Origin of the sequence: Enterobacter cloacae complex sp. P38RS (assembly GCF_014930775.1) — a bacterium.
Classification (GTDB): domain Bacteria; phylum Pseudomonadota; class Gammaproteobacteria; order Enterobacterales; family Enterobacteriaceae; genus Enterobacter; species Enterobacter bugandensis.
This window is the reverse complement of record NZ_JADBRS010000017.1, coordinates 56,914-113,080: the sequence shown is the minus strand read 5'-3', so window position 1 is coordinate 113,080 and position 56,167 is coordinate 56,914. Positions and strand designations below refer to the sequence as shown.

The following is a 56,167-nucleotide window of genomic DNA, read 5'->3' as shown; positions in this document are numbered from 1 at the left end:
AGGAGGCGCAGTTTCTGAGATTTGGGTTGTACCATAGCCATGTTCAGTGCCCTCCTTAGTCAAATTTCATACGCGTGGCTTTCAGGTTCACTATCGCCAGTGCGCCTACCAGCAGGAAGATCAGGGTGGCAATCGCCGCCGCCAGACCGAAGTCCTGTCCGCCGCCGCCTTCAAAGGCGATACGGTAGGTGTAGCTCACGAGCAGGTCGGTATAGCCTGCCGGTGTGGTGGTGCCGAGACGATCCGGGCCACCGTTGGTCAACAACTGAATCAGCACGAAGTTGTTAAAGTTAAAGGCGAAGCTGGCGATCATCAGCGGCGTCAGCGGCTTAATGAGCAGCGGCAGCGTAATTTTAAAGAAGTTCTGGAACGGACCCGCGCCGTCCATCGCCGAGGCTTCATACAGATCGTCCGGAATCGCCTTCAGCAGCCCCATGCACAGGATCATCATGTACGGATAGCCCAGCCAGGTGTTGACGATGATGATCATCGAGCGGGCGGTGGTCGGGTCGCTGAACCAGGCCGGTTTGATGCCGAACAGGGCGCTCAGCATCATGTTGATTTCACCGAAGCTCTGATTAAACAGCCCTTTGAAAATCAGAATCGAGATAAACGACGGTACGGCGTAAGGCAGAATCAGCAGCACGCGGTAAATCGCTTTGCCTTTCAGGGACTCCCACTGCACGAGGCAGGCCAGCACCATGCCTACGGCAACGGTCAGGATCACTGTCAGCACCGAGAAGATTACCGTCCAGACGAAGATGGCGAAGAACGGCTTCTGGATGCCTTCGTCGGTAAACACGCGGGTAAAGTTGTCCCAGCCGATGGTGACGGTATAGCCAGGGCTGAGCTTGTCATCACCCCATTTGCCATCGGCCGTTATAGACTGATAGAAACCAATGTCGTTATTCGGACGGTACTTCACGCCGCTCTGATTGTTGGTCAGCGTGCCGTCATCCGCCAGGGTGTAAAGCGGCTGCGTGCCGGAGAACTGGCGCAGCGAGCTCATGGTTACTTTGCTGTCATCGGGCAGCACGGCGATGAGCTGGGTCAGCGCCTGGCGATTCTGGGTAATGATACGCAGGTTCGCACGTTCACCCTCCGGCAGGGCCGCGGCCTCTTTTAAGACCAGCTTCTGCTCGCCGCCAAATTTGAACGCGTCGGAAAGATAGTTTTTGCCGCTCTCACTGTCAGTGAGCGCTAACTTCCACTCGTCACCTGCAGGATACAGGCCGAAGTTAAAAGTTTTACCCGCCTGATAAGAGCGATCCAGAAGCACCTGAGTGGCGCGCTCCTGCGCGAGCTGGTTGGTGCTGCTGTAGTTGGTGAACGCAATGGCGATGGTGCAGATCAGCGGGAACAGGACAAACAGCCCCATCCCGGCCACGCCCGGGTAGACATAGCGCCAGGCATAGGCTTTACGGTTGGCGAAAATATACAGGCCAGCAGAGCTTAAGATCAGCGTCATGATGGCGAACAGATATTCCCCTTGTACGTACATTAAAACAACAAGGTAACCCACCAGCAGACACAGCAGACCGATCGCTGACCACTTCAGCGCGTCGCTTTGCCACCAGTGCTTCTTTTTAATGACATCCATGGGGTTCTTCCTCTACAACGGTGGAAACTTTTCGTCAGGTGGCGCTGCGCTTACCTGACCTACGGATCGTGCCGTAGTCGTAGGGCGGGTAAGCGCATGCGCCACCCGCCGTTTTTCTTCTTACTTAGTAATACGACCCTGAGCATCTTTCAGCGCGGCATCGACGGTCTGGCGACCGCTTGCAGCGTTGATGACGGCGGTACGGGTGGCGTACCAGAACGCGGCCATCTGTGGGATGTTCGGCATGATTTCGCCTTTCTGAGCGTTATCCATGGTTGCCGCGATGCGTGGATCTTTTGCCAGCTGATCCTGGAAGGATTTCAGCGCCACGGCGCCGAGCGGTTTGTCCTTGTTCACTTCACCCAGACCCTGATCGGTCAGCAGGTAGTTTTCCAGGAACTCTTTGGCCAGCTCTTTGTTCGGGCTGGCGGCGTTGATGCCCGCGCTCAGCACGCCCACGAACGGTTTAGACGGCTTGCCGTTGAAGGTTGGCAGCAGGGTCACGCCGTAGTTGATTTTGCTCTTGTCGATATTGGTCCAGGCCCACGGACCGTTGATGGTCATCGCGGTTTCGCCTTTGTTGAACGCCGCTTCCGCGATGGAGTAGTCGGTATCCGCGTTCATGTGTTTGTTCTTAATCAGGTCAACCAGGAAGGTCAGGCCTTTTTTCGCGCCCGCGTTGTCCACGCCCACGTCTTTCACGTCATATTTGCCGTTTTCAAATTTGAACGCGTAGCCGCCGTCGGCAGCAATCAGCGGCCAGGTGAAGTACGGCTCTTGCAGGTTGAACATCAGGGCGGATTTACCTTTCGCCTTCAGCTCTTTATCCAGTTTCGGGATCTCTTCCCAGGTTTTTGGTGGGTTCGGCACCAGGTCTTTGTTGTAAATCAGTGACAGGGCTTCAACCGCGATTGGGTAGGCGATCAGCTTGCCGTTATAGCGAACTGCGTCCCAGGTGAACGGGAACAGTTTGTCCTGGAAAGCTTTGTCTGGCGTGACTTCAGCCAGCAGGCCAGACTGCGCGTAACCGCCGAAACGGTCGTGTGCCCAGAAGATGATGTCCGGGCCGTCGCCGGTTGCTGCAACCTGCGGGAATTTCTCTTCCAGTTTGTCCGGGTGCTCTACGGTGACTTTGATACCGGTGTCTTTCTCGAATTTTTTGCCCACTTCGGCCAGGCCGTTATAGCCTTTGTCGCCGTTAATCCAGATAACCAGCTTGCCTTCTTCAATTTTGGCGAGCGCTGGGGCGGAAACCATCATTGCTGCAAGGGCGGACAATGCGAAAACGCGTGCGCCAGTCTTGATATTCATATCTGCCATCCTTTTTGGTGATGTGCTCGTGGATACATAAGGTGGTTCAACGTGACTCAGTCTCCTTATTTGACATCCTCTTTCCATCCTCCCAACCCCTACGCCCCACCCCCCGTTTGTGTGATCTCCGTTGCATAAATTTAAGTTATGAGTGCTGGCGCACATAAAAACCCACCGAATTTTGCAGGCGGCTTCACGAATTTCGCCTCAGCCCCCCGGCTGCGGTCGCAGAGCTTGTTCTCTCATCCTCCCGCCTCCTCCCCCATAAAAAAGGCGGGGGGTGGAGGATTCACGAAAGTAATGGATACCCCATAGTGAACTTATCTTGAATGTTTCTGTCGGTGACAGGTTGTAACGAAGGGAGAAGGGCATGGCGAGCGTACAGCTGCGTAATGTAACGAAAGCCTGGGGCGACGTAGTGGTGTCGAAAGACATCAATCTGGACATCACTGAAGGCGAATTTGTGGTGTTTGTCGGCCCATCAGGCTGTGGTAAATCAACTCTGCTGCGTATGATTGCCGGTCTTGAAACCATCACCAGCGGCGACCTGCTGATCGGTGATACCCGAATGAACGACATCCCGCCAGCCGAACGCGGCGTAGGCATGGTGTTCCAGTCTTATGCGCTTTATCCCCATCTTTCCGTTGCCGAGAACATGTCCTTTGGCCTGAAGCTGGCCGGGGCGAAAAAAGAGGTCATTAACCAGCGCGTCACGCAGGTGGCTGAAGTGTTGCAGCTGGCGCACCTGCTGGAGCGTAAACCGAAAGCGCTTTCCGGCGGTCAGCGTCAGCGCGTGGCGATTGGCCGTACGCTGGTGGCCGAGCCGCGCGTGTTCCTGCTCGATGAACCTCTCTCTAACCTGGATGCCGCCCTGCGCGTCCAGATGCGTATTGAAATCTCCCGTCTGCACAAGCGCCTTGGCCGCACGATGATTTACGTCACCCACGATCAGGTCGAAGCGATGACCCTCGCCGACAAAATCGTGGTGCTGGACGCCGGTCGCGTGGCGCAGGTGGGCAAACCGCTGGAGCTGTATCACTACCCGGCAGACCGCTTTGTTGCGGGCTTCATTGGCTCGCCAAAGATGAACTTCCTGCCCGTCAAAGTGACGGCGACAGCCATTGAACAGGTACAGGTGGAGCTGCCAAACCGCCAGCAGGTCTGGCTGCCGGTCGACAGCGCCAACGTACAGGTCGGGGCAAATATGTCCCTCGGTATCCGTCCTGAGCATCTACTGCCAAGCCACATTGCGGATGTGACGCTGGAAGGTGAAGTTCAGGTCGTCGAACAGCTTGGTCACGAAACACAGATTCATATCCAGATCCCCGCCATCCGTCAGAACCTGGTCTACCGCCAGAATGACGTGGTGTTGGTAGAAGAGGGTGCCACATTCGCTATCGGCTTGCCGCCAGAGCGTTGCCATCTGTTCCGTGAGGATGGCACCGCATGTCGTCGGCTGCACAAAGAGCCAGGCGTTTAAGCAATCCCAAAAGAAGACACGAAACCGACAGGTGAAGTGTTCAAAGAAAAGCAATGATCTCAGGAGATAGAATGATGATTACTCTGCGCAAACTTCCTCTGGCAGTTGCCGTCGCAGCGGGCGTAATGTCTGCTCAGGCGCTGGCCGTGGATTTCCATGGTTATGCTCGTTCCGGTATCGGCTGGACGGGTAGTGGCGGCGAACAACAGTGCTTCCAGGCAACCGGTGCCCAAAGTAAATACCGTCTTGGTAACGAATGTGAAACCTATGCGGAACTGAAGCTGGGCCAGGAAGTGTGGAAAGAAGGCGACAAGAGCTTCTACTTCGACACCAACGTAGCGTACTCCGTGGCGCAGCAGAACGACTGGGAAGCCACTGACCCGGCGTTCCGTGAAGCTAACGTGCAGGGTAAAAACCTGATCGAATGGCTGCCAGGTTCCACCATCTGGGCCGGTAAGCGCTTCTATCAGCGTCATGACGTACACATGATCGACTTCTACTACTGGGATATCTCTGGTCCTGGTGCGGGTCTGGAAAACATCGATGTCGGTTTTGGTAAGCTCTCTCTGGCAGCAACCCGTTCTTCCGAAGCAGGCGGTTCATCCTCTTTCGCCAGCAATAGTATTTATGATTACACCACTCGTACAGCGAACGATGTCTTTGACGTGCGCCTGGCACAGATGGAAATCAACCCAGGTGGCACTCTGGAACTGGGTGTTGATTACGGTCGTGCTAACCCGCGTGATGATTATCGCCTGGTTGATGGTGCTTCAAAAGATGGTTGGATGTTCACCGCTGAGCACACCCAGAGCATGCTGAAGGGCTATAACAAGTTTGTGGTTCAGTATGCCACTGACTCAATGACGTCTCAGGGTAAAGGCTTGTCTCAAGGTTCTGGTGTAGGCATCGATTCTAACTCGGGTTATGCCTACGACATTAACAACAACGGTAGCCTGCTGCGTATTCTCGACCACGGTGCAATCTCTCTGGGCGATCGCTGGGACCTGATGTATGTCGGTATGTACCAGGACATCGACTGGGATAACAACAACGGGACCAAGTGGTGGACCGTGGGTGTACGTCCGATGTTCAAATGGACGCCTATCATGAGCACCTTGCTGGAAGTGGGTTACGACAACGTGAAATCACAAAGCGCTGACGAAACCAACAACCAGTACAAAATCACCCTGGCACAACAGTGGCAGGCAGGCGACAGCATTTGGTCTCGCCCGGCAATCCGTGTATTCGCAACCTACGCCAAGTGGGATGAGAAGTGGGGTTATGACTACAACGGTAACCCATCTAACAACGCTAACTACGGTAAAGCGTTCAAAGATGGTTTCAATGGAAGCTCCTTCGGTCGTGGCGACAACGACGAGTGGTCCTTCGGCGCCCAGATGGAAATCTGGTGGTAATCCCGTCTTAACCTGACGTAATGACCAAACTGAGGGGCGCAAGCCCCTCAATCCTTGGGACGGCGCGCTATTGCCTGGCTACCGCTGAACCTGTGCATTTTGAGGTGATAACAATGAAAATGAACAAAACTCTCCTTGCCCTTTGTTTATCCGCAGGGCTGCTGGCAAGCGCGCCTGCCGTAACGCTCGCTAACGTCAACTTCGTTCCGCAAAACACAACATCTGCACCAGCTATTCCGACAGCGGCACTGCAACAGCTTGTCTGGACGCCTGTCGATCAGTCTAAAACCCAGACCACCCAGCTCTCAACGGGCGGCCAGTCGCTTAATGTTCCGGGTATTACCGGCCCGGTTGCTGCGTATAGCGTACCCGCCAATATCGGTGAACTGGCCATTACCCTGACCAGTGAAGTCAACAAGCAGACGAGCGTATTTGCGCCTAACGTGCTGATTCTCGATCAGAACATGACGCCATCAGCCTTTTTCCCAAGCGAATACTTTACCTACCAGGAGCCTGGCGTGATGAGCGCCGATCGTCTGGAAGGCGTCATGCGCCTGACCCCTGCGCTGGGCCAGCAAAAACTCTACGTGCTGGTCTTTACCACCGAGCAGGATCTCCAGAAGACCACCACGCTGCTCGATCCGGCTAAAGCCTACGCAAAAGGCACCGGTAACGCGATTCCTGATATTCCGGACCCTATTGCTCGTCACGTCACCGACGGAACGTTAAAGCTGAAGGTGAAAACGAACAGCGGTTCCAGCGTGCTGGTCGGCCCGCTGTTTGGCTCCTCCGGTAACGGCCCTGTGACCGTGGGCAATACCGCAGCACCTGCTTACACCGCGCCTGCTGCCACGGCAGCCGCACCGGTCGCCGCAGCAGCGCCAGCCCCGGCGAAGAAAGCCGAGCCCGTACTGAACGACACCGAAGAGTACTTCAACAACGCCATTAAGCAGGCGGTGAAGCGCGGCGATGTCGATAAAGCGCTGAAACTGCTTGATGAAGCCGAACGTTTAGGTTCAACCACTGCCCGTTCCACCTTTATCAGCAGTGTAAAAGGCAAGGGGTAACTGTTCCCCACAGTGCTGATTTGTTAGTAGTTTAGTGCGCCTGAGTGGGCGCACTTTTTTTCGTATTCGCCAGGCTGTTGCGCCCATGTTGCGATAGTGATCGTTAAATAACGTTTGGCCCCCCCTCATTGCCCGTTTCTGCGATACAATGCCATTACGTTATGTATCGGAGAGTCTGGCATGTCACACCCCGCGCTAACGCAACTGCGTGCGCTGCGCTATTTCGACCAAATACCTGCGCTTGATCCGCAGCAGCTGGACTGGTTGCTGCTGGAAGATTCCATGACAAAACGTTTTGAGCAACAGGGTAAAACGGTCACGGTAACCCTGATACAGGAAGGGTTTGTCTCCGGCGATGAGATCGCCAGCGAGCTGCCGCTGTTGCCGCAAGAGGAACGCTACTGGCTGCGTGAAATTTTGCTCTGTGCCGATGGCGAACCCTGGCTTGCCGGGCGGACGGTGGTGCCCGAATCTACCCTATCCGGGCCTGAGCTGGCGCTGCAGCGGCTGGGGAAAACGCCGCTGGGACGTTATCTTTTCACCTCATCTGAGCTGACCAGGGATTTCATTGAAATTGGGCGTGATGCCGAACTGTGGGGGCGCCGTTCCCGCCTTCGCCTGAGCGGTAAGCCGTTAATCCTGACGGAGCTATTTTTACCGGCATCACCGTTGTACTAAGAGGAAGAAAAAATGGAGTGGACCCTGACGCAGAATAAGCTGTTGGCGTATCACCGCTTAATGCGTACCGATAAACCCATTGGCGCGTTGCTGCTGCTGTGGCCGACCTTATGGGCGCTGTGGGTGGCCACGCCGGGCATGCCGCCGCTGTGGATCCTGGGCGTATTCGTTGCCGGCGTCTGGCTGATGCGCGCGGCGGGCTGCGTGGTGAATGACTATGCCGATCGTAAATTTGACGGCCACGTAAAGCGCACTGCCAACCGCCCGCTACCCAGCGGTCAGGTGACCGGGAAAGAAGCCCGCGTACTGTTCATCGTTCTGGTGCTGCTCTCTTTCCTGCTGGTATTAACCCTGAACACCATGACGATTCTGCTGTCCGTCGCGGCGCTTGCTCTGGCCTGGGTTTATCCCTTTATGAAGCGCTACACCCATCTGCCTCAGGTGGTGCTGGGGGCGGCGTTTGGCTGGTCGATTCCGATGGCGTTTGCGGCAGTTAGTGAGTCCTTACCGCTTAGCTGCTGGCTGATGTTCCTGGCGAACATCCTCTGGGCCGTGGCGTATGACACGCAATATGCGATGGTTGACCGCGACGATGACCTGAAAATTGGCATTAAATCCACCGCCATTCTCTTTGGACGCCAGGACAAACTCATCATTGGCATTCTGCAGGTTGCGGTACTGGCGCTGATGGTCGCGATTGCGCGCCTGAACGGACTGAACTGGGAATTTTACTGGTCGATACTGGTAGCAGGGCTGCTGTTTGCCTACCAGCAGAAGCTGATTGCAAAACGCGAACGCGAAGCCTGCTTTAAAGCGTTTATGAACAATAACTATGTCGGTCTGGTGCTGTTTTTAGGCCTGGTCATGAGCTATTTTTCCTGATTGACGCGCGGTCATGCCCCGCCGGGTATGGCCGCGTCGTTACCCGGCATTACCGCCCTCACAAATTTAAACCATCGTTTCATAAATTCGCGCTTTTGTGAGGCGCTTCACCTACGCTTCTCCCGGGCTAGTCTATTTTCTAAGCGTAAAAAAATAAAACACTGTTTTAACGCTGACATCGCTACCCTGGAGCTGACTCAATGAATACGACCCTCAAGCCGTTACTGGCCGCGCTGTGCCTGTCTGCTTTTGCCTGCACCGTTTCTGCCCAAACCATCAAAGCCGCCGATGTGCATCCTGAAGGCTACCCGAACGTGGTCGCGGTTCAGCACATGGGTGAAAAACTCAAACAACAAACCGACGGCAAGCTGGAGATTAAGGTCTTCCCCGGCGGCGTGCTGGGGGATGAAAAGCAGATGATTGAGCAGGCGCAGATGGGGGCGATTGACATGATCCGCGTCTCCATGGCGCCGGTTGCCGCCATCCTGCCGGATATCGAAGTCTTCACCCTGCCGTACGTTTTCCGCGATGAGGATCATATGCATAAAGTGATCGACGGGGATATCGGCAAGCAGATCGGCGACAAGCTGACCGCGAACCCGAAATCCCGCCTGGTGTTCCTCGGCTGGATGGATTCCGGCACCCGCAACCTGATCACCAAAGAGCCGATTGTCAAACCTGAAGATCTGAAAGGGAAGAAAATCCGCGTGCAGGGCAGCCCGGTGGCACTCGCCACGCTGAAGGACATGGGGGCGAACTCGGTGGCGATGGGCGTTAGCGAGGTTTACAGCGGCATGCAGACCGGCGTGATCGACGGCGCGGAGAATAACCCGCCCACCTTTATCGCCCACAACTACATGCCGGTTGCTAAAAACTACACCCTCAGCGGCCACTTTATCACCCCGGAAATGCTGCTCTATTCAAAAGTGAAATGGGACAAGCTGAGCGCTGATGAACAGCAAAAAATCCTGACCCTGGCCCGTGAAGCGCAGTTCGAACAGCGCAAGCTGTGGAATGCGTATAACGACCAGGCGCTGGCGAAAATGAAGGCGGGCGGCGTGCAGTTCCACGATATCGATAAGACGGTATTCATCAAGGCCACAGAGCCGGTGCGCGCCCAGTATGGCGACAAGCATCAGGATCTGATGAAAGCCATCGCTGACGTCCAGTAATACGGAGCACGTATGTCCGAACTCTACCTGAAGTGGATGGACCGTCTGTACCTGCTCGCCATGGCGGTGGCGGGTGTCTCGCTGCTGGTGATGACGATTGTCATCCCCATCGGCATCTTTTCACGCTACGTGCTCAACCGCGGCGAATCCTGGCCGGAGCCCGTCGCCATTATCTGCATGGTAACGTTCACCTTCATCGGCGCGGCGGTGAGCTACCGCGCCGGGTCGCACATTGCGGTCAATATGCTCACCGACCGTCTGCCCGCGTCGCTGCAAAAGCTGTGTGTACGTGTGGTTGATCTGCTGATGCTGCTGATTTCCGGTCTGATGTGCTGGTACAGCTACTGGCTGTGCGTCGAGCTGTGGGAGCAGCCGGTGGCGGAGTTCCCGATCCTGACTTCCGGCGAAAGCTACCTGCCGCTGCCGATCGGGTCGGCGATTTTGATTCTGTTCGTGCTTGAACGCCTGCTGTTTGGCGCGCAGGAAAACCGTCCGGTCGTGCTGATCGGCAATCACAGTTAAGGGGTGAACAATGGATGCTTTTGTTTTGTTATTCACCCTCGCCATTTTGCTGGCGCTGGGGATGCCGGTGGCCTTCGCCGTGGGGCTGAGCGCCGTGGCAGGTGCGCTGTGGATTGATTTACCGCTGGAGGCGCTGATGATCCAGATCACCAGTGGGGTGAACAAATTTACCCTGCTGGCGATCCCGTTCTTCATCCTTGCCGGAGCGATCATGGCGGAAGGGGGCATTGCCCGACGGCTGGTTAACTTCGCCTATGTGTTTGTCGGCTTTATCCGCGGCGGGCTGTCGCTGGTGAACATCGTCGCCTCGACGTTCTTCGGCGCGATTTCTGGCTCGTCGGTGGCGGATACAGCGTCCATCGGCAGCGTGATGATCCCGGAGATGGAGAAGAAGGGCTATCCGCGCGAATACGCGGCGGCGGTCACGGCGAGCGGGTCGGTGCAGGCGATTCTGATCCCGCCCAGCCACAACTCGGTGATTTATTCCCTGGCGGCGGGGGGAACGGTCTCCATCGCCACGCTGTTTATCGCCGGCGTGCTGCCGGGGCTGCTGCTGGGGCTGTGCCTGATGATCCTCTGTCTCGGATTCGCCCACAAGCGCGGTTACCCGAAGGGTGAGAAAATCCCGTTTAAGCAGGCGGTGAAGATTTTACTTGATGCCCTGTGGGGGCTGATGACGGTGGTGATTATCCTCGGCGGGATCTTGTCCGGGATATTTACGGCGACGGAATCCGCCGCCGTGGCCTGCCTGTGGGCATTCTTCGTCACCATGTTTATCTACCGCGACTACAAATGGAGCGAACTGCCGAAGCTGATGTGCCGCACGGTGAAAACCGTCACCATCGTGATGATTTTAATCGGCTTTGCCGCGGCGTTTGGCGCGGTGATGACCTACATGCAGCTGCCGATGCGCATCACCGAGTTCTTCACGTCGCTCTCTGATAATAAGTACGTGATCCTGATGTATCTCAACATCATGCTGCTGCTGATCGGCACGCTGATGGACATGGCGCCGATCATTCTGATCCTGACGCCGGTGCTGCTGCCGGTGACCAACTCTTTGGGGATCGACCCGGTGCACTTCGGGATGATCATGATGGTTAACCTGGGGATCGGGCTGATCACCCCGCCGGTCGGGTCGGTGCTGTTTGTGGCGAGCGCGGTGAGCAAGCAGAAGATTGAAACCGTGGTACGGGCGATGCTGCCGTTTTACGGTATGTTGCTGGTGGTGCTGGGGATGGTGACGTACATCCCGGCTATATCATTGTGGCTGCCGAGGATGTTGGGGATGCAGTAACGCCGTTTTTTGCCGGGTGGCGGCTGCGCCTTACCCGGCCTACGGTTCAGAGTTGTTATTGGCCCGGTAAGGCGCAGCCGCCACCGGGCGTTTTTATTTCCGCCGTAATAATCTCAACGCGTTCGCCGTGACCAGCACCGTCGCCCCGGTGTCCGCCAGCACCGCCAGCCACAGTCCGGTCATGCCGAGGAGCGTGGTGACGAGAAATATCCCCTTCAGACCCAGCGCAATGCCGATGTTCTGGCGAATATTGGCGCGCGTCGCCCGCGCAAGAGCGATCATCTGCGCCAGCCCGGTCAGACGGTTATGCGTCAGCGCCGCATCCGCCGTCTCCAGCGCTACGTCGGTGCCGCTGCCCATCGCAATACCGAGGGTGGCGGCCTTCATCGCCGGGGCATCGTTAATTCCGTCACCGACCATCGCCAGCGGCGCGCGGCTGTTCAGTTCGGTTACCGCGCTGACCTTGTCCGCAGGCAGTAATCCGGCCTTAAACGCCAGCCCAAGCTCGCCAGCAATCGCAGCCGCTGCGCGCGGGTTATCGCCGGTGAGGATCACGCCCTGTACGCCCAGCCTGTGCAGCGCCTCGACGGCATCTCTCGCATCGTCACGCAGGGTATCGCGCAGGGCCAGCATGCCCATCGGTACGCCGTCCTGCATCACGGTAACAACCGTCTGCCCGGCCTGCTCTAACGCCTCAACCTGTGGATGAGAGAACGCGCCCGCCGCAACAATCAGCACTTTTTTGCCGTCGACGACGGCCTCAATCCCTGACCCGACCAGCGCCCGTTGGGCGGTTGCCGAAGGGATAGCCAGCCCGCGCCTTTGCGCTTCACGCACTATCGCCTGCGCCAGCGGGTGAGTGGAGCCCTGCTCAACGGCGGCGGCCATGATCAGCAGTTCGTCCTCACTGATGTCCTGCGGATAGACGCCGGTGACCTGCGGCTTACCAACCGTCAGCGTGCCGGTTTTATCGAAGGCGATGTGCTGAACCTGGCTCAGCTGTTCCAGCGCCGCGCCGCCCTTAATCAGCGCCCCGCGACGTGCCGCCGCCGCCAGACCCGAGGTAATCGCCGCGGGCGTAGAGATCACCAGCGCGCACGGGCAGCCAATCAGCAGCAGGGTCAGCCCTTTATAAATCCAGCCCTCCCACGGCGCGCCGAAGAACAGCGGTGGAACGACGGTGACCAGCAGGGCGACCAGCATGATGGCGGGGGTGTAAATCCGGCTGAAGCGGTCAATAAAGCGTTCGACCGGCGCGCGGCGCTCCTCGGCCTCTTCAATCAGCTTCAGGATGCGGTCGATGGCGCTGTCGCCCGGCTCGGACAGGACTTTGAGCTGCACCAGGCGGTCGACGCTGGTGGCACCGGCAGGGACTTTTTCGCCTGCCGCACGCTCCACCGGAATGGATTCCCCGGTCAGGGCGCTTTCGTCAAAGCTCGCGGTGGCGGTAACGAGAGCCCCATCGGCAGGCAGACGCCCGCCCGCGGCGACTTCAATCACGTCGCCCGGGCGCAGCGTGTTGATGGCGACCGTTTCACGTTTGCCTTCATTAACCCGCGTGGCGGTTTCTGGCTTCAGCGCCATCAGCGCGCTCACCCCTTTGCGTGCCCGGCTCGCTGCCCAGCCCTCAAGCCGCTCGCCGATCAGGAACAGCAGCAGGACCATCGCCGCTTCCGCCGTCGCGCCAATGAACAGCGCGCCAATGGCCGCCACGCTCATCAACGTTTCAATGGCAAACCAGCTGCCGCTTCTCATCAGGCGCAGTGCCTGACGGGCAATCGGGAACAGCCCGACCAGGGTAGTGGCAATAAACGCCAGATTACCGAACGGGTGGTTAATCTGCTCCAGACCCCAGCTCAGGGCCATCATGATGACGAGCGTGATAAGGGGCAGGTTTTCTTTTAGCGGAGACGTTTTTTCAGCGGGGACTGCTTCGCTGCGCAGAGCGTAGCCCGCCTTGCTGACGGCGGCTTCAACCTGCTTACTGACGTCTTTTTCGGCGCTGACCAGCAGCTTTTCGGTGGCGAACAGGACCTGAACGTGGTTCACGCCCGGTACTTGCCTCACCGCGTTTTCCACTTTGCGGGCGCAGGCCGCGCAGTCCATGCCGTTGATGACCCAGCTGTAGCGGTTGCCGCCTTCAGGCAGCGCGTCGACCTGCGTTTCGCACGCGCCCTCGCAGCAGCAGTCGTCTTTCGGCGGAACCGGGCTGAGCTTAAGCGCCGAGAATTGTGGGACTTTTTTGGGAATTTCTGGAGTCGACATGGCAGTCTCCGGTAATGATAATTTTCTCATTAACCGCAGCATACACTCTGGAGTCGACTCCAGAGTCAAGCGTTATTTAGATATACAATGAACGCACGATCAGGAAGTGCCCGGCGAAGTAGCAGGCGGACGAAATCGCGTTATCCGCGCGGAAGCGGCGGCGATAGTGGCTGCCCAGCCAGACGATATTACCGATTAACAGCAGCGCCGCGCCGAAGAACGCGGACATCGCCTGAGATGTCGGGCGGAAGAACCACAGTTCACCGGCCAGCCACACCATCACCAGCGTCATGGCGATAAACGTGCATACCGGCAGACGCATCTCTTCCAGACGCGACCAGATCACCGCAATCAGCAGCGCGCCAATCACCAGCAGCACCAGCGGCAGCGGCCAGAAGAAGGAGAGCGTCATCTGGCTGGCAAAGTAGATGGTATACAGCAGATGGGAGAGGAAAAATGCCCCCACGGCATACAGCAGGCGCTGACGCGGCAGCAGGGTTAAGGCATCACCAATCAGGGAGGCACACAGCCCGGCGAGCACCAGATAGCTGATGGCGTTAAACATCGGAGCCTGCCAGGCGAGCAGCAGAAGCAACAGCAGCGTGACGGGTTTAAACAACCAGCGCTGCCAGGCTGGACCGCGATAGGACGCATCGACATAAAGCCATGCGGAAAAACAGACAGCGATAAATGACCAAAGCATATTAACTCCCTGTAACCGTTGAGGCTGAATAATCAGTTTCTGATCCAGTGTAGTGACGCGAGCGGGCGTTTGGCAATGCCGGGGCAGGCGAGGTATCCTGAATTCCGCATAATCTGATGGGATGTTTCAATGAGCAAGATGCCGCTGTTTTTCATTATCGTGGTGGCGATTATCGTCATTGCCGCCTCGTTTCGCTTCGTGCAGCAGCGCCGCGAAAAGGCGGACAACGACGCCGCGCCGCTGATGCAAAAGCGCGTAGTGGTGGCGAACAAACGCGAGAAACCGCTTAACGACCGCCGCTCTCGCCAGCAGCAGGTGACGCCCGCGGGCACCGGCATGCGCTATGAAGCCAGCTTTAAGCCGGAAACCGGCGGTCTGGAGATGACCTTCCGCCTGGAGGCGCAGCAGTACCATCAGCTGACGGTGGGAGAGAAAGGCACGCTGAGCTATAAAGGGTCGCGTTTTGTAGGTTTTAGGGCTGAATAATGCGCGATCGGTCCCCTCTCCCGTGGGAGAGGGTTAGGGTGAGGGCACCACGCCGCACCTTACTTCTTCACCTGCGCCTTAAACTTCTTCATCCACACCAGCAGTTCAAACACGCCGAAAATAAACACCCGCAGCTGCTGCCAGCCGGTCATCGGCGGGCCATCTTTCGGCAGGCCGTTTTTCAGCATCACCATCTGCAGGGCGTGCATGAACGAGGTGAAAATCAGCGCCACGTTAACAAAGATGTTCAACGGGCGCGGGAACGGGTGCACCAGATTCAAAATCAAAAATGCCCAGACGCCCAGCATCAGCAAGCGTCCCAGGTTAATCAGTACCGGCATCGGATCCTCCTTGTGCCTGACGGTGATACAGACGATAAGCCACCTGGCCTGCGACCTTTTCGCGGTGCAGATCCCAGTGAACGGGAACGGGTGGCAGGCCGTTTTCCACTTCGCTTTCTACATAAATCAGCGCGTCATCCGCCAGCCAGCCATTGTGCTCCAGCAGGGATAACGTCTCTTCCAGCAACCCCTTACGGAACGGCGGGTCGACAAAGACCACGTTATGCGGCGTACCCTGCTGCGCGAGGAAGCTCAGCGTATTGGTGTTGACCACTTTCGCGTTCGTCGCCTTCAGCGTCGCCAGATTTTGCTGCAGCGTCTGCGCAACGCCGCGCTCCATCTCCAGCAGCGTGGCGCTGGCGGCGTAGCGCGACAGCGCCTCCAGCCCTAAGGCACCGCTTCCGGCGAAGCAGTCCAGGCAGTGGGCGTCTACCATTGATGGGGCAAGCCAGTTAAACAGCGTCTCGCGAACGCGGTCGGTTGTAGGGCGTAAACCGGGGCTGTCCGGCACCGGTAATTTCCGGCCTCGCCACTGGCCGCCGATAATGCGAATTTGACCGGCCGGGGCGCGGGTGGGTTTCTTCATCTCTGGAAAGCTCTGTTAACCATAGCCCTGCGATTGCGGGCGGTGATGTCAATTAAGTAAAGTGTTAGACTATTTCATCATTTTTTTAGCTTCCCTGTATATAGCGCCGCGAGGAGTGTAGTCGCAGATGGCAAAACAAAAAAAACGTGGCTTCTTTTCCTGGTTGGGTTTCGGTGAAAAAGAGCAAGAAACAGAACAGAAAACCGAAGAGCAACAGGTTGTAGAAGAGCAGTCACAGCCTGAAACGCCAGTCGAAACCGCTGCGGTTGTCGAAGCGGAAGAACCAGCGCACAGCAAAGAAGAGATTGAATCCTTTGCTGAAGAGGTGGTTGAGGTCACTGAGCAGGTTCAGGAGAGCGAGAAGCCAGAGCCGGTTATCGTAGAAACCCTTACCGAAGCGCCGCAGGCCGCTATCGAACACGAAGCGCTGCCGCTGCCCGAAGAGGTTAAAGCTGAAGAGGTTTCTGCCGAAGAGTGGCAGGCCGAAGCGGAAACCGTTGAAATCGTTGAGGCGGTGGAAGAAGAGGCGGCACTTGAGCCAGAGCTGACCGACGAAGAGCTGGAAGCTCAGGCGCTGGCGGCGGAAGCGGCTGAAGAAGCGGTAATCGTCGTGCCGGTGGAAGAGCAGGCCGAAGAAGAGATCGTTCAGGAGCAGGAAAAACCGACCAAAGAAGGTTTCTTCGCGCGCCTGAAGCGCAGCCTGCTCAAAACCAAAGAAAACTTAGGTTCCGGATTTATCAGTCTTTTCCGCGGCAAGAAGATCGACGACGATCTGTTTGAAGAGCTGGAAGAGCAGCTGCTGATTGCGGACGTGGGCGTGGAAACTACCCGTAAGATCATCGCCAACCTGACCGAAGGGGCGAGCCGCAAACAGCTGCGCGACGCCGAGGCGCTGTACGGCCTGCTGAAAGACGAGATGGGTGAAATTCTCGCAAAAGTTGACGAACCGCTTAATATTGAAGGCAAAACGCCATTTGTTATTCTGATGGTTGGCGTTAACGGCGTGGGTAAAACCACCACCATCGGCAAGCTGGCGCGCCAGTTTGAGCAGCAGGGCAAATCGGTGATGCTGGCGGCGGGCGATACCTTCCGTGCGGCAGCGGTTGAGCAGCTCCAGGTGTGGGGCCAGCGCAACAACATTCCGGTGATTGCCCAGCACACCGGCGCAGATTCCGCATCCGTGATTTTCGATGCCATCCAGGCGGCGAAGTCGCGTAACGTGGACGTACTGATTGCCGACACCGCAGGGCGTTTGCAAAACAAATCGCACCTGATGGAAGAGCTGAAGAAAATCGTTCGCGTCATGAAGAAGCTGGACGAAGATGCACCGCATGAAATTATGCTGACTATCGACGCCAGCACCGGGCAGAACGCCATTAGCCAGGCGAAGCTGTTCCATGAAGCGGTAGGGCTGACGGGGATCACGCTGACCAAACTGGACGGCACCGCGAAAGGCGGGGTGATCTTCTCCGTGGCCGACCAGTTCGGCATTCCTATCCGCTACATCGGTGTGGGCGAGCGTATTGAGGATTTGCGTCCGTTTAAGGCGGACGACTTTATTGAGGCATTATTTGCCCGAGAGGACTAACAATGATTCGCTTTGAACACGTCAGCAAGGCCTATCTCGGTGGGAGACAAGCGCTGCAGGGGGTGACGTTCCACCTGCAGCCAGGCGAGATGGCATTCCTGACCGGCCATTCCGGCGCGGGGAAAAGTACCCTGCTCAAGCTTATCTGTGGGATCGAACGGCCAAGCGCCGGGAAAATCTGGTTCAGCGGCCACGAAATTAGCCGTCTGAAAAACCGCGAAGTGCCGTTTCTGCGTCGTCAGATCGGCATGATTTTCCAGGATCACCACCTGCTGATGGATCGCACCGTTTTCGATAACGTGGCGATCCCGCTGATTATTGCCGGCGCCAGCTATGACGATATCCGCCGTCGCGTCTCTGCGGCGCTGGACAAGGTCGGGCTGCTGGACAAAGCGAAGAACTTCCCGATCCAGCTTTCCGGCGGTGAACAGCAGCGCGTGGGCATCGCCCGCGCGGTGGTGAACAAGCCTGCCGTACTGCTGGCGGATGAACCGACCGGTAACCTGGACGATGCCCTGTCCGAAGGGATTTTGCGTCTGTTTGAGGAATTCAACCGCGTAGGGGTAACGGTACTGATGGCGACGCACGACATGGGGCTGATTTCCCGTCGTTCGTACCGCATGCTGACCCTGAGCGACGGGCATTTGCACGGAGGCCACGGTGAACAAGCGTGATGCAATGAACCAGATTCGGCAGTTCGGCAACCGGTTCGACCGTTTCCGTAAGCCGCAGGGCGGCGGTGACGGCAATCGTAATGCGCCTAAGCGCCAGAAAGCGGCGCCGAAACCGGCCTCCCGCAAGACCAACGTGTTTAACGAACAGGTGCGCTACGCCTTCCACGGCGCGCTGCAGGACCTGAAAAGCAAACCGCTGGCGACGTTCCTGACGGTGATGGTGATTGCCATCTCCCTGACGCTGCCAAGCGTCTGCTACATGGTCTATAAGAACGTCAACCAGGCGGCTTCGCAGTATTACCCGTCACCGCAGATCACCGTTTATCTGGATAAAGCGCTCGACGATAACGCGGCGGCGCAGGTGGTCGGGCAAATCCAGGCCGAACAGGGCGTGGAGAAGGTGAATTATCTCTCCCGTGAAGAAGCGTTGGGCGAGTTCCGTAACTGGTCAGGCTTTGGCGGCGCGCTGGATATGCTGGAAGAGAACCCGCTGCCCGCCGTGGCGGTGGTGATCCCGAAGCTGGATTTCCAGGGTACCGATTCTCTGAATACCCTGCGCGACCGCATCACACGCATCAACGGGATTGATGAAGTGCGCATGGACGATAGCTGGTTTGCCCGTCTTGCGGCGCTGACCGGGCTGGTGGGGCGCGTGTCGGCGATGATCGGCGTGCTGATGGTGGCGGCGGTGTTCCTCGTCATCGGTAACAGCGTGCGTCTGAGCATCTTTGCGCGTCGCGATACCATCAACGTGCAGAAACTGATTGGCGCAACGGATGGTTTCATCCTGCGTCCGTTCCTCTACGGTGGCGCACTGCTCGGTTTCTCCGGCGCATTTCTTTCACTGTTATTGTCAGAAATTTTGGTGATGCGGCTTTCGTCTGCCGTCACAGAAGTGGCGCAGGTTTTCGGAACTAAGTTTGATATCAGCGGCTTAGGCTTCGATGAGTGCCTGCTGTTGCTGCTGGTGTGCTCCATGATCGGCTGGATTGCCGCATGGCTGGCAACGGTTCAACATTTACGCCACTTTACTCCCGACTAATAAAAGCGTGATATAATCTTTCCCTGCACCGAGATGTTCGCTCTGCAGGGAAAGCGTCCCTGTTGTCTCTTCCCCTGTTATCATCTCCATGTCACATTTTGTGCGTAATTTATTCACCGTTGCACCTGGAACTTGTGGATAAAATCACTGTCTGATAAAAGAGTGAATGCTAATCTCGTTGCTCAAACGCTTTGGCATGGTTGTTGCCTGACGGGGACAGCCTGGACCAGAAGAAACATTGAGAGGAATGAATGACCAAAGAAATGCAAACTTTAGCTTTAGCCCCTGTTGGTAACCTGGAATCTTACATCCGGGCTGCGAACACCTGGCCGATGTTAACGGCCGAGGAAGAAAAGGAGCTTGCTGAAAAGCTGCATTACCAGGGCGATCTGGAAGCAGCGAAAAAGCTGATCCTGTCTCACCTGCGCTTTGTTGTTCACATTGCTCGTAACTATGCGGGCTATGGCCTGCCGCAGGCGGACTTGATTCAGGAAGGTAACATCGGCCTGATGAAGGCTGTACGTCGCTTTAACCCGGAAGTGGGCGTGCGACTGGTCTCCTTCGCCGTACACTGGATCAAAGCAGAAATTCATGAATACGTGCTGCGCAACTGGCGTATCGTGAAAGTCGCCACGACAAAAGCGCAACGTAAGCTGTTCTTCAACCTGCGTAAAACCAAGCAGCGTCTGGGCTGGTTCAATCAGGATGAAGTGGAAATGGTGGCGCGCGAGCTGGGTGTATCCAGCAAAGACGTCCGTGAGATGGAATCCCGTATGGCCGCGCAGGACATGACCTTTGATATGTCCTCCGACGACGACGCCTCCGACAGCCAGCCGATGGCACCGGTTCTGTATCTGCAGGATAAAACCTCTAACTTTGCCGACGGCATTGAAGAGGACAACTGGGAAGATCAGGCCGCGAACAAGCTGACCCATGCGATGGAAGGCCTCGACGAGCGTAGCCAGGACATTATCCGCGCCCGCTGGCTGGACGAAGACAACAAGTCCACGCTGCAGGAGCTGGCCGACCGCTACGGCGTTTCTGCTGAACGTGTCCGTCAGCTTGAAAAGAACGCCATGAAAAAACTTCGCGCCGCTATCGAAGCGTAATTACTGCGAAGTACACCGAGAGCCCTCGAATGCAAATTCGGGGGTTTTGTTTTTTTAGCGCCCGCTCTGGCGAATTTCTCCCCCCTGGCAAACACTTACTGATGCGCTAAGCAGGCGATTTTCTCAGGGGGTCAGGGTGAAAAATAACGAACTGAATGACCGGCGTTTACAGGCGACGCCGCGCGGCATCGGCGTGATGTGTAACTTCTATGCTGATAAAGCCGAAAACGCCACGGTGTGGGGCGTGGAAGGCAATGAGTACATCGACTTCGCCGCCGGGATCGCGGTGCTGAATACTGGCCATCGCCATCCCAAAGTTATCTCCGCTATCGAAAAACAACTCCACGCTTTTACCCACACGGCCTACCAGATTGTGCCGTATGAGGGCTATGTGGCGCTTGCCGAGCGCATCAACCAGCGCGTGCCGATTAACGGCCCGGCCAAAACCGCCTTCTTCTCGACGGGTGCTGAAGCGGTCGAAAACGCGGTCAAAATTGCCCGCGCGTATACCAGACGCCCCGGCCTTATCACCTTCGGCGGCGCGTTCCACGGTCGCACCTTTATGACCATGGCGCTGACCGGTAAGGTCGCGCCGTACAAGCTGGGTTTCGGCCCGTTCCCCGGTTCGGTATACCACGCTCAATTCCCTGACGATCTGCACGGCATCAGCACGGCGGAAGCATTAAAAAGCCTGGAGCGCATCTTTAAGGCCGATATCGCCCCAGACCAGGTGGCGGCCATTATTCTCGAACCGGTTCAGGGAGAGGGCGGGTTCAACATTGCGCCCGCTGATTTTATGCAGGCGCTGCGCGCCCTGTGCGATACCCACGGAATTTTGCTGATTGCCGACGAGGTGCAAAGCGGCTTCGCCCGCACCGGCAAGCTGTTCTCGATGGAACACCACTGCGTGAAGCCGGACCTGATCACCATGGCAAAAAGCCTCGCGGGCGGGATGCCGCTCTCAGCGGTATCGGGCCGCGCCGAGGTGATGGACGCGCCTGCACCTGGCGGTCTGGGCGGTACCTACGCAGGTAACCCGCTGGCGATTGCCGCGGCGCACGCGGTGCTGGACGTGATTGATGAGGAAGATCTCTGCACGCGCTCGGCGCACCTCGGCCATCATCTGGTAGAAGTGCTCAACAAAGCGAAGGAAAACTGCCCGTTCATCGCCGACATCCGTGCCCAGGGCTCGATGGTCGCGGTAGAGTTTAACGATCCGCAATCCGGGCAACCGTCGCCGGAATTCACCCGGCAGGTGCAGGAGCGCGCGTTGAACGAAGGGCTGCTGCTCCTGAGCTGCGGCGTTTACGGCAACGTGATCCGCTTCCTCTATCCGCTTACCATCCCCGAAGCGCAGTTCCGTAAAGCGCTGGACATTATCTCCGCGTCGCTGACACGTTAAAGCCACCAGCCCGGCGGTAAATCCTGTCGGGCTTATCATATATTCATTTCAAATTAGCTATTCCAAAATCATAAAAATGGGGTATGTTTTAGCAGAGTATGCTGAAAAAGCGCGAACAGCACACCAATAACTGAAATAAAGCGCTGCACAACAACATCACAACAATCGTAATAACCATAATAATGGGGAATCTCAGGATGAACATGAAGGGTAAAGCGTTACTGGCAGGATGTATCGCGTTGGCATTCAGCACCATGGCGCAGGCAGATATTAAAGTGGCCGTGGTGGGCGCAATGTCCGGTCCGGTAGCACAGTACGGCGACCAGGAATTTACGGGCGCAGAACAGGCAGTTGCAGACATTAATGCTAAGGGCGGCATCAAGGGCGAAAAACTGCAGATCGTAAAATACGACGATGCCTGTGACCCGAAGCAAGCGGTCGCGGTGGCGAACAAAGTGGTCAACGACGGCATCAAATACGTTATCGGTCACCTGTGCTCCTCTTCTACTCAGCCCGCGTCTGACATCTACGAAGACGAAGGTATCCTGATGATCACCCCGGCTGCGACCGCACCGGAGCTGACCGCGCGCGGCTACAAGCTGACCCTGCGTACCACCGGTCTGGACTCCGATCAGGGCCCAACGGCGGCTAAGTACATTCTGGAAAAAGTGAAGCCGCAGCGTATCGCGATTGTTCACGACAAACAGCAGTATGGTGAAGGTCTGGCCCGTGCGGTGCAGGACGGTCTTAAAAAAGGCAATGCCAACGTGGTCTTCTTTGACGGGATCACCGCCGGCGAGAAAGACTTCTCCACCCTGGTGGCGCGTCTGAAGAAAGAGAATATCGATTTCGTTTACTACGGTGGCTACCACCCGGAAATGGGCCAGATCCTGCGCCAGGCGCGCGCTGCGGGTCTGAAAACCCAGTTCATGGGCCCGGAAGGCGTGGCGAACGTTTCCCTGTCTAACATCGCGGGTGAATCTGCCGAAGGTCTGCTGGTGACCAAGCCGAAGAACTACGACCAGGTGCCAGCGAACAAACCTATCGTAGATGCCATCAAGGCGAAGAAGCAGGATCCAAGCGGCGCGTTCGTCTGGACCACCTACGCAGCGCTGCAGTCTCTGCAGGCAGGTCTGAATCAGTCAGCCGATCCGGCTGAGATTGCCACCTGGCTGAAAGCGAACACGGTCGAGACCGTCATGGGGCCTCTCTCCTGGGACGCGAAGGGCGACCTGAAAGGCTTCGAGTTCGGCGTGTTTGACTGGCATGCCAATGGCACGGCGACAGACGCCAAATAATTTTCCCGTCGCCTTTCGCGCCGCAGGTGCGTTGGCTGCGTTATTCAACCCCGGTCACTTACTTATGTAAGCTCCCGGGGATTTCATAACTTGCCGCCTTCCTGCAACACGAAATGCTTGGGAAAATGCGGTAGAAATTGTAGGCCGGGTAAGGCGCAGCCGCCACCCGGCTTTCTTTTAGCGCTTCTCCCACCCGCTCTCCTGCGCCGTAAAGCCTAACGCCTGCATAAACGCCGCCATGACGTCTCGGTCTTCCACGCCCACGTCGGCCATCCACCATGATGTCACGCTCGGGTTTTCGCGGATCACTTCTTCAACTAAATACTGTCCCACGCCGCGACGACGGGTGACGTCACGTACGCGCAGCGAGTCCAGCGCCCCTTCTGTACCGCTCAGGGTGACGCGAACCGCGGCCAGCAGGCGCTCGTTAAAACGCGCAGCATAAATACGGTGGGTCTCATCCACGCGTAGCGAAGAAGGGGAATATTCCGGCCAGATCTTGCCCAGGTCGATATGATCCTGGTCGCTAAAGGTCACCAGACGCACGATAGTCAGTTTCATTAGCTACTTGTCCAAATCAAATTGAGTAGAGGCAGTGTACTCAATTTATTCACTTAGCGGCTTCCTCTTTTTATTCTCATACGCCAGGTGATTAGTTTTTTAGCAACGCGTTGGGCAGTTTGAAAACACATGGATCGAAAAATACGCAGAATTTTAACCTGATGGGTAGTGATTTATTCGGCGCTTTGTACCGTTATTTTATGCTGCAAACTGCACTTTTAGTTGTTTATCTCTGCCTGATTTCAGAATATTATCTTTGCTTAATCGCCTGAAAAATAGAGATTTTAGTCTGGTTTTTGACAAAAACCTGCGCTAAACCATTAAAGGCACTGGTAAAAATAGCGTTGTTCATTAAAAGTACAGAATGCTTTTTAACCATAATAAAACAAAATATAAACACGACATCACGAATGGGGATTCAGAGATGAAAAGGAACGCGAAGACGTTAATCGCGGGGATGGTCGCACTGTCGATCTCGCACGCTGCCATGGCGGAAGACATTAAAGTTGCGGTAGTGGGTGCGATGTCCGGACCGGTTGCCCAGTGGGGGGACATGGAGTTCAACGGTGCGCGCCAGGCCATCAAAGACATCAACGCTAAGGGCGGCATCAAGGGCGACAAGCTGGTGGGCGTAGAATATGACGACGCCTGCGATCCGAAACAGGCCGTTGCCGTCGCCAACAAAATCGTCAACGATGGCATCCAGTATGTGATCGGCCATCTGTGCTCGTCGTCCACCCAGCCCGCGTCTGACATCTACGAAGACGAAGGCATTCTGATGATCACCCCTGGCGCTACCAACCCGGAGCTGACCCAGCGCGGCTACCAGCACATCATGCGTACCGCGGGGCTGGACTCCTCGCAGGGGCCCACCGCCGCCAAATATATCCTTGAGACCGTTAAGCCCCAGCGTATCGCCATTATTCATGACAAACAGCAGTACGGCGAAGGCCTGGCGCGCTCCGTTCAGGACGGCCTGAAAAAAGGCGGCGCAAACATCGTCTTCTTCGACGGGATTACCGCCGGTGAAAAAGATTTCTCCGCGCTGATCGCCCGCCTGCAAAAAGAGAACATCGACTTTGTTTACTACGGCGGCTACTACCCGGAGATGGGCCAGATGCTGCGTCAGGCGCGCGCCACCGGTCTGAAAACCCAGTTTATGGGGCCTGAGGGCGTGGGCAATGCCTCCCTGTCCAACATCGCCGGGGATTCTGCCGAAGGCATGCTGGTGACGATGCCAAAACGCTATGACCAGGATCCGGCCAACAAGGCTATCGTGGATGCGCTCAAGGCGCAGAAGAAAGATCCGAGTGGTCCGTACGTCTGGATCACCTACGCCGCCGTGCAGTCTCTGGCCACCGCGCTGGATCGTACCGGCAGCAAAGAACCGCTGGATCTGGTGAAAGATTTAAAAGCAGACGGGGCGAACACCGTGATTGGGCCGCTGAACTGGGATGAGAAAGGCGATCTGAAGGGATTTGAGTTTGGTGTCTTTAAGTGGCACGCCGACGGTTCATCCTCGGCCGCCAAATAATTATCCCACCGCCCGGCATGACGGGCGGATATAAAAAGGTTTGCATATGTCCGAGCAGTTTCTCTATTTCCTGCAGCAGATGTTTAACGGCGTCACGCTGGGAAGCACCTACGCGCTGATCGCCATCGGCTATACGATGGTTTACGGCATTATCGGCATGATCAACTTCGCCCACGGCGAGGTGTACATGATCGGTAGCTACGTCTCCTTTATGATTATCGCCGCGCTGATGATGATGGGCATCGACAGCAGCTGGCTGCTGGTCGCCGCCGGGTTTGTCGGTGCGATCGTGATCGCCAGCGCCTACGGCTGGAGCATCGAGCGCGTGGCCTACCGGCCGGTGCGCAGCTCCAAGCGTCTTATTGCGCTGATTTCCGCGATCGGGATGTCGATCTTCCTGCAAAACTACGTCAGCCTGACTGAAGGTTCGCGCGACGTGGCGCTGCCAAGCCTGTTTAACGGCCAGTGGATTGTGGGGGCCAGCGAAAACTTCTCTGCCTCTATTACCACGATGCAGCTGGTGATCTGGGTCGTAACTTTTGTCGCCATGCTCGCTCTGACCCTGTTCATCCGCTACTCCCGCATGGGACGCGCCTGCCGCGCGTGCGCGGAAGACCTGAAGATGGCGAGCCTGCTCGGCATCAACACCGACCGCATAATTGCCCTGACCTTCGTGATTGGCGCGGCGATGGCGGCGGTGGCTGGCGTGCTGCTCGGCCAGTTTTACGGCGTAATTAACCCGTACATCGGCTTTATGGCCGGGATGAAAGCCTTCACCGCGGCGGTACTGGGCGGCATCGGCAGTATCCCTGGCGCGATGATCGGCGGCCTGATCCTGGGCGTGGCGGAAGCGCTCTCCTCGGCGTATCTGAGCACCGAATATAAAGACGTGGTGTCGTTTGCCCTGCTGATTCTGGTTCTGCTGGTGATGCCTACCGGTATTCTGGGCCGTCCGGAGGTAGAGAAAGTATGAAACCGATGCATTTTGCTATGGCGCTGCTCTCTGCCGCCATGTTCTTCGTGCTGGCCAGCGTCTTTATGGGCGTCCAGCTTGAGCTGAATGGCACCAAACTCGTTGTCGATACTGCAGCTGATATTCGCTGGCAGTGGGTCTTTATCGGCACCGCCGTGGTGTTCCTGTTCCAGCTGCTGCGCCCGCTGTTCCAGAAGACGCTGAAAAATGTCTCCGGACCGAAATTCGTCCTGCCGGCGATCGACGGTACAACGGTAAAACAGAAGCTGTTCCTCGTGGCGCTGCTGGTGGCTGCCGTGGCGTGGCCGTTTATGGTGTCGCGCGGCACGGTGGACATCGCCACCCTGACCATGATTTACGTGATCCTCGGCCTCGGTCTGAACGTGGTGGTGGGGCTGTCCGGCCTGCTGGTGCTGGGCTACGGCGGTTTCTACGCTATCGGCGCGTATACCTTTGCGCTGCTGAACCACTATTACGGCCTGGGCTTCTGGACCTGCCTGCCGCTGGCGGGGCTGGTCTCTGCCGCCGCAGGCTTCCTGCTCGGCTTCCCGGTGCTGCGCCTGCGCGGTGACTACCTGGCGATTGTGACCTTAGGCTTCGGTGAAATCGTCCGTATCCTGCTGCTCAACAACACCGAAGTGACCGGCGGCCCGAACGGCATCAGCCAGATCCCAAAACCGACCTTCTTTGGCCTGGAGTTCAGCCGTACCGCCCGCGAAGGCGGCTGGGATACCTTCAGCAACTTCTTTGGCATCAAATATGACCCGTCCGACCGCGTGATCTGGCTCTATCTGGTGGCGCTGCTGCTGGTGGTCATCACCCTGTTCGTGATCAACCGCCTGCTGCGCATGCCGCTGGGCCGAGCGTGGGAAGCGCTGCGCGAAGATGAGATCGCCTGCCGCTCTCTGGGCCTGAACCCGACCCGCATCAAGCTGACCGCGTTCACCATCAGCGCCGCGTTTGCCGGTTTCGCCGGCACGCTGTTCGCCGCGCGTCAGGGCTTCGTCAGCCCCGAGTCGTTCACCTTTGCCGAATCGGCCTTTGTGCTGGCGATTGTGGTACTCGGCGGGATGGGCTCGCAGTTCGCCGTTATCCTCGCGGCCATCCTGCTGGTGGTCTCTCGCGAGCTGATGCGCGACTTTAACGAATACAGCATGCTGATGCTGGGTGGTTTGATGGTGCTGATGATGATCTGGCGTCCGCAGGGTCTGCTGCCGATGACGCGTCCACAGCTGAAGCTTAAGAATGTGGAAGCGAAAGGAGAGCAGGCATGAGTCAGCCATTATTATCCGTAAACGGTCTGATGATGCGTTTTGGCGGCCTGCTGGCGGTCAACAACGTGAACCTGGACCTGCATAAAAAAGAGATCGTCTCCCTGATTGGCCCGAACGGCGCGGGGAAAACCACGGTCTTTAACTGTCTGACCGGCTTCTACAAGCCGACGGGCGGCACCATCATGCTGCGCGACCAGCACCTGGAAGGGCTGCCGGGCCAGCAGATTGCCCGCATGGGCGTGGTACGTACCTTCCAGCACGTGCGTTTGTTCCGCGAGATGACGGTGATTGAGAACCTGCTGGTGGCACAGCATCAGCAGCTGAAAACCGGCCTGTTCTCCGGCCTGCTGAAAACCCCGGCCTTCCGCCGCGCGCAGGAGGAGGCGCTCGATCGTGCCGCCACCTGGCTCGACCGCATCGGCCTGCTGCAGCACGCCAACCGTCAGGCGAGCAACCTGGCCTACGGCGACCAGCGTCGACTGGAGATTGTGCGCTGCATGGTGACCCAGCCGGAGATCCTGATGCTCGACGAACCGGCGGCGGGCCTCAACCCGAAAGAGACCAAAGAGCTGGACGAGCTGATTGCCGAGCTGCGCGATCATCACGACACCACCATCCTGCTGATTGAGCACGACATGAAGCTGGTGATGGGTATTTCGGACCGTATCTACGTGGTTAACCAGGGCACGCCGCTGGCAAACGGCACGCCGGAAGAGATCCGCAACAACCCGGACGTGATCCGCGCATACCTTGGTGAGGCATAAGATGGAAAAAGCGATGTTAACGTTCGACAAGGTCAATGCGCACTACGGCAAGATCCAGGCGCTGCACGACGTCAGCCTGCACATCAATCAGGGTGAAATCGTCACCCTGATTGGCGCCAACGGCGCGGGCAAAACCACGCTGCTCGGCACCCTGTGCGGCGACCCGCGCGCCACCAGCGGTCGGATTGTGTTCGATGGTAAAGACATTACCGACTGGCAGACCGCCAGAATCATGCGTGAGGCGGTGGCGATTGTCCCGGAAGGGCGCCGCGTCTTCTCCCGCATGACGGTGGAAGAGAACCTGGCGATGGGCGGGTTCTTCGCTCACCGCGATGAATACCAGACCCGCATCAAGTGGGTGTACGAACTCTTCCCGCGCCTGTGGGAGCGCCGCATTCAGCGTGCGGGCACCATGTCCGGCGGTGAACAGCAGATGCTGGCGATTGGCCGAGCGCTGATGAGCCAGCCGCGTCTGCTGCTTCTGGACGAGCCGTCGCTCGGTCTTGCACCGATCATCATCCAGCAGATATTCGACACCATCGAGCAGCTGCGCAAAGAGGGGATGACCATCTTCCTCGTCGAGCAGAACGCCAACCAGGCGCTGAAGCTCGCTGACCGTGGCTACGTGCTGGAGAACGGCCGCGTGGTGCTAGAAGACACCGGCGACGCGCTGCTGGCGAACGAAGCGGTGCGGAGCGCGTATTTAGGCGGTTAGATAAAAGCAAAAAGGCAACGCAAGTTGCCTTTTTTAGTGTTTTCTCCCTCTCCCTGTGGGAGAGGGCCGGGGTGAGGGCACCAGACCGCACCCAATGAAGCACCTAATTCCCTTCACACAACCATCATCCCCCTGACCCTTTACTGTCACTTATCTGTAAACAAACAGTTATTTTTCTGTCATTCGAGCATGTCATGTTACCTCGCGAGCATAAAACGCGTGATATCGCGCATCCGGCACAATAAGAGAGATGACAATGACATCGTTACGACACACAGCTTTGGGTCTGGCACTGGGTCTGGCTTTTGCGACGAACGCAATGGCTGTGACCACCATTCCGTTCTGGCATTCCATGGAAGGGGAGTTGGGTAAAGAGGTTGACTCCCTGGCGCAGCGTTTCAACGACACCCACCCGGATTACAAAATTGTGCCGGTGTACAAAGGTAACTACGAGCAGAGCCTGAGCGCGGGCATCGCCGCCTTCCGTACCGGCAACGCGCCTGCGCTGTTACAGGTGTATGAAGTGGGCACCGCCACCATGATGGCCTCGAAAGCTATCAAGCCGGTGTATGAAGTGTTCAAAGAGGCGGGTATCAACTTCGATGAATCCCAGTTCGTGCCGACCGTAGCGGGTTACTACACCGATTCCAAAACCGGTCACCTGCTGTCCCAGCCGTTTAACAGCTCCACGCCAGTGCTGTACTACAACAAAGACGCCTTCAAAAAAGCCGGTTTAGATCCGGAGCAGCCGCCAAAAACCTGGCAGGACCTGGCCGAATACACCGCGAAGCTGAAAGCGGCGGGCATGAAGTGCGGCTACGCCAGCGGCTGGCAGGGCTGGATCCAGATTGAGAACTTCAGCGCCTGGCACGGCCTGCCGGTTGCCACCAAAAACAACGGCTTCGATGGCACCGATGCGGTACTCGAGTTCAACAAACCGGAGCAGGTGAAGCACATTGCGCTGCTTGCCGATCTGAACAAGAAGGGCGACTTCAGCTACTTCGGGCGTAAAGACGAATCCACCGAGAAGTTCTACAACGGCGACTGCGCCATTACCACCGCCTCGTCCGGCTCGCTGGCGGATATCCGCCACTACGCCAAATTCAACTACGGCGTGGGCATGATGCCGTACGACGCCGACGTAAAAGGCGCGCCGCAGAACGCCATCATCGGCGGGGCGAGCCTGTGGGTGATGCAGGGTAAAGATAAGGGCACCTACAAAGGCGTCGCCGAGTTCCTCGACTTCCTGGCGAAGCCGGAAAATGCCGCCGAGTGGCACCAGAAGACCGGCTACCTGCCGATCACCAAAGCCGCGTACGATCTGACCCGCGAGCAGGGCTTCTACAGCAAAAACCCGGGTGCGGACATCGCGACGCGTCAGATGCTGAACAAGCCGCCGTTGCCGTTCACTAAAGGCCTCCGTCTGGGCAACATGCCGCAGATCCGCACCATCGTGGATGAAGAGCTGGAAAGCGTGTGGACCGGGAAGAAAACGCCACAGCAGGCGCTGGATTCCGCAGTAGAGCGCGGGAATCAGCTGCTGCGCCGCTTTGAGCAGTCGACGAAATCGTAATTTGTGATTCGCCCGGTGGCGCTGCGCTTACCGGGCCTACGACGTGCCCCATCCAGGCCGGGTAAGGCGCAGCCGCCACCCGGCATTGTTCAGGAACCCAATCTCCATGTCCTCATCCCGTCCGGTGTTTCGCTCCCGCTGGCTGCCGTACCTGTTGGTCGCGCCTCAGCTGGTCATCACCGTTATCTTCTTTATCTGGCCTGCGGGCGAAGCGCTGTGGTACTCGGTACAAAGCGTCGATCCGTTCGGGCTCTCCAGCCAGTTCGTCGGGCTGGACAACTTTACCGCGCTATTCCATGACAGCTACTACCTGGACTCCTTCTGGACGACGATCAGGTTCAGCGCGCTGGTGACCGTCAGCGGCCTTGTTGCCTCGCTGTTTTTCGCCGCGCTGGTGGACTACGTGGTGCGCGGCAGCCGCCTGTATCAGACCCTGATGCTGCTGCCTTACGCCGTGGCCCCCGCCGTTGCCGCTGTGCTGTGGATCTTCTTGTTTAACCCCGGACGCGGGCTGATTACTCACTTCCTGGCAGAGTTCGGCTACGACTGGAACCACGCCCAGAACAGCGGTCAGGCGATGTTCCTGGTGGTGTTCGCCTCGGTGTGGAAGCAGATCAGCTATAACTTCCTGTTCTTCTTTGCCGCGCTGCAGTCCATCCCGCGCTCGCTGGTGGAGGCCGCCGCGATTGACGGCGCAGGGCCGATCCGCCGCTTCTTCAGGCTGTCCCTGCCGATGATCGCCCCGGTGAGCTTTTTCCTGCTGGTGGTTAACCTCGTGTACGCTTTCTTCGACACCTTCCCGGTGATCGACGCCGCCACCGCGGGCGGCCCGGTCCAGGCGACCACCACGCTGATTTACAAAATCTACCGTGAAGGCTTCGCCGGGCTGGATCTCTCGGCCTCCGCCGCGCAGTCGGTGGTGCTGATGTTCCTCGTCATCATCCTCACGGTGGTGCAGTTCCGCTATGTTGAAAGTAAGGTGCGCTACCAATGATTGAGAACCGTCGCGGGCTGACGATTTTCAGCCACACCATGCTGATTTTAGGGATTATCGTCATCCTGTTCCCGCTGTACGTGGCCTTTGTCGCCGCCACGCTGGACACTAAAGCGGTGTTCGACACGCCGATGACGCTGATCCCGGGCGGGCATCTTTTCGAGAACATGAAAACCATCTGGACCCAGGGCGTGGGCGCCAACAGTGCGCCGTTCTGGCTGATGATGCTCAACAGCTTCATCATGGCGTTCGGCATTACGGTTGGCAAAATTACGGTGTCGATGCTCTCGGCCTTCGCCATTGTCTGGTTTCGCTTTCCGCTGCGTAACCTGTTCTTCTGGATGATTTTCATCACCCTGATGCTACCGGTGGAGGTGCGTATTTTCCCGACGGTGGAGGTGATTGCCAACCTGAAGATGCTGGACAGCTACGCGGGCTTAACCCTGCCGCTGATGGCCTCGGCGACCGCCACCTTCCTGTTCCGCCAGTTCTTTATGACCCTGCCGGACGAGCTGATTGAGGCCGCGCGCATCGACGGCGCCTCCCCGATGCGCTTCTTCCGCGACATCGTGCTGCCGCTGTCGAAAACCAACCTTGCGGCGCTGTTTGTGATCACCTTTATCTACGGCTGGAATCAGTACCTGTGGCCGCTGCTGATTATTCAGGACGTCAACCTCGGCACCGCCGTGGCGGGCATCAAAGGCATGATCGCCACCGGTGAAGGCACCACCCTCTGGAACCAGGTGATGGCGGCGATGCTGCTCACCCTAATCCCACCCGTAGTCATTGTTTTAGCCATGCAGCGCGCGTTTGTCCGCGGCCTGGTCGATAGCGAGAAATAAGATGGCAGGTTTAAAACTTCAGGCAGTTACCAAAAGCTGGGACGGTAAAACCCAGGTCATTCAGCCGCTGACGCTCGACGTGGCGGACGGCGAATTTATCGTGATGGTCGGCCCGTCCGGCTGCGGGAAGTCCACGCTGCTGCGCATGGTGGCGGGGCTGGAGCGCGTGACCTCGGGGGACATCTGGATTGACCGCCAGCGCGTCACCGAGATGGAGCCGAAAGACAGGGGCATCGCGATGGTGTTCCAGAACTACGCCCTCTATCCGCACATGAGCGTGGAAGAGAACATGGCCTGGGGGCTGAAAATCCGCGGCATGGGCAAAGGCCATATCGAGGAGCGCGTGAAAGAAGCCGCCCGCATTCTGGAACTCGACGGCCTGCTGAAGCGCCGCCCGCGCGAGCTCTCCGGCGGCCAGCGCCAGCGCGTGGCAATGGGGCGCGCTATCGTGCGTGACCCGGCGGTATTCCTGTTCGACGAGCCGCTGTCTAACCTTGACGCCAAGCTGCGCGTGCAGATGCGCCTCGAATTGCAGCAGCTGCACCGTCGTCTGAAAACCACGTCACTGTACGTGACCCACGATCAGGTCGAAGCCATGACTCTCGCCCAGCGCGTAATGGTGATGAACAAAGGCGTTGCCGAGCAGATTGGCACCCCGGTGGAAGTGTACGAAAAACCGGCCACCCGCTTTGTGGCGAGCTTTATCGGCAGCCCGGCGATGAACCTGCTGGAAGGGCGCATCAGCAGCGCGGGCACCCACTTTGAACTGGAAAGCGGGATGGCGCTGCCGATCAACTGGTACTATCGTGGCTACGCCGGGCGTAAGATGACGCTCGGTATCCGCCCCGAGCATATTGGTTTAACCTCACAGGCGGACGGCGGCGTGCCGCTGGTGATGGACACGCTGGAGATGTTGGGTGCAGATAACCTGGCGCATGGGCGCTGGGGCGAGCAAAAAATGGTGGTGCGCCTGGCGCATCAGGAGCGCCCGAAAGCGGGCAGCACGCTGTGGCTCCACCTGCCGGAAAACCATCTGCACCTTTTTGACGGTGAAACAGGACAACGAGTATGAGCAACTGGCCTTATCCCCACGTCGTCGCCCACCGCGGCGGCGGTAAGCTGGCCCCGGAAAACACCCTGGCGGCGATCGATGTCGGCGCGCGCTACGGCCACACGATGATCGAGTTCGACGCCAAGCTGTCGAAGGACGGCGAAATTTTCCTGCTGCATGACGACAATCTTGAACGCACCAGCAACGGCTGGGGCGTGGCGGGTGAACTGCCGTGGCGCGATCTGCTGAAGGTGGACGCCGGAAGCTGGTATAGCGGCGAGTTCAAAGGCGAACCGCTGCCCCTGCTGGCGGAAGTGGCCGATCGCTGTCGCCAGCACGGCATGATGGCGAACATCGAAATCAAACCGACCACCGGCACCGGGCCGCTGACGGGCAAAGTGATTGCCCTTGCCGCGCGCGAGCTGTGGGAAGGCATGACCGCGCCGCTGCTGTCGTCGTTTGACATCGACGCGCTGGAGGCCGCACAGGCAGCCGTACCTGAGCTGCCGCGCGGGCTGCTGCTGGACGAGTGGCGTGAGGACTGGCGTGAACTGACGGGCCGCTTAGGCTGCGTCTCTATCCATCTGAACCACAAGCTGCTGGATGAGTCGCGGGTGAAAATGCTGAAAGAAGCGGGTCTGCATATTCTGGTCTACACCATTAACAAACCCCAGCGCGCAGCCGAGCTGCTGCGCTGGGGCGTGGACAGTATCTGTACCGATGCGATTGACCAGATCGGCCCGAAATTTATTTATTGAGCATACTGCCGTTCTGCTGGGTCGGCAGCATATGCTGCTGACCGCTGCTTTGCGACATCCCGCCCCCTAACATCCCGCCGTTTTTATTTGGCAGCGGCTGCTCGCGCACCTGACCCTGCTGCACCCGCTGGGTGTTGGCGTTCATCTGGTTTTGCAGGCTCTGCTGCTGCATCTGGGTCTGCGTTCTCAGTTGCTGATTGAGCATCCCTTTCTGCTGCTGTTGCTGGCTCATCATCTCGGTCTGCATGCGCTGCTGGCTCGGGATAACGTAACCCTGCTGGTTCGGGTTATTCATGGTGTTGAGTGGCTGTGCGAGCGCGGCAAACGGGATCAGCGCCGCAATAATCATCAAGCGTTTCATTGTCATTTCCTCCTCTTGAGGCCTCTCTTAAGTTTACCCTGATTTCACCATGACGATGATTTTTTAGGAGTTGTGAACCAGGCTTAAGCGGGGAATATGGATCCCTTCACCTGGAGAACAATAATGATGAAACCAACCTTCTTGCGCTGGGTCGCCATCGCCGCGCTGATGGCAGGCGGCACATTTACCGTGGCGGCCAACCCGCCCGCCGCTCCTCCCGTCTCTTACGGCGTGGAGGAGGATGTTTTTCACCCCGTGCGGGCCACGCACGGCATGGTGGCCTCGGTTGACGCGCTGGCGACCCAAGTGGGCGTTGATATTCTTAAGCAGGGCGGTAACGCGGTGGATGCGGCGGTCGCGGTCGGGTACGCGCTGGCGGTAACGCATCCGCAGGCAGGGAATCTGGGCGGCGGCGGCTTTATGATGCTGCGCACCAAAGACGGCAAAACTACGGCCATCGACTTCCGCGAAATGGCGCCTTCTCAGGCGTCCCGCGATATGTTCCTCGACGACCAGGGGAACCCGGACAGTAAAAAATCCCTGACCTCGCACCTCGCCTCCGGCACGCCGGGCACCGTTGCGGGCTTCTCGCTGGCGCTGGAAAAATACGGCACGATGCCGCTGAACAAGGTGGTGCAGCCTGCCATCAGGCTGGCGCGGGAGGGCTTTGTGGTCAATGACGCCCTGGCGGACGACCTCAAGACCTACGGCAGTGAAGTCATTCCCAATCACGAAAGCAGCAAGGCGATCTTCTGGAAGGACGGTGAGCCGCTGAAGAAGGGCGATAAGCTGGTACAGAAGAATCTCGCCAAAAGCCTGGAGCTGATTGCGGAGCACGGCCCGGACGCGTTCTACAAAGGGGCGATTGCCGACCAGATTGCCGAAGAGATGCAGAAGAACGGCGGGCTTATCACCAAAGCGGATCTGGCGGAATACAGGGCGGTGGAGCGCGAGCCGATTAGCGGCACCTATCGCGGCTACGAGGTGTTCTCCATGCCGCCGCCGTCCTCCGGGGGCATTCACATCGTGCAGATCCTCAATATTCTTGAAAACTTTGATATGCACAAGTTCGGCTTCGGCAGCGCGGATGCCATGCAGGTGATGGCGGAGGCGGAAAAACGCGCCTATGCCGACCGTTCGGAATACCTCGGCGATCCGGACTTCGTGAAGGTGCCGTGGCAGGCGCTGACCAACAAGGCGTATGCAAAATCCATTGCCGATCAGATCGACATCAACAAGGCTAAGCCGTCGAGCGAGATCCGCCCCGGCAAGCTGGCGCCGTATGAAAGCAACCAGACCACCCACTTCTCGGTGGTGGATAAAGACGGCAATGCGGTGGCGGTGACCTACACGCTCAACACTACCTTTGGTACCGGGATCGTAGCGGGCAACAGCGGCATTCTGCTGAACAACGAGATGGATGACTTCTCCGCCAAGCCGGGCGTGCCGAACGTCTACGGACTGGTCGGCGGCGATGCGAATGCGGTGGGGCCGAAGAAGCGTCCGCTGTCGTCCATGTCGCCAACCATCGTGGTGAAAGACGGGAAAACCTGGCTGGTGACCGGCAGCCCTGGCGGGAGCCGCATCATAACTACCGTGCTACAGATGGTGGTGAACAGCATCGACTTTGGCATGAACGTCGCCGAGGCGACCAATGCGCCGCGTTTCCATCATCAGTGGCTGCCGGACGAGCTGCGCGTGGAGAAGGGCTTTAGCCCGGACACCATCAAGCTGCTGGAGCAGCGCGGACAGAAGGTGGCTGTGAAAGAGGCGATGGGCAGCACCCAGAGCATTATGGTGGGGCCAGACGGCGCGCTGTTTGGCGCGTCGGATCCGCGTTCGGTGGATGATTTGACGGCGGGGTACTGATTATTCCCCTCACTCTAACCCTCTCCCCATAGGGGAGAGGGGAGTGTGTCACTTCATTCTCGCCATGAAGTACGCGTCCACATATTCGCCGTTGCGCAGGGCGTAGCGCTTGCCGGTGCCTTCAATTTCGAACCCGTGCTTTTTGTACACCGCGATTGCCGGTTCGTTATCAACAAATACCGTTAACTCAATGCGATCGACGCGCAGCCAGTTGTCGCACATATCAATCATGGTTCGCATCAGCGCGCTGGCAACGCCCCGATTTTGCCATTGCGCACCCACACAAATACCGAAATCGGCAACGTGGCTGCGACGCGGGCGTTGTGCGACGGCAATGCACAGGTGCCCGGCGACGGTCCCGTCGATACAAGCCACCAGCTGTTTAATGCCGGGCTGATCGGTTAGCCGGTCATGCCACATCTGCTCTGAGGGATGAGGAACCTGTAGCGTGTTGTGGTACACCTCCGGCTGGGCGTGGATCTGACGAATGGCATCGTAATCTCTCGGTTCAGCGTGGCGTATCACTATCTCACTCATTGCTTGTTCCTCAGTCGGTTAAAAGTCCCCTCCAACATCAATGACTTTAAAATTTGAGTCAACCGCTATTTTTTGCAAAAAGTATTGGACAAGTGCGAATGAGAATGATTATTATTGCTTTGCATTCAGGAGGACCCCTACGGGAACCTGAAAGCACGACATTGCTCACATTGCTTCCAGTATTACTTTAGCCAGCTTCTCGCTGGCTTTTTTTTTGTTATGGTTAAACTCAGTAACCTTCTAAAAGGACTGAGCCATGACACTACATTGCGCATTTATTGGATTTGGCAAAAGCACCACGCGTTACCACCTTCCGTATGTCCTCCACCGTAAAGACACCTGGCATGTGGCCCATATTTACCGCCGCCGCGCGAAGCCGGAAGAGCAGTCCCCGCAGTACTCCCACATTCACTTCACCAGCGATCTCGATGAAGTATTGAATGACCCGCAGGTAAAGCTGGTGGTAGTCTGCACCCATGCCGACAGCCATTTTGACTATGCGAAACGCGCGCTCGAAGCGGGGAAGAACGTGCTGGTGGAAAAGCCGTTCACCCCGACCATTGCCGAAGCGAAAGCGCTGTTTACGCTGGCGAAAAACAAAGGGCTGACCGTCACACCGTATCAGAACCGTCGCTTTGACAGCTGTTTCCTGACGGCGAAAAAGGCGATTGAGAGCGGCAAGCTTGGCGACATTGTGGAAATCGAAAGCCACTTCGATTACTACCGCCCGGTGGCGGAAACCCAGCCCGGCCTGCCGCAGGACGGCTCGTTCTATGGTCTGGGCGTGCACACCATGGACCAGATCATCTCCCTGTTTGGCCGCCCGGACCACGTGGCTTACGACATCCGCAGCCTGCGCAATAAAGCCAACCCGGACGACACCTTCGAGGCGCAGCTGTTCTACGGCGACCTTAAGGCTATCGTTAAAACCAGTCATCTGGTGAAAATCGACTACCCAAAATTTATCGTTCATGGCACCAAAGGTTCGTTCATTAAGTACGGCATTGACCAGCAGGAGACCAGCCTGAAGGCCAACATCATGCCGGGCGAACCGGGCTTTGCGGCGGACGATTCCGTGGGCGTGCTGGAGTATGTGAACGATGAGGGCGTAACGGTCAAAGAAGAGCTGAAACCGGAAACCGGCGACTATGGCCGCGTCTACGATGCGCTGTATGAAACCCTTACCAGCGGCGCGCCGAATTACGTCAAGGAATCTGACGTTCTGACCAACCTTGAAATCCTTGAGCGGGCCTTCGAGCAGGCTTCTCCTGCCACGGTAACCCTCGCGAAATAAGCAAAAACGGCTCCTCTGGGCTTGTTCATAATTTTTGAACAGAGGAGTCAATTTTCACCCTCTATGATCCCCGACCGTTTGAGTCCACACTTACTCCATCGAAACGAACTGAGGGTGAAAACAATGATCTACTTACGCAAAGCAAACGAACGCGGTCACGCAAATCATGGCTGGCTGGACTCATGGCATTCATTCTCGTTTGCCGATTACTACGACCCGAACTTCATGGGCTTCTCCGCTCTGCGCGTGATTAACGACGACGTGATTGATGCAGGCCAGGGCTTCGGTACCCACCCGCACAAAGACATGGAAATCCTGACCTATGTGCTGGAAGGGGCGGTTGAGCACCAGGACAGCATGGGCAACAAAGAGCAGGTTCCAGCGGGCGAGTTCCAGATTATGAGCGCGGGTACCGGGGTGCGTCACTCTGAGTACAACCCGAGCAAAACGGAAAAACTGCACCTGTATCAAATCTGGATCATTCCAGAAGAGACCGGCATCACGCCACGCTACGAGCAGCGCCGCTTCGACGCGAAACAGGGCAAACAGCTGGTGCTGTCCCCGGACGCGCGTGAAGGTTCCCTGAAAGTGCATCAGGATATGGAGCTGTACCGCTGGGCGCTGGCGAAAGACGAGCAGTCCGTGCACCAGATTGCCGCCAACCGCCGCGTCTGGATCCAGGTGGTGAAAGGGGAAGTGTCTATCAACGGCACCAAAGCCACCACCGCCGATGGTCTGGCCGTCTGGGATGAGCAGGCGCTCTCCGTGCACGCCGACAGCGAAAGCGAAATCCTGCTGTTTGACCTGCCTCCGGTCTAAATAATTTCTCAACCTTCCCTTTAAACGGGGAAGGTTGAGCTTTGTCCGTGATAAACTGAGCAAATCTCTCACTTCAAGATTTCTCAGGACGATGAAAAAGAAACGCCCCGTACTTCAGGATGTCGCCGATCGCGTCGGTGTGACCAAAATGACGGTCAGCCGTTTTTTACGTAACCCGGAACAGGTTTCCGTGGCGTTGCGTGGCAAGATTGCCGCCGCCCTTGATGAACTGGGTTATATTCCCAACCGCGCCCCCGATATTCTCTCCAATGCGACCAGCCGTGCGGTGGGCGTTCTGCTTCCTTCCCTGACCAACCAGGTTTTCGCTGAAGTTCTGCGCGGCATTGAAAGCGTTACCGATGCGTTTGGCTACCAGACCATGCTCGCTCACTATGGGTACAAGCCGGAACTGGAAGAGGAACGTCTTGAATCAATGCTTTCCTGGAACATTGACGGCCTGATTTTAACCGAGCGTACCCACACTGCCCGCACGCTCAAAATGATTGAAGTCGCCGGTATTCCGGTGGTGGAGCTCATGGACAGCCAGTCGCCATGCCTCGACATCGCCGTTGGGTTCGATAACTTTGAAGCGGCACGTCAGATGACAGCGGCGATCATCGCCCGCGGTCATCGTCATATTGCCTATCTGGGTGCGCGTCTTGATGAACGTACTATCATCAAACAGAAGGGATACGAGCAGGCGATGCTCGACGCAAATTTAACCCCGTACAGCGTGATGGTGGAGCAGTCCTCATCTTACACCTCGGGTATTGAGCTGATGCGTCAGGCACGACGCGAGTATCCGCAACTGGACGGTATTTTCTGTACCAACGATGACCTTGCGGTCGGTGCAGCGTTTGAATGCCAGCGTCTGGGGCTGAAGATCCCTGATGACATGGCGATTGCCGGCTTCCACGGTCACGACATCGGTCAGGTGATGGAGCCGCGTCTGGCGAGCGTTCTAACACCGCGTGAACGCATGGGCCGCATTGGTGCAGAACGCCTGCTGGCGCGCATTCGTGGAGAGACGGTTACCCCTAAAATGTTAGATTTAGGTTTCACCTTGTCACCGGGTGGATCTATTTGAACTGACAAATTTGAAGTAGCTCACACTTATTCACTTCGCGCACGTTTGGATATTGCTTCTCTTTTGCCCCAGCAGGACAATGTTACCGATAACTGTTACCCGTAACAATTGACTGAGGGACACCCTTTGAGCACGACTAATCACGATCACCACGTTTACGTCCTGATGGGCGTGTCCGGTAGCGGTAAATCTGCCGTGGCGAGCGAAGTGGCGCATCAACTTCAGGCTGCGTTTCTTGATGGTGACTTCCTCCATCCGCGCAGCAACATTATGAAAATGGCCTCCGGCGAACCGCTGAACGATGACGACCGCAAACCGTGGTTGCAGGCGCTGAATGACGCCGCGTTCGCGATGCAGCGCACCAACAAAGTTTCCCTGATCGTCTGCTCCGCGCTGAAAAAAACCTACCGCGACCTGCTGCGCGACGGCAATCCGAACCTATCGTTCATCTACCTGAAAGGCGATTTCGGGGTGATTGAAAGCCGTCTGAAAGCGCGTAAAGGCCACTTCTTTAAAACCCAGATGCTGGTGACGCAGTTCGAAGCGCTTCAGGAGCCGGGTGAAGATGAAAAAGACGTCTTAGTGGTTGATATCGATCAGCCGCTGGAAGGTGTTGTAGCCAGCACCATCGAGGTCATTAACAAAAGGCAGTAAGTTTTGAGTACATTAACGCTAGTTTTGACAGCAGTGGGTTCGGTATTGCTGCTGCTGTTTTTAGTGATGAAGGCGCGTATGCACGCCTTCGTTGCTTTGATGGTGGTTTCTATTGGTGCAGGTCTCTTTTCCGGTATGCCGCTCGACAAGATCGCCGCGACGATGGAAAAAGGGATGGGAGGCACGCTGGGCTTCCTGGCGATTGTGGTCGCGCTGGGCGCGATGTTTGGCAAGATTCTGCATGAGACGGGCGCGGTCGACCAGATTGCCGTCAAAATGCTCAAATCCTTCGGGCACAGCCGCGCGCACTACGCGATTGGCCTGGCCGGTCTTATTTGCGCACTGCCGCTGTTCTTCGAAGTGGCGGTGGTGCTGCTCATCAGCGTCGCCTTCTCCATGGCGCGCCATACCGGCACTAACCTCGTGAAGCTGGTCATTCCGCTGTTTGCGGGCGTGGCGGCGGCTGCGGCGTTTCTGCTGCCAGGGCCGGCGCCGATGCTGCTGGCCTCCCAGATGCACGCCGACTTTGGCTGGATGATCCTGATTGGCCTGTGTGCGGCCATCCCGGGGATGATTATCGCCGGTCCGCTGTGGGGCAATTTCATCAGCCGTTACGTTGAGCTGCACATCCCGGACGACATCACCGAGCCGCACCTGGGCGAGGGCAAAATGCCATCCTTCGCCTTCAGCCTGTCGCTGATCCTGCTGCCGCTGGTGCTGGTGGGCCTGAAAACCATCGCCGCGCGCTTTGTGCCGGTCGGTTCTACCGCCTACGAATGGTTTGAGTTCATCGGTCACCCGTTCACGGCGATCCTGGTGGCGTGCCTGGTGGCGATTTACGGCCTGGCGATGCGTCAGGGCATGCCGAAAGACCGCGTGATGGAGATCTGCGGTGCCGCGCTGCAGCCTGCGGGTATTATCCTGCTGGTGATCGGTGCCGGCGGCGTGTTCAAGCAGGTGCTGGTGGATTCCGGCGTGGGCCCGGCTCTGGGTGAAGCGCTGACCGGGATGGGCCTGCCGATTGCGGTAACCTGCTTCGTGCTGGCTGCGGCGGTGCGTATCATTCAGGGTTCCGCCACCGTGGCATGTTTAACCGCCGTGGGTCTGGTGATGCCGGTGATTGAACAGCTGAACTACTCCGGTGCCCAGATGGCCGCGCTGTCTATCTGCATTGCGGGCGGGTCAATTGTGGTCTCTCACGTTAACGACGCTGGCTTCTGGCTGTTCGGCAAGTTTACTGGCGCCACCGAAGCGCAAACGCTGAAAACCTGGACGCTGATGGAAACCATCCTCGGCACCACCGGGGCCATTGTCGGGATGATTGCCTTTACGCTGCTCAGCTAAATGCAATGATTTAACAAGGCAAAAAAGGCCCGGTAGCGTCAGCGCTTACCGGGCCTTTTTATTATCCGGGCATCAGGCCGGGCCATAACCGGGCATTGTGTTACTCGCCCTGCGTTGCGCTCTCAATCGTCAAGCGCACATCCGACGTAATCAGTTCAGCGAGCATCTGGTAAACCTTCAGCGTCTCTTCCGGCTCGGCATCGCCCGTATCGCTGATGAAGCCTTCGTCACGCAGCGTCAGCACCAGCGAGCTGAAGACCGCTTTGTCGAAGAATTCCGGGGCGTTAATGCCGTGCAGAACGGACAGGCGCTGCGCCAGCGTCCGGCTCTCTTTCTCCAGCGTGCCGCGGTTGATCGACGGGTTCGCGCTCAGCAGCCAGAACGTAATGGCGTAGCGCTGCAGCGTTTCGCGCGCACCGGCCGCCAGCAGTTGCAGGGTACGGGAGCGTGACGGATTGATGTGCAGCTCGTCGTTCGCAACGGTGATCAGCCCCTGACGGCGCAGCTCTTCCGTCAGTTTATCCAGCTCAACGGCCAGCTCTTCCTTGCTCCAGCGCAGGAATAGCTCCGCTTTAAGCATCGGGTAGAGCGTCTCAACGTGGCGCAACAGCTCCTGACGTGAAATACGGCGATGCTGGGTGATAATGGCCGCCATGAGCGACGGCAGCATCAGCATATGAGCGATGTTGTTGCGGTAGTACGTCATCAGTACGGCCTGCTCGCGCGGCAGAATGATGATATCGCCGATCGTATCTTTTTCGACTTCGAACTTATTCATCTGCAGCGCGTGATCGATAAGCTCGCTGGCGGTAGCAGAAGGAGCTGTCGAATCAACCGAGTATGGCACGTTGCGCATCATGTCCAGATAGCAGTCCAACTGCTCCGTGAGCTGTTCACGGGTCAGGGAACGCTGACGTGAAGCCAGCAGCGCCGTACAGCACAGGTTCATCGCATTGGCCGCACCGGCGTTGTTAATGCGCACCATCAGCTCGGACGCGATACCGTTCACCGTTGGCGTCAGCCAGGCCGGACGCACCGCTTCGATAGGGTCGATAGACTCGCGCCAATCCGGAACATGATGGTTCAGATACGTCATCAGCGGCATCGGCTCGCCAAAGTTTACGTAGCCCTGACCCAGGTTGCGTAACTTGCTCAGGCCGCGCAGCATCTGCGGCAGGCTCTCTTTCTCTTTGGTCGCGCCGCGCAGCTCTTTGGCGTACGTGCCCACTTCCATCACGTGCTCATAGCCAATGTAAATTGGCACGAGCGTGATTGGACGCGTACCGCCGCGCAGCATCGCCTGAATGGTCATCGACAGCGTGCCGGTCTTCGGATCGAGCAGACGACCGGTACGGGAGCGCCCGCCCTCAACGAAGTACTCTACGGAGTAGCCGCGGCTGAACAGCTCGCCCAGATACTCGCGGAACACGGTGGAGTAGAGCTTGTTGCCCTTGAAGGTACGACGAATAAAGAACGCACCCAGGCGGCGGAAAATCGGGCCTGCTGGCCAGAAGTTCAGGTTAATACCGGCGGCAATGTGCGGCGGTACCAGTCCCTGGTGATAGAGCACGTAGGAGAGAAGCAGGTAGTCCATGTGGCTGCGGTGGCAGGGGACATAGACAATCTCATGACCATCGTGCGCCAGCTGACGTACACGCTCAGCGTTATGCACGTTGATGCCCTGATACAGGCGGTTCCAGGTAAAGCCGAGAATACGATCGGACAGGCGAATCATCTCGTAGGAGAAGTTCGCTGCGATCTCTTCCATCAGCGCAATGGCGTTCTGCTGGGCTTTCTCATGGGAAATTTTCTTGCTGCGCGCTTCGTCTTCAACGGCGCGGGCGATCGCTTTGGAGGCCAGCAGCTTGTTGAACAGGTCCTGACGCGCCGGAAGACGTGGCCCTACGGCCGCCAGGCGCTGACGGGCGAAGTGCATACGTGCCACGCGCGCCAGTTTTTGCGCGATGATCTTGTCAGTGCCGTGCTCGTCCGCCATTCGGCGAAGGGAGACGGAAGGGGAGAAGCGCACAAAGCTGTCGCGTCCCAGCCAGGAGACCGCGAAGAATTTCTGGATGCCGTTAAGCATGCGCAGCGGCGGGTTCTCTTCGCCTTTTTCGCGGCCCGGACGGCGACCAAACATCACCGATACCGGCACCATCTGCACATCCAGGTCAGGATTGCTGCGGTGCAGGTCGAGATAGTCGTGGAACAGCTTGATGGACTCTTCTTTCGGTGTGTAATAGGTAAACACGCGCGGCCCGCCGTGAATGAACACGTAGCGCGGCAGCAAAGTGCCGTCAACTTCCAGTGGTTCAAGCGGATCGGGTAAATCATGCGCCAGACACTGGGCACGGAGCGTTAGCAGGTCTGCCTTAGAGTTATAAGGCAAAACGTACATAATAGGGCGCGACGTATCGAGCCCCAGTTCCAGCGCGGGTTCTGCTGGGATAGACTTGCTTTTTACCAGTATGCTTAATGGTAAATTAAGTAATTTGTAGTAAATTCGTGGCCAGCCGGACATAAACGATGTAAAGCCTCTGGTTAATAATGCAATTGCGGCGCAAGGATAACAGAAAGCGCGCAAAATTTCTGTTGTTACCCGTCATACTTCAGGCGGCAGCGAAACGCGCTGCAGCTCCTGTTACTGACGCTCTTTTTTAAAAAAGGTTCTTTTAATGGCCAATAATACCACTGGGTTGACGCGTATCATCAAAGCCGCCGGCTATTCATGGAAAGGTTTCCGTGCCGCGTGGGTCAATGAAGCTGCTTTTCGCCAGGAAGGTGTCGCCGCTATCGTCGCGGTTATCATCGCCTGTTTCCTTGATGTAGATGCCATTACCCGCGTGCTTCTCATCGGTTCCGTACTTCTGGTGATGATAGTGGAAATTCTCAATAGCGCTATTGAGGCCGTGGTCGACCGGATCGGCTCTGATTTTCACGAGCTCTCTGGCCGCGCGAAAGATATGGGCTCCGCCGCTGTCCTGCTGGCGATTATCACCGCAGCCATTACCTGGGTCACGCTGCTTTGGTCACATTTCCGATGATGCTCGAGGAATAATTAAGTCCCTGGTTTTTTGTGCAGTTTTTGGTTCCAAAATCGCCTTTGACTGTATATACTCACAGCATAACTGTATATACACCCAGGGGGCGGAATGAAAGCATTAACGACCAGGCAGCAAGAGGTGTTTGATCTCATTCGGGATCATATCGGCCAGACGGGTATGCCACCCACGCGTGCGGAAATCGCGCAGCGTCTGGGTTTCCGTTCTCCGAATGCTGCCGAGGAACACCTGAAAGCGCTGGCGCGTAAGGGTGTGATTGAGATTGTGTCAGGCGCGTCGCGTGGTATCCGCCTGCTGGTGGAAGAAGAGACGGGCATTCCGCTGATAGGCCGCGTTGCTGCAGGTGAACCGCTGCTGGCACAACAGCATATTGAAGGTCACTACCAGGTCGATCCTGGTATGTTCAAGCCGAGCGCTGATTTTCTGCTGCGCGTTAGTGGGATGTCGATGAAAGACATCGGCATTCTTGATGGCGACCTTCTGGCCGTTCACAAAACGCAGGATGTGCGAAACGGCCAGGTGGTGGTTGCGCGCATTGATGATGAAGTGACCGTTAAGCGCCTGAAAAAACAGGGTAACACCGTTCAGCTGTTGCCCGAAAACAACGAGTTCACCCCGATTGTGGTCGACCTGCGCGAACAGAGCTTCTCTATTGAAGGTCTGGCTGTTGGCGTGATTCGTAACGGCGAATGGCTGTAATCTCTTCCTGACAGGCTACGCTTCCGCTGTAGCCTGCTTCATTTACCCTTCCCGGTATCTCTCATGTCACTGCTGACGGCATCTGATAAGGCATTGTGGCGTCTTGCCCTGCCGATGATTTTCTCCAATATCACCGTGCCCTTGCTGGGTCTGGTCGATACGGCCGTTATTGGTCATCTCGATTCCCCTGTTTATCTTGGCGGCGTGGCGATTGGCGCGACGGCAACCAGCTTCCTGTTTATGCTGCTGCTCTTTTTGCGTATGAGTACTACCGGGCTCACGGCACAGGCGTATGGTGCGAAAGATCCGTTACGTCTGGCGCGTGCGCTGGTGCAGCCGCTGATCCTGGCGCTTGGCGCGGGGGTACTCATTGTTTTACTGCGCACGCCCCTGATAGACCTTGCGCTCCATGTTGTTGGTGGCAGCGAGGCGGTACTGGAGCAGGCGCGTCGCTTCCTGGAAATCCGCTGGCTCAGCGCGCCCGCTTCGCTGGCAAACCTGGTTCTGCTGGGTTGGTTACTGGGTGTGCAATACGCCCGTGCGCCAGTGATTTTGCTGGTCGTGGGAAACCTTCTCAACATTGTGCTCGATCTCTGGCTGGTGATGGGCCTGCATATGGACGTGCGCGGGGCGGCACTGGCAACGGCGATTGCCGAATACGGAACCTTACTCATTGGGCTGTGGATGGTCTGGCGCGTGCTGGCCCTGCGCGGGATATCCCTCGTAATGCTGAAAACCGCATGGCGCGGCAATATCCGTAAACTGCTGGCGCTCAACCGTGACATCATGCTGCGCTCGCTTCTGCTACAACTCTGTTTTGGCGCATTGACGGTTTTTGGTGCCCGTCTTGGGCCTGAGATCGTCGCGGTGAATGCGGTCCTGATGACATTGCTGACGTTTACCGCCTACGCGCTGGACGGCTTCGCCTACGCCGTTGAGGCGCATTCCGGGCAGGCGTACGGCGCGCGGGAAAGTGGCCAGCTTAGGGATGTCTGGCGGGCAGCCTGTCGACAAGCGGGACTGGTGGCACTGGCGTTTGCACTCATTTATGCCTGTTTTGGCCGTGACATTATTGCATTACTCACTTCGATCCCGGCTTTACGTGAACTGGCGGACCACTACATCGTCTGGCAGGTGATCTTGCCGGTGGTGGGGGTGTGGTGTTATCTGCTGGACGGCATGTTTATCGGTGCGACGCGCGGAGCGGAAATGCGCAACAGTATGGCGGTTGCGGCGGCGGGGTTTGGTTTGACGCTGCTGACGCTTCCGTGGCTGGGTAATCACGGTTTGTGGCTGGCGCTTGCGGTCTTTCTCTCCCTGCGCGGCCTCTCGCTTGCCTTTATCTGGCATCACCACTGGCAAAATAATACCTGGCTTCCTTCCCGTCACGATATATCGTGACGGTTAAAGATTCCGAATATGAAATCAACTGCCGAATCCTCAACTACAATTATTATCACGTCCAGCAGAAAAGAACGTAACGGACGTTACGACCCGACGCTTAACTAAGAGGACACGATGATGAATAAAGACGAAATCGGCGGCAACTGGAAGCAGTTCAAAGGTAAAGCGAAAGAACAGTGGGGTAAGCTGACTGATGACGATATGACCGTCATTGAAGGCAAGCGCGATCAGCTTGTCGGTAAAATTCAGGAACGTTACGGCTACGCGAAAGATCAGGCGGAAAACGAAGTCAAAGACTGGGAAACGCGTAACGATTACCGCTGGTAACGCTGAATAACCCACAGAGGCGGCTTAAGAGCCGCCTTTATTTTGCTGCTAACGCGGCTTTTTCTTTATCAGAATTGAGTGGTCGTGCTGACACGCATCCTGATGTCGACAGGCTTCCACCTCAACGCATGCAGAACACAGCCCGTGCGCTTCAATCACGTTATGACGCAGGGCAAAACCCATTTTTGCCGCCAGCGTGTGCATAATGTCCTCTACGCCTTCCGCTCCCTCTTCTTTCACTACGCCGCAACGATCGCAGATAAACATGGCCGATGTATGCGTTGGCTGATCGAAAAGATGGCACAGGACATAGCTGTTTGTGGATTCGACTTTATGCACAAACCCTTGTTCCAGCAGGAAATCCAGCGCGCGATATACCGTGGGCGGTTTAGCCTGCGGCTCGCTTTCGCGGAGCAGGTCGAGTAGATCGTAGGCGCTGATCGCCCCCTGTTGCAGGCTCATCAGGCGCAAGACTTCAAGGCGCTGCGGGGTCAGGCGCACATTGCGTTGCGCGCACAGCTTTTCGGCCTGCGCTAACAGCTCTTTTGTGGACTTATCCATTTAGCACCTCGGATGTTCTGGGAGATAAAACCCTCACTTTATCATGTTCTGGCAAAAACACCGATATCCGCCAGGCTGTGCTATACCTGACGCATCGCAAACCGGGAATGTAACAATGAAAAAACCAGACTGTATCAAGCACTGGCGCGACGTAGAAGGGCCAGATGACGCCACCTACCCCGACAGTAACGAGCTTTTTTCCATCGGATCGCCGCTGGCGCGCAGCCTGGGCCTCAGGCGTATAGGCATTCATCATGAACGTTTACCGCCGGGGCGTCGGACGTCCTATCCCCATGCGGAAAGTGACGAAGAAGAGTTTATCTACGTGCTTGAGGGCTATCCTGAAGCCTGGATTAATGGCTATTTGTGGAAACTCAAACCCGGAGACAGCGTGGGCTTTCCCGCCGGAACGGGGGTGTGCCACACCTTTATCAACAACACAGAGGAAGAGGTTCGGCTACTGGTGGTGGGGGAGGCCAACAAGAAGCACAACCGCATCTACTATCCGCTTAACCCGGTTTATGCCGCCACGCGGGAAGATCGCTGGGTAGACCATCCGCCACAGTTTTTTGGGCCGCACGATGGAAAACCTGGGAAAAAATAATTTCCTCTTCTATAAATATTGAGGGCCGTCACAAATTACAACAGGCCGTAAGGAAGTTTTACTTAGGGAATGAATTAGCGGGTCTTTTTATCTTTATTCACAGCAATAGTTCGCGCCTGTTTGGGGGATAACAGACAGGGGTTATTTCATAACAGACTATAAGACGGGCATACTGTGAAAAAACATTTTAAATTTTCGGTGGTTAGCATCGCTGTCTCCTTGTTTATGGCAAATCAGGCGGGAGCAGCCAATACCTGGACAGAATCACGTAGCGACGCGATGGGGGGCACCGGCGTTGCTTCGGGCAATTATGGTAGCGGGGCGTTAATTAACCCCGCGCTGCTGGCAAAGGCAAAACCGGACGATAACGTGACGGTCATTTTGCCGTCCGTTGGGGTGCAGGTAACGGATGAGGATAATCTTCAGGATGAGATTGATACCATCAACGACAAAATCAATCACTATAAGGATGTGGTTGATAACCTTACGCCAATCGAGGTTATTACTAATCCGTTAGGCTCCATCAACCAGTTCCAGGGCGCGGCCAAAGATCTGGCCGATGAGCTGGACTATCTCAAGGGCAAAACCGCTCGCGCGACGGCAGGAGCAGGCCTTGCCGTGAGTATCCCTAACGATGTGCTTTCCGTGGCCTTTATGGCGAAAGGGTACGCCCATGGCCGGGTAAGTTCGTCTATCGACCAGCAGGATATTGATTATCTGCGCGGTATTCAAAGAAGCAATCTGGTGGCTGCCGGCGTTGCCCTGGACGCTGCGCTGAACGGCACGGACCAGATCACTAAAAACCTCAACTCAACGGCGTCCGGTCGGGCGGCGATTATCTCCGACTACGGTATTGCCGTTGCCCGCCAGTTTGACCTTGGCGGCGTTCCGGTTTCCGTGGGCGTGACGCCAAAACTGCAAAAAAGCTGGATCTATAACTACACCACCTCGATCTACGATTACGACAGTAATAAGTGGAACGATAGCCGCTACCGTACAGACGATACCGGCTTTAACGTCGATGCCGGTATTGCCGCTGATTTTGGCGAAAACTGGACGGTCGGCGTGAGCGGGCAAAACCTGATGTCGCGCGATATCGACACCAAAGATATCCGCATCCGCAACGGGCGTACGGGGGAAGTGGTGAGCTATAAAGACACCTACCAGATCCGTCCGCTGGTGACCGCGGGCGCTGCCTGGCACAACGATCTGGTGACCCTGACCGCCGATGGCGATCTGACCGAAACCAAAGGATTTAAGAGCGAAGATACGTCGCAGTATGTTGGGGTCGGTGCTGAAGTGACTCCGCTGAGCTGGCTGGCGGTGCGTGCCGGTTATCGTGCGGATATGAAAGGGAACGACAGCAACGTCTTTACCGGCGGTGTCGGTTTCGCGCCGTTTAATACCGTTCATGTTGACCTGATGGGTCTGTATGGCGAGGACGAAACCTGGGGCGCAGGGGCTCAGCTGAGCATGACGTTCTAACATAAAGGGCACCCTGCTGGTGCCCTTTATACTTATCCGTGTGCTGCTTTAGCCAGTGTATCGTTGATCCATTGATTCACGCTTTTACCTGACACTTCAGCGGCAATGTTAATTGCGGAATGGACCTCAGGCGAGATGCGCAGACTGATTTTTCCACTTGCGGGTCGCAGAGGCTCTCGGCCCTGCTCAGAACAATAAGCCAGATAGTCATCAACGGCTTCTTCAAACGCTTTACGCAGGGCAGCGACGTTATCAGCATGAAAACCGATAACATCTCTTATGCCAGCAACATGCCCAACGAAGCAAAGATCTTCGTCGCTGTAATCTATTTTTGCGGCATAGCCTTTATAAGTCATAGTATTAATCATGGAGATACCCCTGTTGCGATGAGAAAAGCCATTGCGTCGCGAACCTGATAAACCTTCGCTTCTTTATCCGGATGAGGACGATGAAACGAAGCCACAACTCCATTGATTTCGAATCTTACCCTTGAGCCGTTACCTTCTGAGGCTTTCGCCCCCAATGCGATAAAAAGCGCTTCAATCCTGCGCCATTCCAGAGAACTGGGCGTTGGCACAGAGAAAATCAACTGCAATGTTTTTTGGTGGCGGGCGTTCAATGTTTTCATAGCTGATAGATTCCATTTTAATTTTCTTCCCCGCCAAAGCTAAAATGGATGATATCACTTTTTGATATCATATCAAGCCGGATCGTATCCTTTTTGAGCCTGTGCTATAGTAGCGCCCCTTTTCCACCAGATGCTTAAAACTTCGCCATGTCGTCAGAACACCAGACCGCTTTCCCTGCACACCGTTTCTCCATTGCGCCGATGCTCGACTGGACGGACAGACACTGCCGCTATTTCCTGCGCCAGCTCTCCCGCCATACGCTGCTGTACACCGAAATGGTGACCACGGGCGCAATTATTCACGGTAAGGGCGACTACCTGGCATACAGTGAAGAAGAGCATCCGGTTGCGCTGCAGCTGGGGGGCAGCGATCCGGTCGCGCTGGCCCAGTGCGCAAAGCTGGCGGAAGAACGCGGCTACGACGAGATCAACCTGAACGTCGGCTGCCCTTCCGACCGCGTGCAAAACGGCATGTTCGGCGCCTGTCTGATGGGCAACGCACAGCTGGTGGCGGACTGCATCAAAGCGATGCGCGATGTGGTCTCCATTCCGGTGACGGTCAAAACCCGTATCGGCATCGACGACCAGGACAGCTACGAATTCCTGTGTGATTTCATCAATACGGTGTCAGGGAAAGGCGAGTGTGAGATGTTTATCATCCACGCCCGCAAAGCCTGGCTTTCAGGCCTTAGCCCGAAAGAGAACCGTGAGATCCCGCCGCTGGACTACCCGCGCGTGTACCAGCTGAAACGTGATTTCCCGCACCTGACGATGTCAATCAACGGCGGTATTAAGTCGCTGGAAGAGGCGAAAGCGCACCTTGAGCATATGGATGGCGTGATGGTCGGGCGCGAGGCGTATCAAAATCCGGGCATTCTGGCGACCGTCGGCCGCGAAATCTTTGGCGTTGCAGGCGCAGACACCGATCCGGTTACCGTCGTGCGTGCCATGTACCCTTACATTGAGCGCGAGTTGAGCAATGGCACCTATCTTGGCCACATCACCCGCCATATGCTTGGCCTGTTCCAGGGTATTCCGGGCGCGCGCCAGTGGCGTCGCTACCTCAGTGAGAACGCGCATAAAGCCGGTGCCGATATTGAGGTGCTGGAACATGCGCTGCGGCTGGTGGCGGATAAGCGATAATTTCGCTAAAAGATCGTCAAATTCACCACGCCCTGCGGATCCTAGCGGGGCGTTTTGCTTTAAGAACAATAGGTTAGTTTTGGCATGATTCTTGTAATGATTGTAGCATCATTCGGGAACTCGTGGGAGAGCACCATGCTTGAACTACTTTTTGTGATTGGCTTTTTTGTCATGCTGATGGTCACGGGCGTGTCGCTGCTCGGCATTCTGGCCGCGCTCGTTGTGGCTACGGTAGTTATGTTTATCGGTGGATTATTTGCCCTGACGATCAAACTGCTGCCGTGGCTGCTGCTGGCTATCGCCGTGGTGTGGGTAATACGGGCGATTAAAGCGCCAAAACTGCCGACTTATCAGCGCAATAACCGCTTCCGTTACTAAGGTATTGAGGGGTTCGTCACATACTTGTAACTTTTCCGGCAGCATGGCTTAGAACAGAATAGGATTTACTTATCGAATCTGTCACTATGGCTGCCGCTACAGAATTCATCGAGCTGTACCCTACATACAGCCGAACTAAAAAAAGAAAGGGCTTCCCACGGGAAGCCCAATTTCTTTTTGGGGGTCAGGGAATTAGCAAACTGGAACCCTGCGTCGCCCGGCTTTCCAGCACCTCATGCGCGCGCTGCGCATCGGTTAGCGTGTATTTCTGCGCATCCGCCACATCCACCTTAATCACGCCGCTGGCTATTAGCGAGAACAGCTCGTTGCTGGCTTCCTCCAGTTCTTCCCGGTTGGTGATGTAACCCTGCAAAGAAGGGCGCGTCACGTACAGCGACCCTTTCTGATTCAGAATGCCGAGATTGACGCCGGTGACAGCGCCTGAGGCGTTACCAAAGCTCACCATCAGCCCGCGACGCTGCAGGCAGTCCAGCGACGCTTCCCAGGTGTCTTTCCCCACCGAGTCATACACGACGCGTACTTTTTTGCCGTCGGTGATCTCTTTCAGCCGCTCGACAATGCTCTCTTCCCGGTAGTTGATCACCTGCCACGCGCCCGCGTCCAGCGCACGCTGGGCTTTTTGCGCACTGCCTGTGGTGCCGATCAGCTTCGCGCCTAAGGCTTTCGCCCACTGGCAGGCAATCAGCCCCACGCCACCGGCGGCAGCATGGAACAGGAACTGCTCATCGGGCTTAATTTCGTAGGTTTTGCGCAGCAGGTAATAGACCGTTAGCCCTTTCAGGAATGAGGCGGCCGCCTGCTCAAAGGAGATGGCGTTCGGCAGCAGGGCGGCTTTGTCCGCCGGGACGTTGTGGATGGAGCTGTAAGCGCCCAGGGCAGACTGTGCATACACCACACGATCGCCTTCTTTGATGTGCTTAACCGCACTGCCCACTTTGCTGACGATACCGGCCGCTTCAGTGCCCAGGCCGCTCGGCATTGACGGAGGCGGGTAGAGACCGCCACGAATATAGGTATCAATGTAGTTAATGCCGATAGCTCTGTTTTCCACCTGGATTTCGTTCTCGCCAGGCGCAGCGGGGGTAAACTCCACCGCTTTCAGCACTTCAGGACCGCCGTGTTTCTGGAACTCAATGCGCGTTGCCATGCTCCCTCCGTAAGAAAAATATGGTAATCTTTCGACCCACTCTTTATCTCGGTAACTCCATTCACTATGGCAGGAAACAAACCCTTCAACAAACAGACTGAGCCTCGCGAGCGTGATTTCCAGGTCGCAGGGTTAAAAGTCCCGCCGCACTCGATTGAAGCGGAACAGTCGGTGTTGGGCGGTTTAATGCTGGATAACGAACGCTGGGACGACGTCGCCGAGCGCGTAGTGTCTGAAGATTTCTACACCCGTCCGCACCGCCATATCTTTACCGAAATGGCGCGCCTGCAGGAGTCCGGCAGCCCGATTGACCTGATCACGCTCGCGGAATCGCTGGAGCGTCAGGGGCAGCTGGACAGCGTCGGCGGCTTTGCCTACCTGGCAGAACTGTCAAAAAATACGCCAAGTGCGGCGAACATCAGCGCTTACGCCGACATCGTGCGCGAACGTGCCGTCGTCCGCGAGATGATCTCGGTAGCGAACGAAATCGCCGAAGCTGGATTCGACCCGCAGGGCCGCACCAGCGAAGACCTGCTCGACCTTGCTGAGTCCCGCGTCTTTAAAATCGCCGAAAGCCGTGCCAACAAAGATGAAGGCCCGAAAAACATCGCCGACGTGCTCGACGCCACCGTTGCGCGTATAGAGCAGCTTTTCCAGCAGCCGCACGACGGCGTGACCGGGGTGAACACAGGCTATGACGATCTGAACAAAAAAACTGCCGGTTTACAGCCGTCGGATTTAATTATCGTCGCGGCGCGTCCGTCGATGGGTAAAACGACATTTGCGATGAACCTCGTTGAAAATGCGGCGATGTTGCAGGATAAGCCGGTGCTTATTTTCAGTCTCGAGATGCCCTCGGAGCAGATTATGATGCGTTCTCTGGCATCCCTGTCGCGCGTGGATCAGACCCGCATCCGTACCGGCCAGCTCGACGACGAGGACTGGGCGCGAATCTCCGGCACCATGGGCATTTTGCTGGAAAAACGGAACATCTACATCGATGACTCCTCCGGCCTGACGCCGACGGAAGTGCGCTCCCGCGCGCGCCGCATCGCCCGTGAACACGGCGGCATCGGCCTTATCATGATCGACTACCTTCAGCTGATGCGCGTCCCGTCGCTCTCAGACAACCGTACGCTGGAAATTGCAGAGATTTCCCGCTCGCTCAAGGCGTTAGCTAAAGAGCTGCACGTGCCGGTAGTGGCGCTGTCGCAGCTTAACCGCTCCCTGGAACAGCGTGCAGACAAACGCCCGGTCAACTCCGACCTGCGTGAATCCGGCTCCATTGAGCAGGATGCCGACTTAATCATGTTCATCTACCGTGATGAGGTCTATCACGAGAACAGCGACCTGAAAGGGATCGCCGAAATTATTATTGGTAAGCAACGTAACGGCCCCATCGGTACGGTACGTCTGACCTTTAACGGCCAGTGGTCGCGTTTCGACAACTATGCCGGTCCTCAATATGATGATGAGTAATTTCTAAGGAATTCAAATGCAAGCGGCAACTGTTGTGATTAACCGCCGCGCTCTGCGACACAACCTGCAACGTCTGCGTGAACTGGCGCCCGCCAGCAGGCTCGTTGCAGTCGTGAAAGCGAACGCTTACGGACACGGTCTTCTTGAGACCGCGCGAACGCTCCCCGATGCCGACGCCTTTGGCGTCGCCCGTCTCGAAGAAGCTCTCCGCCTGCGCGCAGGCGGCATTACGCAACCGATTCTGCTCCTCGAAGGCTTTTTTGAAGCCTCGGATCTGCCGACCATTGCAGACCAGCAGCTGCACACGGCGGTACACAACGAAGAACAACTGGCCGCGCTGGAAACGGCTGAACTGAGCGAGCCGGTCACCGTCTGGATGAAGCTCGATACGGGCATGCACAGGCTGGGCGTGCGCCCGGAAAACGCGGAGGCGTTTTATCAGCGTTTGTGCCAGTGCAAAAATGTGCGTCAGCCGGTCAATATCGTCAGCCACTTTGCCCGTGCCGATGAGCCCGAATGCGGCGCAACCGAGCAGCAGCTTGATATCTTCAACACCTTCTGCGAAGGCAAGCCGGGAATGCGCTCCATTGCGGCATCCGGCGGCATTCTGCTGTGGCCGCAATCCCACTTCGACTGGGCGCGTCCGGGGATTATTCTGTATGGCGTTTCCCCGCTTGAGAATAAACCCTGGGGGCCGGACTTAGGCTTTAAGCCGGTGATGTCGCTGGTATCAAAGCTGATTGCCGTGCGGGAGCACAAAGCGGGCGAGCCGGTGGGTTACGGCGGTACCTGGACCAGCGAGCGCGACACGCGGCTTGGCGTGGTGGCGATGGGCTACGGCGACGGCTATCCGCGCGCGGCACCAACGGGCACGCCGGTGCTGGTCAATGATCGTGAAGTGAAAATTGTCGGCCGCGTGGCGATGGACATGATTTGCGTGGATCTTGGGCCCGGCGCGCAGGATAAAGCGGGCGACGATGCGGTGATGTGGGGTGAAGGTCTGCCCGTTGAACGCATTGCTGAGATTACAAAAGTAAGTGCTTACGAACTTATTACGCGTCTGACGTCGCGGGTGGCGATGAAATACATCGACTGAGCTTTAACGGGATGCGATGCATCCCGCTTCTGTTAACATCCCCTCGATCTTATTCCGCTTCCGGTTTATTGTTGAAAACCCTGCCTCATAATAATCCGGAGAACATCGCGTGTTTCAGAAAGTAGACGCCTACGCCGGCGACCCTATTCTCTCCTTGATGGAGCGTTTCAAAGAAGATCCTCGCAGCGATAAAGTGAACCTCAGCATTGGT

57 protein-coding genes and 1 pseudogene (2 of these 58 running past the window's edge) are annotated in these 56,167 nt (G+C 56.9%); 43 read left to right on the top strand and 15 right to left on the bottom strand.

All coding sequences use genetic code 11. The features are described from left to right. From malG to malE, 3 genes are all read right to left on the bottom strand, one after another. On the bottom strand, positions 1 to 41 hold the start of the coding sequence (gene malG, locus IM303_RS18465; RefSeq protein WP_006810496.1) for a maltose ABC transporter permease MalG. The gene continues 850 nt to the left of window position 1, outside the view; only the first 41 of its 891 coding nucleotides appear in the window; the start codon lies at positions 39 to 41; its stop codon lies beyond the left edge, outside the window. A gap of 14 nt (positions 42 to 55) precedes the next feature. Next, complete coding sequence (gene malF, locus IM303_RS18460) at positions 56 to 1,600, bottom strand: maltose ABC transporter permease MalF (RefSeq protein ID WP_193360156.1); 1,545 nt, start codon at positions 1,598 to 1,600, stop codon at positions 56 to 58. A 120-nt stretch (positions 1,601 to 1,720) separates the two neighbouring features. After that, positions 1,721 to 2,911, bottom strand: coding sequence for a maltose/maltodextrin ABC transporter substrate-binding protein MalE (gene malE, locus IM303_RS18455; RefSeq protein WP_032644952.1), 1,191 nt, complete (start codon positions 2,909 to 2,911; stop codon positions 1,721 to 1,723). A 370-nt stretch (positions 2,912 to 3,281) separates the two neighbouring features. Between malE and malK the strand changes: the two genes are divergently transcribed. From malK to IM303_RS18415, 8 genes are all read left to right on the top strand, one after another. After that, complete coding sequence (gene malK / locus IM303_RS18450) at positions 3,282 to 4,391, top strand: maltose/maltodextrin ABC transporter ATP-binding protein MalK (RefSeq protein ID WP_028015130.1); 1,110 nt, start codon at positions 3,282 to 3,284, stop codon at positions 4,389 to 4,391. Between the two features lie 71 nt (positions 4,392 to 4,462). Continuing rightward, positions 4,463 to 5,806 carry a maltoporin gene (locus tag IM303_RS18445; protein ID WP_028015131.1) on the top strand — a complete coding sequence of 448 codons (1,344 nt, stop codon included), beginning with the start codon at positions 4,463 to 4,465 and terminating at the stop codon, positions 5,804 to 5,806. A gap of 113 nt (positions 5,807 to 5,919) precedes the next feature. Then, positions 5,920 to 6,873 carry a maltose operon protein MalM gene (malM, locus tag IM303_RS18440; RefSeq protein ID WP_045631390.1) on the top strand — a complete coding sequence of 318 codons (954 nt, stop codon included), beginning with the start codon at positions 5,920 to 5,922 and terminating at the stop codon, positions 6,871 to 6,873. Between the two features lie 180 nt (positions 6,874 to 7,053). Further along, positions 7,054 to 7,551 carry a chorismate lyase gene (gene ubiC, locus IM303_RS18435; protein WP_014882105.1) on the top strand — a complete coding sequence of 166 codons (498 nt, stop codon included), beginning with the start codon at positions 7,054 to 7,056 and terminating at the stop codon, positions 7,549 to 7,551. A gap of 12 nt (positions 7,552 to 7,563) precedes the next feature. After that, the gene (ubiA, locus tag IM303_RS18430; RefSeq protein WP_028015133.1) at positions 7,564 to 8,433 is read left to right on the top strand and encodes a 4-hydroxybenzoate octaprenyltransferase; all 870 of its coding nucleotides are present in this window, start codon (positions 7,564 to 7,566) and stop codon (positions 8,431 to 8,433) included. A 200-nt stretch (positions 8,434 to 8,633) separates the two neighbouring features. Next, complete coding sequence (locus tag IM303_RS18425; RefSeq protein WP_028015134.1) at positions 8,634 to 9,605, top strand: TRAP transporter substrate-binding protein; 972 nt, start codon at positions 8,634 to 8,636, stop codon at positions 9,603 to 9,605. A 12-nt stretch (positions 9,606 to 9,617) separates the two neighbouring features. Then, positions 9,618 to 10,127, top strand: a complete 510-nt coding sequence (locus IM303_RS18420; protein WP_045260961.1) for a TRAP transporter small permease — start codon at positions 9,618 to 9,620, stop codon at positions 10,125 to 10,127. Positions 10,128 to 10,137: 10 nt separating this feature from the next. Beyond that, the gene (locus tag IM303_RS18415; RefSeq protein ID WP_028015136.1) at positions 10,138 to 11,424 is read left to right on the top strand and encodes a TRAP transporter large permease; all 1,287 of its coding nucleotides are present in this window, start codon (positions 10,138 to 10,140) and stop codon (positions 11,422 to 11,424) included. A 93-nt stretch (positions 11,425 to 11,517) separates the two neighbouring features. Here IM303_RS18415 and zntA read toward each other — a convergent pair whose 3' ends face one another. Both zntA and IM303_RS18405 read right to left on the bottom strand, forming a co-directional pair. Beyond that, a complete protein-coding gene (gene zntA, locus IM303_RS18410; RefSeq protein ID WP_048998304.1) occupies positions 11,518 to 13,689 on the bottom strand; it encodes a Zn(II)/Cd(II)/Pb(II) translocating P-type ATPase ZntA in 2,172 nt (723 codons plus the stop codon). A 76-nt stretch (positions 13,690 to 13,765) separates the two neighbouring features. Further along, positions 13,766 to 14,392, bottom strand: coding sequence for a lysoplasmalogenase (locus IM303_RS18405; protein WP_028015138.1), 627 nt, complete (start codon positions 14,390 to 14,392; stop codon positions 13,766 to 13,768). A gap of 129 nt (positions 14,393 to 14,521) precedes the next feature. Between IM303_RS18405 and IM303_RS18400 the strand changes: the two genes are divergently transcribed. Further along, on the top strand, positions 14,522 to 14,878 hold the full coding sequence (locus IM303_RS18400; protein WP_028015139.1) for a DUF2500 domain-containing protein: 357 nt from the start codon (positions 14,522 to 14,524) through the stop codon (positions 14,876 to 14,878). Positions 14,879 to 14,937: 59 nt separating this feature from the next. On the opposite strand, the gene IM303_RS18395 is transcribed toward IM303_RS18400, so the two are convergent. Together IM303_RS18395 and rsmD are read right to left on the bottom strand one after the other, a co-directional pair. Next, positions 14,938 to 15,219, bottom strand: a complete 282-nt coding sequence (locus tag IM303_RS18395; protein ID WP_014882110.1) for a DUF1145 family protein — start codon at positions 15,217 to 15,219, stop codon at positions 14,938 to 14,940. Then, the gene (gene rsmD / locus IM303_RS18390) at positions 15,203 to 15,805 is read right to left on the bottom strand and encodes a 16S rRNA (guanine(966)-N(2))-methyltransferase (protein ID WP_028015140.1); all 603 of its coding nucleotides are present in this window, start codon (positions 15,803 to 15,805) and stop codon (positions 15,203 to 15,205) included. The genes IM303_RS18395 and rsmD overlap by 17 nt, the downstream gene beginning before the upstream one ends. A 127-nt stretch (positions 15,806 to 15,932) precedes the next feature. Between rsmD and ftsY the strand changes: the two genes are divergently transcribed. The 6 genes from ftsY (at position 15,933) to livJ (ending at position 22,918) form a co-directional block, all read left to right on the top strand. Further along, positions 15,933 to 17,393: a signal recognition particle-docking protein FtsY gene (ftsY, locus tag IM303_RS18385; RefSeq protein WP_045631387.1), complete on the top strand. Its 1,461-nt coding sequence runs from the start codon at positions 15,933 to 15,935 to the stop codon at positions 17,391 to 17,393. A gap of 2 nt (positions 17,394 to 17,395) precedes the next feature. Continuing rightward, entirely contained in the window at positions 17,396 to 18,067 is a 672-nt protein-coding gene (gene ftsE, locus IM303_RS18380) for a cell division ATP-binding protein FtsE (protein WP_003861525.1), read from the top strand. Further along, the gene (gene ftsX / locus IM303_RS18375; protein ID WP_193360155.1) at positions 18,054 to 19,109 is read left to right on the top strand and encodes a permease-like cell division protein FtsX; all 1,056 of its coding nucleotides are present in this window, start codon (positions 18,054 to 18,056) and stop codon (positions 19,107 to 19,109) included. The genes ftsE and ftsX overlap by 14 nt, the downstream gene beginning before the upstream one ends. Before the next feature lie 251 nt (positions 19,110 to 19,360). Further along, positions 19,361 to 20,218: an RNA polymerase sigma factor RpoH gene (gene rpoH / locus IM303_RS18370; RefSeq protein ID WP_028015143.1), complete on the top strand. Its 858-nt coding sequence runs from the start codon at positions 19,361 to 19,363 to the stop codon at positions 20,216 to 20,218. 136 nt (positions 20,219 to 20,354) lie between these two features. After that, positions 20,355 to 21,620: a 4-aminobutyrate--2-oxoglutarate transaminase gene (locus tag IM303_RS18365; protein WP_193360154.1), complete on the top strand. Its 1,266-nt coding sequence runs from the start codon at positions 20,355 to 20,357 to the stop codon at positions 21,618 to 21,620. 197 nt (positions 21,621 to 21,817) lie between these two features. Next, positions 21,818 to 22,918 carry a branched chain amino acid ABC transporter substrate-binding protein LivJ gene (livJ, locus tag IM303_RS18360; RefSeq protein WP_072201786.1) on the top strand — a complete coding sequence of 367 codons (1,101 nt, stop codon included), beginning with the start codon at positions 21,818 to 21,820 and terminating at the stop codon, positions 22,916 to 22,918. 177 nt (positions 22,919 to 23,095) lie between these two features. On the opposite strand, the gene panM is transcribed toward livJ, so the two are convergent. After that, entirely contained in the window at positions 23,096 to 23,479 is a 384-nt protein-coding gene (gene panM, locus IM303_RS18355; protein WP_193360153.1) for an aspartate 1-decarboxylase autocleavage activator PanM, read from the bottom strand. 424 nt (positions 23,480 to 23,903) lie between these two features. On the opposite strand from panM, the gene livK reads away from it, so the two are divergent. From livK to ugpQ, 10 genes are all read left to right on the top strand, one after another. After that, entirely contained in the window at positions 23,904 to 25,013 is a 1,110-nt protein-coding gene (gene livK, locus IM303_RS18350) for a high-affinity branched-chain amino acid ABC transporter substrate-binding protein LivK (protein ID WP_193360152.1), read from the top strand. Between the two features lie 46 nt (positions 25,014 to 25,059). Next, positions 25,060 to 25,986: a high-affinity branched-chain amino acid ABC transporter permease LivH gene (gene livH / locus IM303_RS18345; RefSeq protein ID WP_048998298.1), complete on the top strand. Its 927-nt coding sequence runs from the start codon at positions 25,060 to 25,062 to the stop codon at positions 25,984 to 25,986. Continuing rightward, positions 25,983 to 27,260, top strand: coding sequence for a high-affinity branched-chain amino acid ABC transporter permease LivM (locus IM303_RS18340; protein ID WP_045631383.1), 1,278 nt, complete (start codon positions 25,983 to 25,985; stop codon positions 27,258 to 27,260). Before livH ends, IM303_RS18340 begins: the two co-directional genes overlap by 4 nt. After that, a complete protein-coding gene (livG, locus tag IM303_RS18335; RefSeq protein WP_028015149.1) occupies positions 27,257 to 28,024 on the top strand; it encodes a high-affinity branched-chain amino acid ABC transporter ATP-binding protein LivG in 768 nt (255 codons plus the stop codon). The genes IM303_RS18340 and livG overlap by 4 nt, the downstream gene beginning before the upstream one ends. A 1-nt stretch (position 28,025) precedes the next feature. Beyond that, complete coding sequence (gene livF / locus IM303_RS18330; protein ID WP_008500102.1) at positions 28,026 to 28,739, top strand: high-affinity branched-chain amino acid ABC transporter ATP-binding protein LivF; 714 nt, start codon at positions 28,026 to 28,028, stop codon at positions 28,737 to 28,739. Between the two features lie 256 nt (positions 28,740 to 28,995). Then, positions 28,996 to 30,312: a sn-glycerol-3-phosphate ABC transporter substrate-binding protein UgpB gene (gene ugpB / locus IM303_RS18325; RefSeq protein ID WP_023310025.1), complete on the top strand. Its 1,317-nt coding sequence runs from the start codon at positions 28,996 to 28,998 to the stop codon at positions 30,310 to 30,312. A gap of 106 nt (positions 30,313 to 30,418) precedes the next feature. Next, the gene (ugpA, locus tag IM303_RS18320; protein ID WP_193360151.1) at positions 30,419 to 31,306 is read left to right on the top strand and encodes a sn-glycerol-3-phosphate ABC transporter permease UgpA; all 888 of its coding nucleotides are present in this window, start codon (positions 30,419 to 30,421) and stop codon (positions 31,304 to 31,306) included. Beyond that, on the top strand, positions 31,303 to 32,148 hold the full coding sequence (ugpE, locus tag IM303_RS18315) for a sn-glycerol-3-phosphate ABC transporter permease UgpE (protein ID WP_028015153.1): 846 nt from the start codon (positions 31,303 to 31,305) through the stop codon (positions 32,146 to 32,148). The genes ugpA and ugpE overlap by 4 nt, the downstream gene beginning before the upstream one ends. Position 32,149: 1 nt before the next feature. Then, positions 32,150 to 33,220, top strand: a complete 1,071-nt coding sequence (locus IM303_RS18310) for a sn-glycerol-3-phosphate import ATP-binding protein UgpC (protein WP_028015154.1) — start codon at positions 32,150 to 32,152, stop codon at positions 33,218 to 33,220. Further along, entirely contained in the window at positions 33,217 to 33,957 is a 741-nt protein-coding gene (gene ugpQ / locus IM303_RS18305) for a glycerophosphodiester phosphodiesterase (protein WP_048998292.1), read from the top strand. The genes IM303_RS18310 and ugpQ overlap by 4 nt, the downstream gene beginning before the upstream one ends. On the opposite strand, the gene IM303_RS18300 is transcribed toward ugpQ, so the two are convergent. Beyond that, positions 33,947 to 34,318, bottom strand: coding sequence for a DUF2756 family protein (locus IM303_RS18300; RefSeq protein WP_045260950.1), 372 nt, complete (start codon positions 34,316 to 34,318; stop codon positions 33,947 to 33,949). The genes ugpQ and IM303_RS18300 overlap by 11 nt on opposite strands. 123 nt (positions 34,319 to 34,441) lie before the next feature. Here IM303_RS18300 and ggt point away from each other — a divergent pair, with 123 nt between their 5' ends. Beyond that, positions 34,442 to 36,187: a gamma-glutamyltransferase gene (gene ggt / locus IM303_RS18295; protein WP_193360150.1), complete on the top strand. Its 1,746-nt coding sequence runs from the start codon at positions 34,442 to 34,444 to the stop codon at positions 36,185 to 36,187. 48 nt (positions 36,188 to 36,235) lie between these two features. On the opposite strand, the gene yhhY is transcribed toward ggt, so the two are convergent. Next, a complete protein-coding gene (gene yhhY / locus IM303_RS18290) occupies positions 36,236 to 36,724 on the bottom strand; it encodes an N-acetyltransferase (protein WP_028015158.1) in 489 nt (162 codons plus the stop codon). A gap of 256 nt (positions 36,725 to 36,980) precedes the next feature. On the opposite strand from yhhY, the gene IM303_RS18285 reads away from it, so the two are divergent. The 5 genes from IM303_RS18285 to gntU all read left to right on the top strand — a co-directional run bounded on the left by IM303_RS18285 (position 36,981) and on the right by gntU (position 41,922). Then, entirely contained in the window at positions 36,981 to 38,018 is a 1,038-nt protein-coding gene (locus IM303_RS18285; protein ID WP_049137655.1) for an oxidoreductase, read from the top strand. 123 nt (positions 38,019 to 38,141) lie between these two features. Then, a complete protein-coding gene (locus IM303_RS18280; protein WP_003861565.1) occupies positions 38,142 to 38,837 on the top strand; it encodes a pirin family protein in 696 nt (231 codons plus the stop codon). A 91-nt stretch (positions 38,838 to 38,928) separates the two neighbouring features. Then, a complete protein-coding gene (gntR, locus tag IM303_RS18275; RefSeq protein WP_021242747.1) occupies positions 38,929 to 39,924 on the top strand; it encodes a gluconate operon transcriptional repressor GntR in 996 nt (331 codons plus the stop codon). Positions 39,925 to 40,050: 126 nt separating this feature from the next. Continuing rightward, entirely contained in the window at positions 40,051 to 40,578 is a 528-nt protein-coding gene (gene gntK, locus IM303_RS18270) for a gluconokinase (RefSeq protein WP_045260947.1), read from the top strand. Positions 40,579 to 40,581: 3 nt separating this feature from the next. After that, the gene (gene gntU, locus IM303_RS18265) at positions 40,582 to 41,922 is read left to right on the top strand and encodes a gluconate transporter (RefSeq protein WP_045260946.1); all 1,341 of its coding nucleotides are present in this window, start codon (positions 40,582 to 40,584) and stop codon (positions 41,920 to 41,922) included. A gap of 100 nt (positions 41,923 to 42,022) precedes the next feature. Here the strand turns inward: gntU and plsB are convergent, their stop codons facing one another. Next, positions 42,023 to 44,443: a glycerol-3-phosphate 1-O-acyltransferase PlsB gene (gene plsB, locus IM303_RS18260; RefSeq protein WP_028015161.1), complete on the bottom strand. Its 2,421-nt coding sequence runs from the start codon at positions 44,441 to 44,443 to the stop codon at positions 42,023 to 42,025. 154 nt (positions 44,444 to 44,597) lie between these two features. On the opposite strand from plsB, the gene IM303_RS18255 reads away from it, so the two are divergent. From IM303_RS18255 to IM303_RS18240, 5 genes and pseudogenes are all read left to right on the top strand, one after another. Then, complete coding sequence (locus tag IM303_RS18255; protein WP_014830281.1) at positions 44,598 to 44,966, top strand: diacylglycerol kinase; 369 nt, start codon at positions 44,598 to 44,600, stop codon at positions 44,964 to 44,966. Positions 44,967 to 45,074: 108 nt separating this feature from the next. Continuing rightward, the gene (gene lexA, locus IM303_RS18250; RefSeq protein ID WP_028015162.1) at positions 45,075 to 45,683 is read left to right on the top strand and encodes a transcriptional repressor LexA; all 609 of its coding nucleotides are present in this window, start codon (positions 45,075 to 45,077) and stop codon (positions 45,681 to 45,683) included. Positions 45,684 to 45,746: 63 nt separating this feature from the next. Beyond that, a complete protein-coding gene (gene dinF, locus IM303_RS18245; RefSeq protein ID WP_048998287.1) occupies positions 45,747 to 47,084 on the top strand; it encodes an MATE family efflux transporter DinF in 1,338 nt (445 codons plus the stop codon). Continuing rightward, positions 47,081 to 47,155 (top strand): annotated as a pseudogene (locus IM303_RS22400) (hypothetical protein); the annotation flags it as partial. The gene dinF and the pseudogene IM303_RS22400, both read left to right, overlap by 4 nt. A gap of 49 nt (positions 47,156 to 47,204) precedes the next feature. After that, positions 47,205 to 47,414: a CsbD family protein gene (locus tag IM303_RS18240; RefSeq protein WP_014882139.1), complete on the top strand. Its 210-nt coding sequence runs from the start codon at positions 47,205 to 47,207 to the stop codon at positions 47,412 to 47,414. A 48-nt stretch (positions 47,415 to 47,462) separates the two neighbouring features. Here IM303_RS18240 and zur read toward each other — a convergent pair whose 3' ends face one another. Next, complete coding sequence (gene zur / locus IM303_RS18235; protein ID WP_028015164.1) at positions 47,463 to 47,975, bottom strand: zinc uptake transcriptional repressor Zur; 513 nt, start codon at positions 47,973 to 47,975, stop codon at positions 47,463 to 47,465. A gap of 115 nt (positions 47,976 to 48,090) precedes the next feature. On the opposite strand from zur, the gene IM303_RS18230 reads away from it, so the two are divergent. After that, positions 48,091 to 48,579: a cupin domain-containing protein gene (locus tag IM303_RS18230; RefSeq protein WP_193360149.1), complete on the top strand. Its 489-nt coding sequence runs from the start codon at positions 48,091 to 48,093 to the stop codon at positions 48,577 to 48,579. Positions 48,580 to 48,804: 225 nt separating this feature from the next. Then, positions 48,805 to 50,064, top strand: a complete 1,260-nt coding sequence (traF, locus tag IM303_RS18225) for a conjugal transfer protein TraF (RefSeq protein ID WP_227014177.1) — start codon at positions 48,805 to 48,807, stop codon at positions 50,062 to 50,064. 32 nt (positions 50,065 to 50,096) lie between these two features. Here the strand turns inward: traF and IM303_RS18220 are convergent, their stop codons facing one another. Both IM303_RS18220 and IM303_RS18215 read right to left on the bottom strand, forming a co-directional pair. After that, positions 50,097 to 50,432, bottom strand: coding sequence for a type II toxin-antitoxin system HicB family antitoxin (locus IM303_RS18220; RefSeq protein WP_222423582.1), 336 nt, complete (start codon positions 50,430 to 50,432; stop codon positions 50,097 to 50,099). Beyond that, positions 50,429 to 50,692 (bottom strand): type II toxin-antitoxin system HicA family toxin, encoded by a 264-nt coding sequence (locus IM303_RS18215; RefSeq protein ID WP_072163882.1) that lies wholly within the window; start codon positions 50,690 to 50,692, stop codon positions 50,429 to 50,431. The genes IM303_RS18220 and IM303_RS18215 overlap by 4 nt, the downstream gene beginning before the upstream one ends. Before the next feature lie 147 nt (positions 50,693 to 50,839). On the opposite strand from IM303_RS18215, the gene dusA reads away from it, so the two are divergent. Beyond that, positions 50,840 to 51,835 carry a tRNA dihydrouridine(20/20a) synthase DusA gene (dusA, locus tag IM303_RS18210; RefSeq protein ID WP_193052759.1) on the top strand — a complete coding sequence of 332 codons (996 nt, stop codon included), beginning with the start codon at positions 50,840 to 50,842 and terminating at the stop codon, positions 51,833 to 51,835. A gap of 135 nt (positions 51,836 to 51,970) precedes the next feature. Continuing rightward, complete coding sequence (gene pspG / locus IM303_RS18205; protein WP_028015168.1) at positions 51,971 to 52,213, top strand: envelope stress response protein PspG; 243 nt, start codon at positions 51,971 to 51,973, stop codon at positions 52,211 to 52,213. Positions 52,214 to 52,397: 184 nt separating this feature from the next. Here pspG and IM303_RS18200 read toward each other — a convergent pair whose 3' ends face one another. Beyond that, a complete protein-coding gene (locus IM303_RS18200) occupies positions 52,398 to 53,381 on the bottom strand; it encodes a quinone oxidoreductase (protein ID WP_193360147.1) in 984 nt (327 codons plus the stop codon). A gap of 66 nt (positions 53,382 to 53,447) precedes the next feature. Between IM303_RS18200 and dnaB the strand changes: the two genes are divergently transcribed. The 3 genes from dnaB to tyrB all read left to right on the top strand — a co-directional run. Continuing rightward, entirely contained in the window at positions 53,448 to 54,860 is a 1,413-nt protein-coding gene (dnaB, locus tag IM303_RS18195; RefSeq protein WP_008503375.1) for a replicative DNA helicase, read from the top strand. Positions 54,861 to 54,876: 16 nt separating this feature from the next. Beyond that, positions 54,877 to 55,956 (top strand): alanine racemase, encoded by a 1,080-nt coding sequence (gene alr / locus IM303_RS18190; protein WP_048998280.1) that lies wholly within the window; start codon positions 54,877 to 54,879, stop codon positions 55,954 to 55,956. A 109-nt stretch (positions 55,957 to 56,065) separates the two neighbouring features. Continuing rightward, on the top strand, positions 56,066 to 56,167 hold the start of the coding sequence (tyrB, locus tag IM303_RS18185; protein ID WP_045260940.1) for an aromatic amino acid transaminase. Its footprint extends 1,092 nt past the window's final position; the window shows 102 of its 1,194 coding nt (coding positions 1-102); its start codon is at positions 56,066 to 56,068; its stop codon lies beyond the right edge, outside the window.

Bases quoted from the DNA above. Each gene is read 5' to 3' on its own strand.
- traF (WP_227014177.1), top strand. From the start codon at position 48,805: ATGGCAAATCAGGCGGGAGCAGCCAATACCTGGACAGAATCACGTAGC.
- ugpQ (WP_048998292.1), top strand. From the start codon at position 33,217: ATGAGCAACTGGCCTTATCCCCACGTCGTCGCCCACCGCGGCGGCGGT.
- ugpB (WP_023310025.1), top strand. From the start codon at position 28,996: ATGACATCGTTACGACACACAGCTTTGGGTCTGGCACTGGGTCTGGCT.
- zur (WP_028015164.1), bottom strand. From the start codon at position 47,975: ATGGATAAGTCCACAAAAGAGCTGTTAGCGCAGGCCGAAAAGCTGTGC.
- IM303_RS18255 (WP_014830281.1), top strand. From the start codon at position 44,598: ATGGCCAATAATACCACTGGGTTGACGCGTATCATCAAAGCCGCCGGC.
- alr (WP_048998280.1), top strand. From the start codon at position 54,877: ATGCAAGCGGCAACTGTTGTGATTAACCGCCGCGCTCTGCGACACAAC.
- malE (WP_032644952.1), bottom strand. From the start codon at position 2,911: ATGAATATCAAGACTGGCGCACGCGTTTTCGCATTGTCCGCCCTTGCA.
- IM303_RS18400 (WP_028015139.1), top strand. From the start codon at position 14,522: ATGAGCAAGATGCCGCTGTTTTTCATTATCGTGGTGGCGATTATCGTC.
- yhhY (WP_028015158.1), bottom strand. From the start codon at position 36,724: ATGAGTGAGATAGTGATACGCCACGCTGAACCGAGAGATTACGATGCC.
- malF (WP_193360156.1), bottom strand. From the start codon at position 1,600: ATGGATGTCATTAAAAAGAAGCACTGGTGGCAAAGCGACGCGCTGAAG.
- rsmD (WP_028015140.1), bottom strand. From the start codon at position 15,805: ATGAAGAAACCCACCCGCGCCCCGGCCGGTCAAATTCGCATTATCGGC.
- dinF (WP_048998287.1), top strand. From the start codon at position 45,747: ATGTCACTGCTGACGGCATCTGATAAGGCATTGTGGCGTCTTGCCCTG.
- panM (WP_193360153.1), bottom strand. From the start codon at position 23,479: ATGAAACTGACTATCGTGCGTCTGGTGACCTTTAGCGACCAGGATCAT.
- IM303_RS18420 (WP_045260961.1), top strand. From the start codon at position 9,618: ATGTCCGAACTCTACCTGAAGTGGATGGACCGTCTGTACCTGCTCGCC.
- gntR (WP_021242747.1), top strand. From the start codon at position 38,929: ATGAAAAAGAAACGCCCCGTACTTCAGGATGTCGCCGATCGCGTCGGT.
- ugpA (WP_193360151.1), top strand. From the start codon at position 30,419: ATGTCCTCATCCCGTCCGGTGTTTCGCTCCCGCTGGCTGCCGTACCTG.
- dnaB (WP_008503375.1), top strand. From the start codon at position 53,448: ATGGCAGGAAACAAACCCTTCAACAAACAGACTGAGCCTCGCGAGCGT.
- rpoH (WP_028015143.1), top strand. From the start codon at position 19,361: ATGACCAAAGAAATGCAAACTTTAGCTTTAGCCCCTGTTGGTAACCTG.
- IM303_RS18230 (WP_193360149.1), top strand. From the start codon at position 48,091: ATGAAAAAACCAGACTGTATCAAGCACTGGCGCGACGTAGAAGGGCCA.
- lexA (WP_028015162.1), top strand. From the start codon at position 45,075: ATGAAAGCATTAACGACCAGGCAGCAAGAGGTGTTTGATCTCATTCGG.
- ftsY (WP_045631387.1), top strand. From the start codon at position 15,933: ATGGCAAAACAAAAAAAACGTGGCTTCTTTTCCTGGTTGGGTTTCGGT.
- IM303_RS18395 (WP_014882110.1), bottom strand. From the start codon at position 15,219: ATGCCGGTACTGATTAACCTGGGACGCTTGCTGATGCTGGGCGTCTGG.
- IM303_RS18240 (WP_014882139.1), top strand. From the start codon at position 47,205: ATGAATAAAGACGAAATCGGCGGCAACTGGAAGCAGTTCAAAGGTAAA.
- livK (WP_193360152.1), top strand. From the start codon at position 23,904: ATGAAAAGGAACGCGAAGACGTTAATCGCGGGGATGGTCGCACTGTCG.
- ugpE (WP_028015153.1), top strand. From the start codon at position 31,303: ATGATTGAGAACCGTCGCGGGCTGACGATTTTCAGCCACACCATGCTG.
- livG (WP_028015149.1), top strand. From the start codon at position 27,257: ATGAGTCAGCCATTATTATCCGTAAACGGTCTGATGATGCGTTTTGGC.
- dusA (WP_193052759.1), top strand. From the start codon at position 50,840: ATGTCGTCAGAACACCAGACCGCTTTCCCTGCACACCGTTTCTCCATT.
- IM303_RS18405 (WP_028015138.1), bottom strand. From the start codon at position 14,392: ATGCTTTGGTCATTTATCGCTGTCTGTTTTTCCGCATGGCTTTATGTC.
- IM303_RS18310 (WP_028015154.1), top strand. From the start codon at position 32,150: ATGGCAGGTTTAAAACTTCAGGCAGTTACCAAAAGCTGGGACGGTAAA.
- ubiA (WP_028015133.1), top strand. From the start codon at position 7,564: ATGGAGTGGACCCTGACGCAGAATAAGCTGTTGGCGTATCACCGCTTA.
- livH (WP_048998298.1), top strand. From the start codon at position 25,060: ATGTCCGAGCAGTTTCTCTATTTCCTGCAGCAGATGTTTAACGGCGTC.
- IM303_RS18280 (WP_003861565.1), top strand. From the start codon at position 38,142: ATGATCTACTTACGCAAAGCAAACGAACGCGGTCACGCAAATCATGGC.
- IM303_RS18200 (WP_193360147.1), bottom strand. From the start codon at position 53,381: ATGGCAACGCGCATTGAGTTCCAGAAACACGGCGGTCCTGAAGTGCTG.
- IM303_RS18215 (WP_072163882.1), bottom strand. From the start codon at position 50,692: ATGAAAACATTGAACGCCCGCCACCAAAAAACATTGCAGTTGATTTTC.
- ubiC (WP_014882105.1), top strand. From the start codon at position 7,054: ATGTCACACCCCGCGCTAACGCAACTGCGTGCGCTGCGCTATTTCGAC.
- IM303_RS18425 (WP_028015134.1), top strand. From the start codon at position 8,634: ATGAATACGACCCTCAAGCCGTTACTGGCCGCGCTGTGCCTGTCTGCT.
- IM303_RS18415 (WP_028015136.1), top strand. From the start codon at position 10,138: ATGGATGCTTTTGTTTTGTTATTCACCCTCGCCATTTTGCTGGCGCTG.
- livJ (WP_072201786.1), top strand. From the start codon at position 21,818: ATGAACATGAAGGGTAAAGCGTTACTGGCAGGATGTATCGCGTTGGCA.
- plsB (WP_028015161.1), bottom strand. From the start codon at position 44,443: ATGTCCGGCTGGCCACGAATTTACTACAAATTACTTAATTTACCATTA.
- malK (WP_028015130.1), top strand. From the start codon at position 3,282: ATGGCGAGCGTACAGCTGCGTAATGTAACGAAAGCCTGGGGCGACGTA.
- zntA (WP_048998304.1), bottom strand. From the start codon at position 13,689: ATGTCGACTCCAGAAATTCCCAAAAAAGTCCCACAATTCTCGGCGCTT.
- IM303_RS18220 (WP_222423582.1), bottom strand. From the start codon at position 50,432: ATGATTAATACTATGACTTATAAAGGCTATGCCGCAAAAATAGATTAC.
- malM (WP_045631390.1), top strand. From the start codon at position 5,920: ATGAAAATGAACAAAACTCTCCTTGCCCTTTGTTTATCCGCAGGGCTG.
- IM303_RS18340 (WP_045631383.1), top strand. From the start codon at position 25,983: ATGAAACCGATGCATTTTGCTATGGCGCTGCTCTCTGCCGCCATGTTC.
- ggt (WP_193360150.1), top strand. From the start codon at position 34,442: ATGATGAAACCAACCTTCTTGCGCTGGGTCGCCATCGCCGCGCTGATG.
- ftsE (WP_003861525.1), top strand. From the start codon at position 17,396: ATGATTCGCTTTGAACACGTCAGCAAGGCCTATCTCGGTGGGAGACAA.
- livF (WP_008500102.1), top strand. From the start codon at position 28,026: ATGGAAAAAGCGATGTTAACGTTCGACAAGGTCAATGCGCACTACGGC.
- IM303_RS18285 (WP_049137655.1), top strand. From the start codon at position 36,981: ATGACACTACATTGCGCATTTATTGGATTTGGCAAAAGCACCACGCGT.
- IM303_RS18445 (WP_028015131.1), top strand. From the start codon at position 4,463: ATGATGATTACTCTGCGCAAACTTCCTCTGGCAGTTGCCGTCGCAGCG.
- IM303_RS18300 (WP_045260950.1), bottom strand. From the start codon at position 34,318: ATGAAACGCTTGATGATTATTGCGGCGCTGATCCCGTTTGCCGCGCTC.
- pspG (WP_028015168.1), top strand. From the start codon at position 51,971: ATGCTTGAACTACTTTTTGTGATTGGCTTTTTTGTCATGCTGATGGTC.